The sequence below is a fragment of the Endozoicomonas sp. Z74 genome (assembly GCF_057680865.1).
In genome coordinates, this window is the sequence record NZ_JBLYZI010000010.1 from 1 (window position 1) to 57,671 (window position 57,671).

General features: G+C 50.5%; 47 protein-coding genes (1 of these 47 running past the window's edge). 17 read left to right on the top strand and 30 right to left on the bottom strand.

The window, feature by feature from the left end; all coding sequences use genetic code 11:
• Positions 1–226: 226 nt before the first annotated feature.
• Positions 227–922, bottom strand: a complete 696-nt coding sequence (locus tag ACNRUY_RS04570; protein ID WP_488110469.1) for an SDR family oxidoreductase — start codon at positions 920–922, stop codon at positions 227–229.
• A 98-nt stretch (positions 923–1,020) separates the two neighbouring features.
• Between ACNRUY_RS04570 and ACNRUY_RS04575 the strand changes: the two genes are divergently transcribed.
• Positions 1,021–1,398 (top strand): hypothetical protein, encoded by a 378-nt coding sequence (locus ACNRUY_RS04575; protein ID WP_488110470.1) that lies wholly within the window; start codon positions 1,021–1,023, stop codon positions 1,396–1,398.
• A 24-nt stretch (positions 1,399–1,422) separates the two neighbouring features.
• The gene (locus ACNRUY_RS04580) at positions 1,423–2,103 is read left to right on the top strand and encodes a hypothetical protein (RefSeq protein ID WP_488110471.1); all 681 of its coding nucleotides are present in this window, start codon (positions 1,423–1,425) and stop codon (positions 2,101–2,103) included.
• A gap of 61 nt (positions 2,104–2,164) precedes the next feature.
• Here the strand turns inward: ACNRUY_RS04580 and frdD are convergent, their stop codons facing one another.
• The 16 genes from frdD to ACNRUY_RS04660 all read right to left on the bottom strand — a co-directional run bounded on the left by frdD (position 2,165) and on the right by ACNRUY_RS04660 (position 19,431).
• Positions 2,165–2,515, bottom strand: a complete 351-nt coding sequence (gene frdD, locus ACNRUY_RS04585; protein WP_488110472.1) for a fumarate reductase subunit FrdD — start codon at positions 2,513–2,515, stop codon at positions 2,165–2,167.
• A gap of 14 nt (positions 2,516–2,529) precedes the next feature.
• Positions 2,530–2,919 carry a fumarate reductase subunit C gene (locus ACNRUY_RS04590; protein WP_488110473.1) on the bottom strand — a complete coding sequence of 130 codons (390 nt, stop codon included), beginning with the start codon at positions 2,917–2,919 and terminating at the stop codon, positions 2,530–2,532.
• Positions 2,919–3,668 carry a succinate dehydrogenase/fumarate reductase iron-sulfur subunit gene (locus ACNRUY_RS04595; protein WP_488110474.1) on the bottom strand — a complete coding sequence of 250 codons (750 nt, stop codon included), beginning with the start codon at positions 3,666–3,668 and terminating at the stop codon, positions 2,919–2,921. The genes ACNRUY_RS04590 and ACNRUY_RS04595 overlap by 1 nt, the downstream gene beginning before the upstream one ends.
• Before the next feature lie 11 nt (positions 3,669–3,679).
• A complete protein-coding gene (gene frdA, locus ACNRUY_RS04600; RefSeq protein WP_488110475.1) occupies positions 3,680–5,455 on the bottom strand; it encodes a fumarate reductase (quinol) flavoprotein subunit in 1,776 nt (591 codons plus the stop codon).
• A 615-nt stretch (positions 5,456–6,070) separates the two neighbouring features.
• Positions 6,071–7,288, bottom strand: coding sequence for an amino acid permease (locus ACNRUY_RS04605; protein WP_488110476.1), 1,218 nt, complete (start codon positions 7,286–7,288; stop codon positions 6,071–6,073).
• A 106-nt stretch (positions 7,289–7,394) separates the two neighbouring features.
• The gene (locus ACNRUY_RS04610; protein ID WP_488110477.1) at positions 7,395–8,051 is read right to left on the bottom strand and encodes an HrpE/YscL family type III secretion apparatus protein; all 657 of its coding nucleotides are present in this window, start codon (positions 8,049–8,051) and stop codon (positions 7,395–7,397) included.
• Complete coding sequence (locus ACNRUY_RS04615) at positions 8,030–8,680, bottom strand: SctK family type III secretion system sorting platform protein (protein ID WP_488110478.1); 651 nt, start codon at positions 8,678–8,680, stop codon at positions 8,030–8,032. The genes ACNRUY_RS04610 and ACNRUY_RS04615 overlap by 22 nt, the downstream gene beginning before the upstream one ends.
• 88 nt (positions 8,681–8,768) lie before the next feature.
• Positions 8,769–9,578: a type III secretion system inner membrane ring lipoprotein SctJ gene (sctJ, locus tag ACNRUY_RS04620; protein ID WP_488110479.1), complete on the bottom strand. Its 810-nt coding sequence runs from the start codon at positions 9,576–9,578 to the stop codon at positions 8,769–8,771.
• Between the two features lie 258 nt (positions 9,579–9,836).
• Positions 9,837–10,268, bottom strand: coding sequence for an EscF/YscF/HrpA family type III secretion system needle major subunit (locus tag ACNRUY_RS04625; RefSeq protein WP_488110480.1), 432 nt, complete (start codon positions 10,266–10,268; stop codon positions 9,837–9,839).
• 110 nt (positions 10,269–10,378) lie between these two features.
• Entirely contained in the window at positions 10,379–10,750 is a 372-nt protein-coding gene (locus ACNRUY_RS04630; protein WP_488110481.1) for a hypothetical protein, read from the bottom strand.
• 16 nt (positions 10,751–10,766) lie between these two features.
• Positions 10,767–12,344: a TyeA family type III secretion system gatekeeper subunit gene (locus ACNRUY_RS04635; protein WP_488110482.1), complete on the bottom strand. Its 1,578-nt coding sequence runs from the start codon at positions 12,342–12,344 to the stop codon at positions 10,767–10,769.
• 70 nt (positions 12,345–12,414) lie between these two features.
• Complete coding sequence (locus ACNRUY_RS04640) at positions 12,415–13,926, bottom strand: hypothetical protein (RefSeq protein ID WP_488110483.1); 1,512 nt, start codon at positions 13,924–13,926, stop codon at positions 12,415–12,417.
• A 26-nt stretch (positions 13,927–13,952) separates the two neighbouring features.
• Entirely contained in the window at positions 13,953–15,524 is a 1,572-nt protein-coding gene (sctE, locus tag ACNRUY_RS04645; RefSeq protein ID WP_488110484.1) for a type III secretion system translocon subunit SseC family protein, read from the bottom strand.
• Positions 15,525–15,539: 15 nt separating this feature from the next.
• Positions 15,540–16,016 (bottom strand): SycD/LcrH family type III secretion system chaperone, encoded by a 477-nt coding sequence (locus ACNRUY_RS04650; RefSeq protein ID WP_488110485.1) that lies wholly within the window; start codon positions 16,014–16,016, stop codon positions 15,540–15,542.
• Positions 16,017–16,034: 18 nt separating this feature from the next.
• Positions 16,035–16,880: a hypothetical protein gene (locus ACNRUY_RS04655; RefSeq protein WP_488110486.1), complete on the bottom strand. Its 846-nt coding sequence runs from the start codon at positions 16,878–16,880 to the stop codon at positions 16,035–16,037.
• Positions 16,881–16,986: 106 nt separating this feature from the next.
• The gene (locus tag ACNRUY_RS04660; protein ID WP_488110487.1) at positions 16,987–19,431 is read right to left on the bottom strand and encodes a hypothetical protein; all 2,445 of its coding nucleotides are present in this window, start codon (positions 19,429–19,431) and stop codon (positions 16,987–16,989) included.
• A 175-nt stretch (positions 19,432–19,606) separates the two neighbouring features.
• On the opposite strand from ACNRUY_RS04660, the gene ACNRUY_RS04665 reads away from it, so the two are divergent.
• From ACNRUY_RS04665 to fis, 11 genes are all read left to right on the top strand, one after another.
• Positions 19,607–20,230, top strand: coding sequence for a trimeric intracellular cation channel family protein (locus tag ACNRUY_RS04665; protein WP_488110488.1), 624 nt, complete (start codon positions 19,607–19,609; stop codon positions 20,228–20,230).
• Positions 20,223–21,254 carry an ABC transporter substrate-binding protein gene (locus ACNRUY_RS04670; protein WP_488110489.1) on the top strand — a complete coding sequence of 344 codons (1,032 nt, stop codon included), beginning with the start codon at positions 20,223–20,225 and terminating at the stop codon, positions 21,252–21,254. Before ACNRUY_RS04665 ends, ACNRUY_RS04670 begins: the two co-directional genes overlap by 8 nt.
• A gap of 164 nt (positions 21,255–21,418) precedes the next feature.
• Positions 21,419–21,946 carry an inorganic diphosphatase gene (gene ppa, locus ACNRUY_RS04675; protein WP_488110490.1) on the top strand — a complete coding sequence of 176 codons (528 nt, stop codon included), beginning with the start codon at positions 21,419–21,421 and terminating at the stop codon, positions 21,944–21,946.
• Between the two features lie 169 nt (positions 21,947–22,115).
• Complete coding sequence (gene dsbD / locus ACNRUY_RS04680; protein ID WP_488110491.1) at positions 22,116–23,966, top strand: protein-disulfide reductase DsbD; 1,851 nt, start codon at positions 22,116–22,118, stop codon at positions 23,964–23,966.
• A 195-nt stretch (positions 23,967–24,161) separates the two neighbouring features.
• Positions 24,162–24,611: a type II 3-dehydroquinate dehydratase gene (gene aroQ / locus ACNRUY_RS04685; RefSeq protein WP_488110492.1), complete on the top strand. Its 450-nt coding sequence runs from the start codon at positions 24,162–24,164 to the stop codon at positions 24,609–24,611.
• Between the two features lie 107 nt (positions 24,612–24,718).
• The gene (gene accB / locus ACNRUY_RS04690) at positions 24,719–25,183 is read left to right on the top strand and encodes an acetyl-CoA carboxylase biotin carboxyl carrier protein (protein WP_488110493.1); all 465 of its coding nucleotides are present in this window, start codon (positions 24,719–24,721) and stop codon (positions 25,181–25,183) included.
• Positions 25,184–25,193: 10 nt separating this feature from the next.
• Entirely contained in the window at positions 25,194–26,534 is a 1,341-nt protein-coding gene (accC, locus tag ACNRUY_RS04695) for an acetyl-CoA carboxylase biotin carboxylase subunit (protein WP_488110535.1), read from the top strand.
• Between the two features lie 156 nt (positions 26,535–26,690).
• A complete protein-coding gene (gene prmA, locus ACNRUY_RS04700) occupies positions 26,691–27,581 on the top strand; it encodes a 50S ribosomal protein L11 methyltransferase (RefSeq protein WP_488110494.1) in 891 nt (296 codons plus the stop codon).
• A 109-nt stretch (positions 27,582–27,690) separates the two neighbouring features.
• Positions 27,691–28,548 (top strand): DUF3426 domain-containing protein, encoded by an 858-nt coding sequence (locus ACNRUY_RS04705; protein ID WP_488110495.1) that lies wholly within the window; start codon positions 27,691–27,693, stop codon positions 28,546–28,548.
• A 506-nt stretch (positions 28,549–29,054) separates the two neighbouring features.
• Entirely contained in the window at positions 29,055–30,068 is a 1,014-nt protein-coding gene (gene dusB, locus ACNRUY_RS04710; protein WP_488110496.1) for a tRNA dihydrouridine synthase DusB, read from the top strand.
• The gene (fis, locus tag ACNRUY_RS04715) at positions 30,065–30,373 is read left to right on the top strand and encodes a DNA-binding transcriptional regulator Fis (protein WP_488110497.1); all 309 of its coding nucleotides are present in this window, start codon (positions 30,065–30,067) and stop codon (positions 30,371–30,373) included. Before dusB ends, fis begins: the two co-directional genes overlap by 4 nt.
• 6 nt (positions 30,374–30,379) lie before the next feature.
• Here fis and ACNRUY_RS04720 read toward each other — a convergent pair whose 3' ends face one another.
• A complete protein-coding gene (locus ACNRUY_RS04720) occupies positions 30,380–30,571 on the bottom strand; it encodes a hypothetical protein (RefSeq protein WP_488110498.1) in 192 nt (63 codons plus the stop codon).
• Between the two features lie 95 nt (positions 30,572–30,666).
• On the opposite strand from ACNRUY_RS04720, the gene purH reads away from it, so the two are divergent.
• From purH to ACNRUY_RS04735, 3 genes are all read left to right on the top strand, one after another.
• Complete coding sequence (gene purH / locus ACNRUY_RS04725; RefSeq protein WP_488110499.1) at positions 30,667–32,256, top strand: bifunctional phosphoribosylaminoimidazolecarboxamide formyltransferase/IMP cyclohydrolase; 1,590 nt, start codon at positions 30,667–30,669, stop codon at positions 32,254–32,256.
• A 104-nt stretch (positions 32,257–32,360) separates the two neighbouring features.
• A complete protein-coding gene (purD, locus tag ACNRUY_RS04730; RefSeq protein WP_488110500.1) occupies positions 32,361–33,653 on the top strand; it encodes a phosphoribosylamine--glycine ligase in 1,293 nt (430 codons plus the stop codon).
• 128 nt (positions 33,654–33,781) lie between these two features.
• Complete coding sequence (locus ACNRUY_RS04735; protein WP_488110501.1) at positions 33,782–36,190, top strand: response regulator; 2,409 nt, start codon at positions 33,782–33,784, stop codon at positions 36,188–36,190.
• 27 nt (positions 36,191–36,217) lie between these two features.
• On the opposite strand, the gene hemE is transcribed toward ACNRUY_RS04735, so the two are convergent.
• The 10 genes from hemE to ACNRUY_RS04785 all read right to left on the bottom strand — a co-directional run bounded on the left by hemE (position 36,218) and on the right by ACNRUY_RS04785 (position 50,983).
• On the bottom strand, positions 36,218–37,282 hold the full coding sequence (hemE, locus tag ACNRUY_RS04740) for a uroporphyrinogen decarboxylase (protein ID WP_488110502.1): 1,065 nt from the start codon (positions 37,280–37,282) through the stop codon (positions 36,218–36,220).
• Between the two features lie 71 nt (positions 37,283–37,353).
• Positions 37,354–38,823 (bottom strand): FAD-dependent oxidoreductase, encoded by a 1,470-nt coding sequence (locus ACNRUY_RS04745; protein ID WP_488110503.1) that lies wholly within the window; start codon positions 38,821–38,823, stop codon positions 37,354–37,356.
• 98 nt (positions 38,824–38,921) lie between these two features.
• On the bottom strand, positions 38,922–43,379 hold the full coding sequence (gltB, locus tag ACNRUY_RS04750) for a glutamate synthase large subunit (protein WP_488110504.1): 4,458 nt from the start codon (positions 43,377–43,379) through the stop codon (positions 38,922–38,924).
• A 561-nt stretch (positions 43,380–43,940) separates the two neighbouring features.
• Positions 43,941–45,035 (bottom strand): 3-dehydroquinate synthase, encoded by a 1,095-nt coding sequence (gene aroB, locus ACNRUY_RS04755; protein WP_488110505.1) that lies wholly within the window; start codon positions 45,033–45,035, stop codon positions 43,941–43,943.
• A gap of 50 nt (positions 45,036–45,085) precedes the next feature.
• Positions 45,086–45,625, bottom strand: coding sequence for a shikimate kinase AroK (aroK, locus tag ACNRUY_RS04760; protein ID WP_488110506.1), 540 nt, complete (start codon positions 45,623–45,625; stop codon positions 45,086–45,088).
• 216 nt (positions 45,626–45,841) lie between these two features.
• Entirely contained in the window at positions 45,842–47,875 is a 2,034-nt protein-coding gene (locus ACNRUY_RS04765) for a type IV pilus secretin PilQ (RefSeq protein WP_488110507.1), read from the bottom strand.
• 288 nt (positions 47,876–48,163) lie between these two features.
• Positions 48,164–48,748, bottom strand: coding sequence for a pilus assembly protein PilP (locus ACNRUY_RS04770; protein ID WP_488110508.1), 585 nt, complete (start codon positions 48,746–48,748; stop codon positions 48,164–48,166).
• The gene (locus tag ACNRUY_RS04775) at positions 48,748–49,359 is read right to left on the bottom strand and encodes a type IV pilus inner membrane component PilO (RefSeq protein ID WP_488110509.1); all 612 of its coding nucleotides are present in this window, start codon (positions 49,357–49,359) and stop codon (positions 48,748–48,750) included. Before ACNRUY_RS04775 ends, ACNRUY_RS04770 begins: the two co-directional genes overlap by 1 nt.
• Positions 49,356–49,919 (bottom strand): PilN domain-containing protein, encoded by a 564-nt coding sequence (locus ACNRUY_RS04780; RefSeq protein WP_488110510.1) that lies wholly within the window; start codon positions 49,917–49,919, stop codon positions 49,356–49,358. The genes ACNRUY_RS04775 and ACNRUY_RS04780 overlap by 4 nt, the downstream gene beginning before the upstream one ends.
• Positions 49,919–50,983, bottom strand: a complete 1,065-nt coding sequence (locus tag ACNRUY_RS04785; protein WP_488110511.1) for a pilus assembly protein PilM — start codon at positions 50,981–50,983, stop codon at positions 49,919–49,921. The genes ACNRUY_RS04780 and ACNRUY_RS04785 overlap by 1 nt, the downstream gene beginning before the upstream one ends.
• 311 nt (positions 50,984–51,294) lie before the next feature.
• On the opposite strand from ACNRUY_RS04785, the gene ACNRUY_RS04790 reads away from it, so the two are divergent.
• On the top strand, positions 51,295–53,757 hold the full coding sequence (locus tag ACNRUY_RS04790; protein WP_488110512.1) for a penicillin-binding protein 1A: 2,463 nt from the start codon (positions 51,295–51,297) through the stop codon (positions 53,755–53,757).
• Between the two features lie 554 nt (positions 53,758–54,311).
• Here ACNRUY_RS04790 and adhE read toward each other — a convergent pair.
• Together adhE and ptsP are read right to left on the bottom strand one after the other, a co-directional pair.
• The gene (adhE, locus tag ACNRUY_RS04795) at positions 54,312–56,927 is read right to left on the bottom strand and encodes a bifunctional acetaldehyde-CoA/alcohol dehydrogenase (RefSeq protein ID WP_488110513.1); all 2,616 of its coding nucleotides are present in this window, start codon (positions 56,925–56,927) and stop codon (positions 54,312–54,314) included.
• Between the two features lie 74 nt (positions 56,928–57,001).
• On the bottom strand, positions 57,002–57,671 hold the 3' end of the coding sequence (gene ptsP / locus ACNRUY_RS04800; protein ID WP_488110514.1) for a phosphoenolpyruvate--protein phosphotransferase. 1,058 nt of this gene lie beyond the right edge of the window; 670 of the gene's 1,728 nt are visible here — the last part of the coding sequence; its start codon lies beyond the right edge, outside the window; its stop codon occupies positions 57,002–57,004.

The window sequence follows — 57,671 nt, forward strand, 5'->3', positions numbered from 1 at the left end:
AAGAACGCCAATGGAAACTCTGATAGATGGCAAAGAGATCTGGAAGGAAAAATTTGTAGCCTGAATTTGACCTGACAGACACCCTCTGAAAAATCGGTGACTGTCAGATCAGGTCTGAACTACTACACCTTATGGCTTCAATGCCTCTCTGCAAAAAACCTCCCTTCTCAATCGTAAACCCTTGATAGAGCGATAAAAGCGCCCGGACATGGCTGGAACCAAACTGTCACCAGGGAATGGCTGTCCCATCATAATTGACAAAATGACCACTGGTTGCCGGTGATAACTGCTCTATAACCCTGCGAAGACCTTTTATGGAAGTCTGTGCATCGATTAATGCCTGAGCCCCTCCCATATCCGTCTGTACCCAGCCAGGGTGCACAATCCCCACACTGATGCCCTTATCGGCAAGATCAACGGCAAGGCTTTTACCCACCGCATTCAAGGCAGCCTTGGCCGACCGATAGAGGTAACTGCCCCCCTTCTGGTTATCCTCAATACTGCCCATTTTGCTGGACATTAAAATGATCTTTTTTTCTTTACTCTGAGATACCTGATCCACCAGCGCCTGAACCACCATTAACGGGGCAATGGTATCTACCCTGAGCACCTCCAACCATGGATCAGCCTGAACTTCATCAAAAGCCAGCCCTTTAGGCCCATAGATCCCAGCGTTGTTAATCAGAATATCAATAGGACCGTCAATAACATGGCGAAGATTATTCACCATGGCCGGTTGAGTAATATCCAGTGGGATCAGTTCAAGCAGATCACCGGACTGCTTTTTGAGCTCGAGCAACTCCAGGGAAGACTCCGGGCTACGGCAACAACCGAAGACCTTCTCCCCCGCCGCCAGATATTGACGACAGAACTCTAGCCCCAGCCCTCGGCTTGCCCCTGTTACAACAATTTTTCTCTGCATGTCCACGCTCCTGAATACCGAGTCGTAGTCTAAAAAAAGCTATTATCAAAGATATGCCAATTTTTTCCAGGGAAACCGATCAGCTCAGGAGGTCGGCCATGGGCATCCAACACAGCAGAAAAGCCTCTATCAACAGCCTTCATGATGGTCATGTGGTAGCCCAGCTGTGTATTAACTACCATATTGACCGTTCAAATGCCGAGAAAGCCCTGGAGGTCGATCTGCAATTAAGTGGCGAGATGGGTTACCATAATACGCATTTCATAATGAGGCGTGATGTTTATTATAATCTGCCCCAAAAGATCAATGAGTGGCTGAAGGAGCATCACCTTGTTTCTGACAGCCTGTCCGATCCCCTTTGTGATAAGGGACACTTACACGCCACCCTCGCACTTGAAATCCTGACGGAGATACATTCAGTGCTTGGCACTGGCAACCAGGTCGATCTGGATCGTTTGATCTCAGATAACTATTAACCAACATTTCCAGGGAAAGGAAAAATGTCCTCCAAAATCAACGGCACCCCCCCATCATCCACCCCCTTGCCTCATGATAACTTATCCGAAAAAACCGGTGTATTACACAATGGCAGAGCAGTAAAAAGAGCAGAAAAAGCGGGTCAGCCTGTTTTAGACAGAGCACCTTCACAGGCAAGTCCGGTTAGCAGAACGGTTTCTACTTCCCGCCCCTCTCGTGGATTTACGTCAGAGGAGCTTCACATAGTCCAGCGGCTGATTTTAGAAAAAAAGTGGCAAGCCGCTGAAACCGCCTTTGGTAATTACGCAACAGACCTTACAGCATTCAAGCAGCTGCTTAGTGAACTTGATGACACAACGGGCATTCCCAATGAGCTTTACCCTTCCATCGAACACCATTTCAGTACCTGCTTCATCAGGGAAAAAGCGCCTATTCTGACGGCCCCTGCACTGACGAATGAAAGTGAAGACAACGCTTTTGTTCGCTACGAAACCATTAACCGTATTCTGGGCGACAACCCTCTTGCACCGGACAACCCCATCAAAACAGTAGCCCGAACAACCGTCGATGAGTTTCTTGATGGTATACCTGATACCGGGATTGAAAAGGCATCGCTCGAAGAGGAAGCCTCACTCAAGATGGCAGAGCATCTGGAAAAAGTCATTACACAGCTTAACGAAGAGCTAACCTCATTGATCCAGTAGTTCGCTGTAAAAAAGGGCCTGATTAAAGGCCCTTTGTCATCAAACTAAAAATGATTAGCAATCAGATCAATAAAAGAATCGTAGCCACACTCAACACCAGAGTTCCCCCATAGCAGGCCACCTTGATGCCTACCCCGGGATGGAAACCAAGGTCATGGGAGCCATGGTAGATCCTGTGAATACAAGCCCAGTAGGAAGGTACCAGGGCAACCATCAGGGCAAGCCTGCCAATCCAGCTTTCAAGAAAGAAAGAGGACATCCGTTCATAGGAGAGGGCTTCCGCAGGAATAATCCCCATTGGCACTCCCAATCCCACGATGAAGATGATCGCAGGAAAGAAAAAGGCGATGGTCGTACCACCTGCACCGAACAGGCTCCATAACAGAGGTTCAATATGCCGCTTGTTACTCATGTTTATTCCCTCTCTCAGAGTCCCATGGTAGCAGCCGCCAAAATGACAGCAGACACAACCACCAGGCCAACATACATCAGTTTGTTAACCACGTTATCCGCCACCAGCTTTCGGATCTGTTGAGGCAGCACCCGGGGCGTCATATCGAAATAAGTCACCGCATGATAAAGGGTCAGACCCAGAGTCACGACTGTGAACAGAATCATCAGGGGGTTGGCCTGAAAATCCAGCCAGCCCTGCCAGGCATCCGGGCCTTTAACCAGCTGTACCAGACCGATAAACAGGTTAATCGCGTACAAGCCATCAAACACACAGGATGACTCACGCACCATATAGTTACGATAGAACGGGTGATCCATGAACCAGGTGCGCTTCATAGGACGCACGTAAGGACGACGACTCATCACTTAGCTCCTTTGCGTGGCATCAGAAAAGACAGAGCCCAATCCTGGGATCCCTGCAGCTTGTTCTGGTTAATGGCTGCAGCTGGATCGACGTTCTTGGGGCAAACTTCCGAGCAGTATCCCACAAAGGTACAGGACCAGACGCCATTCTTACCCTGAATAACTTCAGTTCTCTGCTCATAACCGTCATCACGGTTGTCGAGGTTGTAGCGATGCCCCAGAGCGATGACCGCAGGGCCGGTAAACAATGGGTTAATCCCCATCTGCGGACAGGCTGAGTAGCAGAGCATGCAGTTAATGCACATGGAGAACTGCTTGTAGAGACCCAGCTGTTCTGGAGTCTGCTTATTCACACCTTCTTCAACCGGCTTTTCCATGGCATTGATGATGTAGGGCTTAACCGACTCCAGTTTTTCAATGAAGTCAGCGGAGTCCACAACCAGGTCGCGCTCAATGGGGAAGTTGGCCAGAGGCTCAACCTTGATACTGTTGGGATAGTAGTCCCTCAGAAAGGTTTCACATCCGAGCTTTGGTGTCCCGTTGATGACCATGCCGCAGCTACCGCAGACCGCCATACGGCAGGACCAGCGGTAGGCCAGGGTGGAATCCAGTTCATCCTTGATGTGCTCCAGCGCATCCAGCATGGACCAGTCTTCAACATAGGGAATGGTAAATGTGCCGTAAGAAGGCTTCTCATCGGTTTCCGGATTGTAGCGGAGAATCTCGATGGTTATGGTTTTATCACTCATGGGCGGCCTCCTTACTTCTCTTCGCTCTTCTTCTCAGCGGCAGCGCCATATACGCGCTCTTCAGGCTGGAAGCGAGTTACGTTGACATCCTCGTACTCCAGACGAGGCTGGGCATCACCATTGAGGTAAGTCACAGAGTGCTTGAGATAATTGACATCATCACGGGCTTCAAAGCCATCAATACGCTGGTGAGCACCCCGGGACTCTTTACGCTCAACGCCACCAATGGCCATACATTCTGCAACCATCAGTGAACTCTGCAGCTCAAAGGCCTGCAACAGTTCAGTGTTAAACACCTTGCTCTTGTCTTCTACCTTGACGTTTCTGAAACGCTCACGCAGCTCAGAAATCTTGTCCAGGCCTTCCTGCATCTCTTCACCAATCCGGTAAATACCGAAACAGCGCTCCATGGTTTTCACCATTTCGTGACGGAGGTGGGAAGCTTTCTCCGTGCCATTGGCATTTCTCAGGCTCTCAATACTGGCCAGGTGGGCACGGGCCTGATCCAGCAGTTTGCTTTCGTCAGACAGCTCATTCTGGCTGGCAAAGTCAGCCGCACTTTCACCGGCAACCTTACCAAATACCACGGTCTCCGCCAGGGAGTTAGAACCCAGACGGTTGGCACCGTGCATCCCAACACTGGCACACTCACCGGCAGCAAACAGACCATTAAGATCACTGGCACAGTGAATGTCGGTCCTGATACCGCCCATGGTGTAGTGAACAGCCGGGCGTACAGGAACGGGCTGGTGGACGGGGTCCACACCCAGGTAGTTTTTCGCCAGAGAACAGATCAGTGGCAGACGCTCCATCAGTTTCTTCTCACCGAGGTGACGCAGGTCGAGATGCACGGCGTCCCCAAGCGGGGTCTCAATGGTGCGCCCTTTGCGCTGCTCCTGCCAGAAGGCCTGGGACAACTTATCCCGGGGCCCCAGTTCCATGTATTTGTTTTTGGGCTGCCCAACCGGTGTTTCCGGTCCCAGACCATAATCCTGCAGATAACGGTAACCGTCTTTGTTCAGCAGAATACCGCCTTCACCACGACAGCCTTCGGTCATCAAAACCCCTGAGCCGGGCAGGCCGGTGGGGTGATACTGAACAAACTCCATATCCCGAAGAGGAGCACCTGCCCTCAACGCCATGGCATGGCCATCGCCTGTAACAATGGCGCCATTGGTGTTAAAGCGGAACACACGTCCAGAGCCACCAGTGGCAAATATCACTGACTTGGCCAGGAACACTTTGGGCTCACCGGTCTTCACTTCAATCGCCACGACACCCTGCGCGCGACCATCTTCCATAATCAGGTCGGTGGCAAAAAATTCGTCGTACCGCTTAATGGAAGGGTATTTAGTAGATGTCTGAAAAAGGGTATGGAGCATGTGGAAGCCAGACTTATCCGCGGCAAACCAGGTGCGCTCGATTTTCATGCCCCCAAAGGCACGAACATTCACATCACCATCGGGTTTCCGGGTCCATGGGCACCCCCAGTGCTCAAGGCGGATCATCTCTTCTGTAGAGTGTGAGACAAAGTAGTCCACAACATCCTGGTCACACAGCCAGTCGCCACCGGCTACGGTATCCACAAAGTGGTTCTCCAGAGAGTCATGATCCTGAACCACCCCGGCAGACCCACCTTCCGCAGCCACTGTGTGGCTCCGCATAGGGTAGACCTTTGAGATAAGGGCCACCTTTAGATTCGGGTCCTTTTCTGCCACGGCGATCGCTGCACGCAAACCGGCGCCCCCGGCGCCTACGATTGCTACATCGGCCTTTATGACCTGCATATGCCAACCTCTATTGCTTGTCCTCACTGCAGAGCTCAGATGGACAGGCCTCTGGCAGTGGGACGGGTCAATTGAATAGTGCTTGAAATCGTTAATAAATTTGCGCAGCAGTTTATAGAACCAGGCCCCGGATAAGAATTGATTTAAAACAAAACCTAACAGGTTTCACCGCAAGTATGGGCCAAACATGCTAAACCGTCACACCCACTCCAGATCCAGTTATTCCTGAGTAAAACAGACTGGAAGCCCTGCTCTTTCCTTTTCTGGAAAAGCTTATCCCTGCGGACTCCCCCCCCCTTTTTCAGGAGATAAAGCTCAGGGAGTTGGGATTAAAAAGTGATGAAACGTAGGCAAGTTCGGCAAACTTCCAGTATTTAGGTAATCAACGGCTGCACACGAAGAATTTTGGTAGTGAATGTAGTAATTGCCGCAAAAGTAGTCAATTCATAATTTCCCCTTCTCCATGGGTATTTAACGCAGATCACTCACTGCCCTCACCGCGAGAGCCTCTAGAAATGATAATCACTCCCATTTATTTCAATCAAAATCAGCTTCTGAATTTCTAAGCTACCCCGGCACAAATTGCAGAGAGTAAATACACGGCTTCGCAAACCATCAGGCCGTTATCAGCTGTGCCAACACAACAATGCAACCAAAAAAAAGGCAAGAGTACACCATCCACAAACCTCCAGGAGCCTGATACCTCCTTTCACTGGCAGAACGTTTTCTGAGAACACAAACCATGACTGACGGCAGCAGAACAGCCAGTATGGACAGGGCTACAGCAGCGTATCCAAGGGCCTTAACAAATCCACCAGGAAACAGGGTGGCAAAAACAACTGGAGGGCCAAACGTGATGCAAACAGTCTGAAACCGTTGCAAACGGTCATTACCTCTTCGGAATAATCCAGCAAGATAGTCAAAGAGCCCGAGGGCCACCCCTAATACAGAAGTCAGAAGAGCAAGATCTGAAAATAGATGAAGCGGAACACTGCCTTTACTGTCTTTGCTAAGTTCGCCAATTAAACCCGACAGAGATTCCGGGGAACGGCTGATATCCAGCAGCCTTGATTCGACTAAAACACCGTGAACCACGATGAGCCAGGAAGCATACACTATGAGAGGAATCAGGGTAGCCATTATAAAAACAAGGGACAGGTTCCGCAGCCGCCCGCTCTGGTGAAGTTGCGCTTTCTGATAAAGAATGATGCTGGGAATGCTGCCATGATAGCCAAAAGAGGTGAATACAACCGGTAACACCCCCAATAGCGTCAGCCCCCCAACCCCCTGTATATCCAGTACCCGTTCATAACGAACCGATGGAGCGAGAGCTGCCAGCACAGATACAAAAGCTACGATCATTAATCCGAAGAAAATTCGATTCACCCAGTCAACGGCAGAAGTACTCCAGTACACAAAGATAGCCGCCATCAGAGAAAATAACAGCACACACAGCTCAGTAGGAACAGTTGGAGCCAGCTCCTGAATGTAGCGGGAGAGAAGCGCCCCCCCCCCAGAAAGATAAGCTGCCATTAACGAATAAAACAAGCATAACGGGGTGACAGTGGCCAGTACTCTTCCCAGCCTGCCTAAGGTACGACTGGCCATGACATACAGGTTACAACCTGGCTCAACAGCCAGGTTCACTTCAAGGGTCAGCAGCGCAGCCCCCGCAGAAAAAAAAGCGGTTACAAGAAAAACAAGCAGCATGGGCAAAAGGCCAACACTTGCCGAAACCAGGGGCAGCGCCAACATACCAGCACCAATGGCAGTACCCGCCAGAATAAGGGTGCTTCCAATTAATCTGGAACTGCCAACCACAGGTTCAGGCATGCTTGATCACCACTGCTGTTATGAATTTAAGCAATAAAGATAGGGCAAATATGGGAATATGCCTGCTAATGAAGGGCTCAATTGGCCAGCTTTATACTAAAGCGTTTTATAAGTTATCCAGAGGGTCGGCCCCCTCAACAAGTGCAGCAGGCGGTTTCAGCTGCGCAAAGTGCTTATGCAAAGCCTCCAACTGAACATCAACACTGGCATCAACAACGCCTATCTCACTCTCCATAATGCAGTCCCCGGTGGAAAGCCTGGGATCCGCCACAAGGTCTACAAAACCAACACCTTTATAATCAGCCAGAATATCATTCAACCTTGATTTGACCATGTTATGCTGGCTCGGAGGCACTCTGATGGTCACCTGTTTCTCATTACGAACATGCTGAAGGGCATTTTTCACAAGGCTGACTGCCAGCTGCTCCTGGTCGAACTCACCAATTATTTTTTTAACACCAGACAATAAAATATCGGCCAGAACATGTTCAACATCCGATAAATACTGAATCGTCCGGCTAACCACCGCCAGCATTTGTTCAGCCTGCTCAGCCTTACTCTCATCCAGGCCATCCTGATAACCCCGCTCCTTTTCCTGCTGAAAGGCTTCTTTCGAGCGATCAACAATCTCAGACGCCTGTTGTTTAGCCTCATTAAGGACATCACGTGCTTCCAGATAAACCCTGTAATCATCTGACTTCAAAACCTTACAACTGGGGTCTATTTCCAGTTTTCTGCTATTCAGGATAACAGGTGTCGCCATTGCCGGTTAACCTCCCTGTGGGTTTTAATCACCAGCCGGGCACATTGAGAGCCATCCATGGTGATTGATCCAGTATCATTGAGGATTTTCTGCAGCCCTTGGGGCATCTTCAGTGCAAGTCGTTTTCGAAACCCAACCGGCGCATCACGAAAAGCGGTTGCTATCACTTGAAAACCAGATGTTTTCAAAAACATTCTGAAACGGTCAAGATGATTCCAGTCAATCAGAAGACTTGGACCGGTGCTGACGGAGGCTCGACTGATAAACTGTGCTTTTTTGACCGCAAACTGAAAAGCGGATTCTCCCAGGCATTTTTTTAGAGCTATTCGTTCATCTTTGCGAACAACCGACCGAATAACATTTTCATTTAAAACAAGCCCTAAATAAAAGGCCAGTTTCTCAATCTCTTCTGCCGAGGCAAACACCACTCGCTTTTCAAGGCGACGAAAGTCAAAATCAAATACACCGTCCACCTTATAACGTTCCAATAAATACGACGACAGATTGAATTGGGTGGTAGCGCTTGATTTAAGGCGACCAATAAGGCGAAAGTGCTCATCTCGCTTAAGCCAGCTCAAGTGTATATAGCGAACGGGATAGAAGTTAAACTCTGTAATAAGATCAAACAAGCTAACCCCATTACTCTTTTGAAACATTTGAGCATCATCCATAGCCACACAGACCTGCAATTAACTATCAATAACTACATTCTTCTCATCACGACTCGGGTTTCGCAGCATCACTTTTTTTCTTTCTTTTCTTTTTCTTCTTTTTTTGCTCAAGTGTCCAATAAAGAAAACCACAACCACCCAGAGCGGCCATCAGAATAAACAACATAGAATACACAACAAATTTCAGGAGCCATGAAGACCCGGAATTCACCTTGATGAATAAAATTGAATCGGGTTCAGGCTTGGTCAGGACTTCACTGTTCAAGCGGGTTGCAGGAAAAAGGGACACCGTAATTTTCTCAAGAGAGAGCCCTTCAATGCTGTTCGCGACCAGAGTTTTAACTTTGGGAATCAGACCAGCCAACTCCAACTCCGGCGTATATTTTATAAAAACAGAGGCCGACGACGGATAATTGACATCCGTAAGACTATCCTGCTCCTGGGGTAAGACTACATGAACACGAGCAGTGATCACTCCATCAATCATGGAGAGTGTGGATGACAGCTCCTGAGACATAGAATAGGTGTAACGAGCCCTCTCTTCGGTGGGTGAAGAAATCAGACCGTCTTTGGGGAAAATATCACCGATGGAAGAGTATTTTTCCTTAGGGTAACCATAGCTCCTGAGCAACTTGATAGATCTGGATACATCATCTCCATCAACCATCAAGGTGACCATTTTATCCTTATCCATCAGTTTTTCACTGGAGATCTCACTATCCAGGAGGATTGCGAGCATTTCATTCCCTTCTTTCTCGCTCAGCCCCGAATACAGCTCCACCTTGCACCCTGACAGCAAGACTGCAAGCACTATTAGTAATGCATATCTGAAAACCTGGACTAACCCCTGCTTCATAACAAGGCAACCCTGTTGGACGTTAAAATTGTCTTCTCAACCCTTCTTAACGACCAAAGCTGAAAAAAAATGATATCGCCCAGCAGAAAATATTAATGCAAAGGAATATATACAGTTTTCTATGGCCTCTTTGCGGCCAAAAATACAATCATTTTCAATGTTATAGATACAAAGCTGAAATCAAGATCGGCCACTCAGTGGCCGCAAACAGACAGAAGGGCAGAAGAAAGGATCATTGTAGCCTTGAGCAAACCAAGGCTACTGGTTTCTAAGTAAGGTATCAAATGTTTGGGTGCTTTTACTGACAATTTTACCAATATAATCTTCAGTTATCATAAGGTTAGTCATTGCCATCTGGGTTTGAAACATATCTTTCATTCCCATCGCATCACCAGGAGCCATATGCAACTTTACCAGGTCCGCTTTCTGCTCTACATGAGATTTTAACCCCTGCATCCCCTGAAGCACCTTATCACCCAGAGTAAAAGCAGGAACCTGGGTATCCTGAACTGACGTTGAAGGCTGTTGACCCGCCTGGCCGACCTCCTTTGAAGGGGCACTGGAAAGAAGCTCTGCAAACCTGCCTGCATCGCCCTCTTCAGGCTGGTCTGATTTTGAGAAACCACCGTCTTGGGATTTATCAAGGGCTTTCTCAAGCGCTTCACCTGCCTTACCGATGTTGTCCGCCATAATTTGTCCTCAATTATCAGAGTTCGAGGTACAAAAAACGCCTCTTTTTACCATAAGGTTAGCCTATTGAAATGGGCTCTATGGGCAGGATACGACTCTACTTGGTCTTATCATGCATCGATTTCGTCAAATTTTTCGGTTAGCTGTTGTATCGCCCCTTCCGCTTCACTTCGATTAAACCCTTCATTCGCGACAAACAGGCTAATAAATAACTGATCATCATCCTGAAGTCCAACCTGCAATGGAAAGCGCAGGCTTTTTGTGTAATGACAGGCGATCAACGCCCTTTCAAGCACTGGAAGGATTTCAAACTGTGAAACTGGCCGGATTAGATACATCAGAATACCTGTTTCCTGCAACTCCATGTAGAGTGTCCCTCTGCGCTCGAACTCAAAGCTGACCACACCTGTGCCTGAAAAGTCGACACCCTCCACTCCCATTCCAAGGCCTATTTCAGAGAGAACATCGCTGCGCCAGTCCATACCAATCTCCAAAGTCTTAGTTTTTTACCTGAATTCCCATTCTGGAGTCAGAATCCATAGGGCCAGGTTTGTTATTATTAATGAGTGCCACCAGCTCATCCCTGAACTTCTGCTCAGCCCCATCAATCACATTGATTTTCACGCCATTGCCCACTGCCTGATCAAGCTGATCCAGCAACTTTCTCAGCTGCGACGGCTGACCAGCAAGCTTCATAACATCTGACATAACTTCACCTGGATCATTGTACTGCATGCCTTCAATCTGTCCGGTAATTTTGGCCACTATAAAGTCAGCAGTCCCTCTCGGCGGGGCTTCTTTTTGAGTGTTGTTATTGTTCTGAGAAGTCCCCAGTGTCGGCATTAGACTATCAGCCTCGCCTCCCCCCTTAAAATCAGGTCCGAGGGAAGTTGTAATTTCTCCAAGCAGACCATCACCAAGAACACCGTAGCTTTCATCTTCAACCATTTCAGTATCTTCGCCAGACTCCTGCATAATCAGATTATCCAAAGTATCCGATGCTGCTGATTGCATATTCAATTTAGTATCCAGGTTTGAAAAAATCTCTTCTGGCAGCATTCGAACCAGACCAACAATCTTGGTCATGGTAAAAATCTGGGCCTCAAGCTCAGTCACATTAATTTCATCAGGCATCCTTTCGAAATCACTCTCAGTTATCCATTGTTTTTCAAGCAAGTTAAGCATTTTCTTCATTAACACTTGCTCTTTAACACCAAGATCTGGGTACAATCTTTGTATTTGCTCCTCTGTTTCTATACAACCATCGTGAAGCCCGACGAGAACTTTCAATTTAGATAAGTCTTGAATGATTGCCTGCAGCCTTTCAGGAGGAGCTGATGGATCAAGACACGCCAAATCAGTAGCAAGTAATTTCAACTGTACTTTAAGCGCCGTTTCAAAATTTTCTGCACCATGACGACTATTCAGGTCATCGTAGGTGGCTTCCAGTGATTTATGATCTCTGACATGGTCAAAATATTCTTTCCTGGCTTCAGAAATACTGAACAGGCCTGTTTCTTCCGATTGCCTGGCAGCCTCTTCCGTTAAGTTCTTCCCAATCTGTATCGCCTGTTCATTTTTCTCTTCAGCGCGGATATCATCGATAGCCCCATAAAACTCGCTGGCAGAACCAGGACCATTCTCTGCCTCATACTCTACTGCCGCTTCATGGAGAGCCACGAACTGATGAAATACATCATCAGAAAATTTCTGAGCTTCTTCCCTTAGACCTTTCCGATTAAGATTGGCACTTGTCCCAAACTTACCTTTAAACTCATCAATGCCCTGGATTTTTTCTATCGATTGAATCTTACGAATTTGATCAAGGATTTTCTGGGCTCGAGAATCCCCTTTCGACAGTTTTCGATCTTTTAAATGATTTTTAAATTGACTTCTTGCCTGAGAAATTTCTTCTGCAATATCGGCTGCTTTAGCAAGAGGCGAGGATGTATTGACGGATACCTTTACCTGCTCACCGGCCATCTGCCCTGCTTTTGCTCCGGCAGCCTGACTGGCAACAGTATTTTCCAAACTTGGAGCGGTAAACTGTTGAATACCACCAACTCCGGAAGCCATGGCACCTCTCTCTCATAAAAGAGCCAACCAGGTTGGCTGGTTGGCTTATTGAACGAACTTATGACTGTTATTAACCGCGTGTAGTTGATTTCAAAGTTTCGAACCAGGATCGAATAATTTCGTCCATTTTACTTTGGACGGTTTTAACCATATCCTGATGCAAGTTCATGAACTCTGTTTCACTCTGGGCAGCATTGTCATGAGTTTTCTGGAATGCTTCATGTTCCTTTGCTTTAGCGCTGTGCATAGCTCCCTTATATTCAAAACCTGCTTTAACCGCATCACCACCTGCCATAATCAGCTGTGAGAATGCCTGCCCCCTCATCGTTGTCTGTTGAGTCCAGGCCGCTTGCTGATTCTGGTTCATCCCTGCAGGAGGAGTCCTGAAGGCCATCCCCCCCTGGACCAAACCACCAGCAATCTTGGTTCCAGCACCAACCCAGCCGGCAATAGCATTACTCAATGCCGCCTCTTTCATTTCTGCGGCCTGATTCAGTATTTCATTTTTCGCAGCATCATACTCAATGGCCCTAAACTCCCGTGATGCACGCCTTTGGTTAACACTCGCATCATGCAGTAATTCCATCACAGCAAAAATATCCACTAACTGTTCCAGAATAGCGTCATCAAATATATTTCCTGCTGAAAGCAGGTTGTACCCCATTGAAACCCCTTTCAAGTAGGATGCAGTCTGCTGGTCATTAGATCTCATTACTGACTGTTGTTGGCTTAGCATATCGGGGTCACCCGCCGACAAAAGCACATCAATTTCAGCCTCACTGAAACCCATCTGGGCCAGTAACTGGCGTTGCTCACTGCTGCCCGGGGTTCCTTGCCCATTGAGCATGGCTAATAAACGCTCAGCCTGTCCCCCTTTAAAGCCCAGAGCCTCCAGGGCTGCTTTTGGATTACTCCCAGCCTGATGCAATGAAGCCAGTCCACTGCCATCTTCATCAGGGTTTGCCAGTGAAAGCAAAGCATCAATCTGACTGTCACTGAAACCTAATGAACTTAAAGCACTCTTTTTCTCCTGCAACGCTGTCTGCCCACCATGCAGTGATGCCAGTGAGTTGCCAGCATCATCAGGGTTAGCAAGTGATAAAAGTGCATCCAGCTGCGAGGCGTTAAATCCCATCCCTGCAAGAACACTTCGCTTGCCCTGCAAAGAGTTCGCTCCATTACCTTGCAGTGCACCAACATAATCCGCAATTCCTGAAAGCGAAGATGCGTATTGTTGAAGTTTGGCTGCCTGGGCAGGGGTAAGCGAGCCTTTAACAATATTTTGCAATAGCACTTTAGAATTCGCCATGGCAAGATCCGTTAATTCTCCCAGCTCCCCCATTTGCGCGCTGGCCGACTCCATCTGGGTGGGAGCAAGATCTCCCGGAGGATCCAGATTGGGGCCTGAGGGTTGCTGACCTCTTAAAGCGTTACTAGTTGCTTCTCTTCCTGAAAAACGAATGTTTTCACCTTCAAGATCCCCTGCAGCAACTCTTTCGCTAGCTCTTGCCTTGCCAGTTCCATCAGTTGGAGCATTATACGCTACCTGACCGGTTGAACCTGATTGACCAACTTGTGCCATGTTCTACCTCCTTGTTTTTACGAAACTCAGGCACGCATATTACGTGACAAGGTCGTTTTAGTTTCGTGATTGGCCTTCATAATGCTCGATATCACTTGATACCCTTGCTGTAATTCATCAATGGCCTTTTGAATTGATTCGATATTGTCTTCTATCATCTGTTGAATACGAAGCATCTCTGCCTGGAATTTCTTGGCATCTGCCCGTAACAGGTCGGATTCATATGTTTGAGTGGTACTCACCGCTTCTGCTGAGCCGCTCGCCACCATAGACGCGCCACCAGCCAACTGCAGAGCCTTTGCCAACTTTGAAGTAATTGACGCAACCCTAGCCGCTGTCGTTGCCGCTGTAGCTGCTGTGTTAGTGGCAGTCGCCGTGACAGTTGCTGTAGTGCTCGCTGCGGTGCTACTTGCGGTACTGGCAGCTGCTCCACCGGTACCAGCAACGCTCCCTGCACCAGCAGACCCCAATGACAATGCAATAATAACCGCAGACCAGAACACCATGGCACCAATCATGGCGTCTTTACTGTCACCGAATATCTTCATCATCCAGTTACCCGTTTCAGCCGAAGCCATCATCATGACTACCAGTGCTGTTGCAGCGACCATCAAGCCAGCTGCAGCAATGGCAGATGCACCACCAGTAAAAACAGCACCAATGACCATTACTGCCGCAACAATGGCCATAATGGCAACAGCAATACCGCCAAAAATCTTACCAATGAGACCAGATTTTTTAGCCTCCTTAGCTTTTTCAATAGATTCTAATATTTTATTCATCCGTTTTTCTGAAGCTTGCTCTTTAGCAATCTGGCCAATTTTGATATTTTCCTGATCAAATTGGATTCGATTATCTTGAAGCTGAGTTTGAATCCTCATCAGCATCATCGTAGCTTCATCAACGTCAATGGTTTTTCCTTCGCCAAGGAACCGAAGAGTAAATGCTTGCAAATCTTTTTGAAGATCTTTCTGAAGGCTTTTAGGAATACTGGTAATATTAGCGACCTTATTAAACACATCAGAAAACAAGTGATATGTATTATTTAAAGAAGGATCCCCATTCATTACCCCATTCAGCCTGGCAGAAAATGAGTGCATATTTTCCAGCCCATTATTTTTATGGGGATTTTTAGGGTCTGCTAATACAAGCATTCCCTCAATCGTTTGCTCACTAAACCCCTGAGCAAGCAGTTTCTCACGATTGGTTGTCATTGACCCAATCATTTTTGCCATGGGGTTTTCTTTGAACTCTTTCGCAGACAGCCCGAGAGACTCAACGACGGACATCATTTTTTCATCGCTCATCTCAGCCGTGCCAGCCTTATGTTTAAATACCCCCTCTATTTCATCATATACTGCAATGGTCGGCTTATCAGAGCCTTCTGTCGGCGCATCCATACGAGGTTTCAAGGCCTGCTGCTGACCTGAACCCAGCTCCTCAACCTCACCATCCGTTGAAGAGTAGCTGTTCTGCTGACTAAACCCACGATCTACCTTTTCCTGCTGAGTTTGCCTGGCCTTTTCAGCTTTATTCGCAAATTGAGCTTCAACACTTAACTGTTCCGGGCGTGACGGACCCTGAGAGATATCTGCCATGTTAATACTCCTGACTTAACTCAAGTTATCCAGCATACTTTTTGCACGCTCAAGATCTTCTGCGTACTCACTCTGCTCACCAGCCCACTCAATAGAGGTCTCGTAAGACAGTCTGGCCTTTTCTTTATCGCCCTTTGCCAGATGGCAGTCTCCGATATATATCATTGGGCGCGGATCATCAGAATCGAGCACTGTGGCAAATGAAAAAATCTCTATAGCATTATCGTATTGCTTCTGCATTTGTTGGCAAGCACCTAACCCCATAAAATACTTTCGATTAAAATGGTCATAAAAACAAAGAAACTGAAACACCTTCTGGGCTTCTTCATACTTACCACCCTGATAAAGGTTGTAAGCAACTGAGTAAATTGCCTCCATGGCATCATCACTCAGGTCCTTCATATCCTTAAAAGTGCCGCCTTTTCCAAAAAACTCGATCAACATATCCTCGAGTTCTTCACCTTCATACTGATTGGTTTCTTCATTATTCACTTGCGACCCCTCCATGAGTTAACGCAGATTTTGAATGATTGTACTTAACGACTGGTAATATTTATTTATAAAATTAGACAACATCTCGAAGGTTTGGTTGTATTTATTAATTGTTTGCTGCAACTTCGTTGTTTCTAGCTGGGATTGACTGGTTAATGACTCTATTTTACCTTTCAACCCTTCAATATTGACATCCCACTCTGCAGAGTTATGAACATTGTCCCCACCATTGGTACTCATCTTTGCACCCATGCCATTCCAAAAATCGACCATATCACCAGGCATGGTAGAAGTACCAGACGTTCCTGCTGCCGCTTTTAAATCCTTAGCCCTGGCCAACATGGCATTCGCCGCTTCCAGCTTTTTGTTTTTTTCACTGATAGAAGCAATTTGTTCTTCCAGTTGATTCTGAAGAATATCGGCTCTGGCTGTCAGAACAGACATAATCAGAGCATCAAGACTTGGTTTAGTAAAATCAACAGGTTCACCCAGAAGGTAAGCATTGATCGAAGATGCTCCAGGGCCAACATAGGTATCTCCCTGCCAGTTAGCAGGATTACTGACCTCCTGAACCATTGAAATAGGTGCCTGCAGATAGACCAGCTGCTTAGCGGCTGGATCCAGTTGACCTGTATATTGCAGACTATTCAGTGTCTGCTTATTGACGGAGTAGAAATGAGTAGGTGTAAGAGAGTTACCCTGATCATCAGGGTCAGCCAGGGACAGTAGCGCTTCAATTTGAGCATCACTGTATCCAGCAGCCTTTAGAGAGGCTATTCGGTTGTCATTAAGGGAGAGCGTATAACTGGAGCCTCCGGAACCTAGAGAACCGGAATTGCTGGTATCAATTGTGGAATCTGCCATTCAATGACTCCCTGTCATCGTCTATTGCCATTCCCTGATATGGGCAAACAATACCTTTAAAGCTAGATTAAAAACCAAACAAATGCGAACTTACCTTAGTCTCAATTCATTTTTTAAACCAAGGGTTACCGCCCATCATTGATTCAAATGCCTGAAGGTATGATCTATCAACGCGAAAATCTTTAGAGGCCATAGCAACCAAACTTTTAAATAAAGCAGGACCTTTAACTCCAACATTGACCGGATTATTAATAAAATCAGTTGCCAACTCAATAAAAATCCCTTCTTGCCTGTCAGCTTCCTTTGGGGGTAATGCATCTCTAGGATTCGCTGCATTGACCTGAACATGTTGTGTAATGACTTTCAGCTGTTGATTGAACGCTCTCAAAAATCGCTGTTTATGCTTGTCAAAATCTAAAGATTCATAGAACTCATCTTTATTTTCTACTGGACGTCTTCTAAGGCGACCACCTTGTTCATCTTCATTTACAGCGTCTTTGACTTCACCATTACCCATAAATGGCGGTGGTGGGTATTTTTTCTCGAAACCATCAGGACCAGACATCTCATCCTCTAGTTTTGGGGGCTCAACATAAGTAATAGCTGCAAACAAGGCTCGGGACATTTCACGCACCACCGGAATAAGCGGGGTATCAATACTGCCTTCCATCAGCCTCAACTCTGTCATAATGCTTTCAATCGATCTTCGATCCGGCTGATAATCTCTTATCAAAGTTGCAATTCCCTGACGAACAATATCGACACGATCTTCCTGGGACACTGACCCAGGAGCAAATGCCCCCACGATTTGACTAACAACATCAGAAGCTTCATCCGTTATGCCTTCGCCTCTTGGATCAACAGGCTTAACAATATGTCTGTACAATAAGTTACTTACCATTTCCTGTGCTTGAGGCTGTATTTCCTTCTCACTTGGTCTATCCATTCGAGAAACCGAAGCCCCTTTCGCATATTCTATAAGCTCATCAACCAGAACATTGATTTGCCTTTCCCTTCTTTCCGCTGCCTTCGGATCAACTGGCCACTGGCCTTCCACCCCTCCCATTTGTTGAACTACATCCCTATACCCTGGAGACTTGAGCATTCCCCCCAAACGAACACTCATGTTAATTACTCTTTCTGGATCCAATTGAACTTTCTCTAGAACACCTCTAAAAGCGTCAGCCATATCTTCTGTTTCTAAATCATCAGCCTCTGTTTGCATAGCTCCGTCTTTAGTAACATGGTTAATTACTTGACTAGAGATATCAGCAACCTGCCTGGCCATCTGCTGTAATTGCTGTGCTTGATCTTCTGTTAAATTAGGGCTGCGACCATGCTTTGCCAGGGGTTTAAAAATATTTTCGTCGAATATGCTAGCCAACTCCCGCGCATCATTGTCGCTCCAGGGAATTCGGCCAGGTCCACCTGCTGCCCCCGCACCACCTTGCCCCTTTCTCATGACAAAGTGGCCACCAGGCTCCCCCTCTCTCTCACTGCCTTCTCCATCATTGCCAACACCAGCAGGCTCTGGAGCCGCAGCGGGTGTTTGTTGAGGGGTCTCCGGAGTCTCTTGCTGCTGCTTGGGAGTATTGGTTTCAGGCTCCCCCTGCCCAGTGGAGCTGTAGTCCTGCATCGGCATAGCAAAATCACCTGCTATCAAGCCAAATGCAATACAAAGACATACCAGCCCAAGCGCTGCCGTAAAGGGGTTTGATAATAAAACTGTCCCGGCAACAGCAAAAATAAGCCCTGCAATTTTGGTGGAATGCTTTTGGCAGAAGCCCCACAGCTTTTTAAGAAATGTTTTATCTGATTTAGTCAGTCTGGGCACATCATCAACAGTTTCCGGCCCTTTAACTTCAACTTTTGCCCCTTTTGCCTTGGCCCCCTGAACCGTCACTTTTACATCGTCATCCGCCTGTGACAGCACGCTTTCCGTTCCAGTATTTTCCCGGCCATCATCTGTGTCATAACCCCTTTCACCTCCTTCAGAAGGCAAACGTGGCTTCACACTTGGGAACTGTGGCTTACGAGGGGTTAAATCTAAATGTTCATCAAAGGCCGCACCAAATTCATCATCAAAACCATAATCAGGCTCTTCCTTAGCAGGAATCCGGCTTCCTGGCTGAGAAAGTCTCTCTTCTACATAATCACCATCCAGAGTGAAATCCTCCGGCTCCTGGTTATGCAAAGATGCCGTGTATCCCGACCCATGAATGCGCTGTGAACCCGAGCTTATTGCACTGTCAGAATACTGACTGCCAGAACCACTTCTCACATGTGAGCCACTGTCCCACATATTATCCCAGCGTCCTTCAGCCTTCTTTTCTTTGGGTGGATCTGTTAACAGAGGGAGGCCATGTCTACGCTCAACCTTTCGTTCTGCTAAAGGTGTCTTTTCAAACGAAGAAGCCGACTCAAAACCGGGAGTGCTTTTCCCCCCAACGCCCTTAACCGTCTTATCAAGAAATCCTCCCTCTTCAGGAAAGGCATCGACATTCAAGCGGGCAAGTTCAAGAGGCTGAGAACGATTAACCGGCTCTGACATAAGAATTCCTTTTCAAAAAAACTTTTCTTATAGATGAAAAGTCTAGTTTATTACGAAAGCAATAATGTTAATTCCAATTACGGATTAGAAACTGAATTTATATTATTAAAGCATTCCAAACGAGCAACTATTCTGAACAAAGCAATTCTTATCCTTTAATAGAGACGACGATAAAGTGCTTGAGACGCTCTATATACTCGCCATAACTGTCGAAGCCATGGCCGGAGCCATTGCCGCTGGCAGGAAAAAAATGGACCCTTTTGGAATACTGATCATAGCCTGCTGCACCGCATTTGCCGGAGGAACCATCAGGGACCTGGTACTGGACAATCATCCAATGGTATGGGTTGGCAAGCCGGAATACCTGGTAATCACTTGCTCAGCAGCCCTTTTCGTAATTCTGATACGCCCCTGGGTTCGCTATCTTACTGAAGCATTCCTGGTTCTTGACGCCATTGGGTTAATCACTTTCAGCATTATTGGCGCCCAGAAAACCCTGGCCCTGGGTCACGGCTATATCATTGCAGCTGCCATGGCTGTATTTACCGGAGCCTTTGGGGGTGTCGTCAGGGATATTCTCTGTAACCAGATGCCTCTGGTCTTTCGTAAAGAGCTTTATGGCAGTATTGCCTTTGCTGCTGCATGGATCTATTTTGGCCTTGCCATGACCTCCCTTCCTCAAAACAGTGCTATTCTGATTACCCTCATTATTGGCTTTACCCTCAGGATCACGGCCATTTATAAAGGGCTGGAGTTGCCAAAATTCAATTTTGACGGTCAGGATTCCCCCCGTGATTGATTATTGGGTCAAAATATTAACCATTCTGCTTTTCTCTATCCAGCAGGCTATAGCTGCGCCCGTCGCTGGTAAAACAGCCATAAACCCGCCGTTAAAAGTGGCTTTAATGCCTGTATTCTCCTCCTCGCCCATTTTTATTGCCGACGATTATCACTATTTTTCCGATGAGCAGCTGACAGTGGAATACTTGTTCATGAGTTCAGCCCAGAACGTTGCTATCGCTGTTGCCACTGGAAAGGCAAATATTGGTGTCACTGGACTGACGGCCGGTTTTTTTAACCTGTCCGGGGAGGCTGGCTTAAAAATCATTGCCGGCCAGTACCAGGAGAAGAAAGACTGGAAAGGGTCTGTTTACCTGGCCTGCAACCAGGCCTATGAGAAAGGCCTGACATCTCCGAAACAGCTTAAGGGCAAACGTCTGGGAATGACACAGCCCGGCTCCACTTTCCATCGTTGGTATGGGTCGTTAGCCGAGATTCAAGACTGGCCAATCAGTCAATTTGAGCTTATCTCCCTCCATTCGCTACCAGGTATGATCAGCGCTCTTTCAAGCTGTCAGGTAGATGCCATGATCGCCCTGCCCCAGATCGCAGAAAAGCTTGCTGGTGAAAACAGGGCTCATATTATTGGAAATGTTTCGGATTATACCCCAGGCCAAGTGGGCGTTGTGTTCAGTTCAAGCACATTTATCCAGCAAGAACCTGCGTGGGTAGAGCGTTTTCTGAGAGCCTATGTCAAATCATCTGAACTCTATCACGACCTTCTTATCCTCCCCCACCAACGATCAGGCAAGAAAGCCAAAAAGCTTTTGAACGATATTAATCGTCACCTCCAGCCTCCCATGCAGGAGCGTGCTCTTGAGCAGTCTGTTCTCTTCATAAGCAGGAACGCAGAGCCCGTCATTAAAGACATTCAGTCAACTCTGAACTGGTTCCAGGAGCAAGAGATGGTCAAGGGAAGCGTGGAGGTCGAGTCAGTAATGCATCTGGAGCCTTTGAAAAAAATCAATAGTATCAGGCGTTAATTGAGTACCTGCGCGGCAGTTATCTCCCTCTTCAGCACAGGAACCTGGGTTTATCCAGCCATCAACCAAAGAGCCAATGTGCCAAGGCAGTGGAAAACAACAAAAAAACCTCTATATAATACGCAGCAATTTCAGTCCGGAATTCAACCAGAGACCTGATTCATATGAGTTATGCTTCCATTCCTGCGGGCAAAAACCTGCCTGAGGATATCTACGTCGTTATTGAAATCCCAGCGAACGCTTCACCGATCAAATATGAAGTTGATAAAGATATGGACGCGATCCTGGTGGATCGATTCATGTCTACCCCAATGTTCTACCCTGCCAACTATGGTTACATCAACCAGACCTTGGCGGATGATGGCGACCCCCTGGATGTGCTGGTGGTGACTCCTTATCCGGTCATTCCGGGTTCTGTGATCCGGTGTCGCCCTCTTGGCATGCTCAACATGTCCGATGAGAAAGGCCGGGACGAAAAACTGATCGCCGTTCCCCACGACAAACTCACCCCGATTTACAAAGACGTCAAAGAGTACACGGATCTTCCACCTTTGCTGCTCCAGCAGATTGAGCACTTCTTTGAAAACTACAAGGACCTGGAGTCCGGTAAGTGGGTAAAAATTGATGGCTGGGAAAGCTCTGAAGCGGCCCTGAAGGTCATTGAAAAGTCCGCTGCCAACTACAAAGGTTAAGTCATATCCCGGGAGCTGAGTATCTCAGCTCCCACCCTCCAGTCTCTATAAACAACCGAAAAATTCCCCCGGCAACAACACCTGCCCCCTGATTCAGGCTTTTCTTACCTTGCATCTGAGCGTTATACCTTCACAATAAATAGCATCAACACCAGGGTATACTGACTCTATGCAACCACCAGCCATCCGTCCGGTTTTACTGGCACTCATTGCTTTATTGGGAATATTTTCAGCGTCTTTCAATTCTGCCAGGGCTGACTTCAAACAGCTGTTTGAAGCTGATTCGTCCACCTCCTCCTTTCTTCCAGTGGAAGAAGCCTTCCGTTTCACCGGGCGGATCCATAAGCAAAATGCATTGATTGAGGTAACAATCACCCCTGGCCACTACCTGTATCAGCACCGTTTTGGGTTTTCCCCAGTCAGTGACATCAAACAGCTTGGAAAGCCGGTTTACCCTGCAGGGGAAGTTATTTTTGACCCTTATTACAATAAGGACCTGGAAACATTCAGCCAGGATTTTACCGTCCAGATCCCCGTTGAATATTCAGGCAACCTGCCGGAGGTTGAGATTGCCTATCAGGGCTGTGCAAAAGCAGGGCTCTGCTACCCGCCCAATAAGGTCACCATCCCCCTGATTACTGGGGAGGGAAATGAACCCTCACTTTCCGGACAGACATCCACTAAACCTCAGACAGATGTAGAAAATCAGTACCAAAATACCATTGAAAGCCACGGACTGCTGGTTGGCCTGCTTCTGTTTGTCCTCGCCGGTATTGGGCTCAGCCTTACCCCCTGTGTTCTGCCCATGATCCCCATTCTTTCGAGTCTGGTTATCGGAGCCAAAGGCCTTGGTAAAGGGAGAGCAGTGGGTCTCACACTGACCTATATCCTGAGCATGTCAGGCACCTTTGCCATCGCAGGCACTCTCACAGGGTTATTTGGGGCCAGCCTGAATCTCCAGGCAAAACTGCAGTCTCCCTGGCTGCTGGTCCCCATGGCCATGCTGTTTGTGGTCCTGGCTCTGAGCCTGTTTGGGCTCTATGAACTGCAACTGCCTGAACGCATCAGAGACCGGCTCAGTGGTGGCTCAAAACAACCTGGCAGTTTTTCGGGTGCTGCCATTATGGGACTTCTGTCTGCCCTGGTGGTATCCCCCTGTGTTTCAGCGCCTCTGGCAGGCGCACTGATTTACATCAGCACAACAGGTGATGCCCTGTTTGGCGGATTATCCCTGTTCGCTCTTGGACTGGGAATGGGGATACCCCTGTTTATCATCGCCGTGGGCGGACGCCAGTGGCTTCCAAAAGCAGGCCCCTGGATGAACAGTGTCCGGGCCTTCTTTGGGGTTCTTCTGCTGGGGGTTGCCATCTGGATGCTGGAGAGAATTCTTCCAGCTCCCCTCACCCTGTTCCTCTTGGGTTCTCTGGCCATGGGCTGTGCGGTTTTTCTGGGGGCTTTAAACACCGCAGCCAGGACACCTGTCGATAAAATCAAACAAATTATTGGCTTGATCTGCCTGATCTACGGGGCCACCCTGCTCATCGGCGCAGCCATGAACAACAGGGATCCCCTGGCCCCCCTGGCTCTGAGCCCTCAGATACTGAGCCAGGGAAAAACCGAACAATCCGGGAACAGCCTCTACTCAGCCAGCAGTTCATTTACCAAAGTAAGCACTGTTGAGGAAATGAAGGCTTTGTTAAGCCAGGCTAAAGTCGATAATCAGGCTGCTCTGGTGGATTTCTATGCGGACTGGTGCATCTCATGCAAAATCATGGAAAGGACTGTTTTTCCTGATCCCCTGGTCACAGACCAGCTGGCCAGAATGACCTTGATCAAACTGGATATCACAGAAAACACGGCTGAACACCAGGCCCTGCTTAACCAATACCGCCTGTTTGGGCCCCCGGCCCTGCTCTTTTTCAACACCGGGGGTGAAGAGGTACCAGGCCTCCGAACCCAGGGGGAGGTCACAGCCGATCAGCTGCACCAAAAGCTCACCCGCCTGTTAAACTCCCCCTGAGCGGACAAGATCGAAGAAATGCACCTGAAATGCTTCGTAACTGTCGTTAACCTCCTGTAACAAGCACAAACTGGACGCGTTATTGACAATGGGGCAAAATGCCTGATCAGATATGTGTTGCACTACCTTACCCGGAACTTTTCCCTGCTCTACTGGACAAAGGCTCTGTGAAAGTCTCTGTAATTGAGGATGATAATGGCTAGGATACTTGTGCTGAATGGCCCAAACCTTAACCTGCTGGGCACCAGAGAACCCGGAGTATACGGTGCGACCACCCTCGACCAGATTAACCAGAACCTTGCCGCTATTGCAGCCGGCCTCGGCCACCAGCTGGAAAGCTATCAGAGTAATGCAGAGCACCTGTTAATAGAGCGTATTCATCAGGCAGGCAGCGAAGGTGTGGACTTTATCATTATCAACCCGGCAGCTTTCACTCACACCAGTGTTGGCCTTCGAGATGCCCTGCTGGGTGTTGCCATACCCTTTATAGAAGTACACCTGTCAAACATCCATCGCCGGGAACCCTTCAGGCACCATTCCTACTTCAGCGATGTGGCTGAAGGCATCATTGCCGGCCTGGGGCCCAAAGGCTATGAGCTGGCTCTCACAGCAGCAATGAACAGCCTTGAAGCGGACAAGAGTTAGCGGATAGACGCTTTGGGTTTCGCCACCCCCTTTGGCAGGCCTGAAGAGCATCAGTATTTAACCACCCTGGCAGAAGACTCTGCCAGTACAAGCATTTGAGATTGACCATGGATATCAGAAAAGTAAAAAAGCTCATTGAGCTGCTGGAAGAATCAGGCATTGACGAGTTGGAAATTCACGAAGGTGAAGAGTCTGTTCGTATCAGCCGTTACTCTCAACATGCTCCAGTGGCTGCAGCCCCTGTCTCTTATGCGGCTCCAGTGGCGCCCCCCGCAGCGGCAGCCGCTCCTGCAGAAGCTCCGGCTGCATCACAGCCAGCTCCGGAAGCAGAGCTTTCCGGCCACCAGGTCAAGTCCCCCATGGTCGGAACTTTTTACACCGCACCGTCCCCCAGCTCTCCGGTATTTGCCGAGGTAGGCCAGCAGGTGAAAGTAGGTGATGTGCTCTGCATTGTTGAAGCCATGAAAATGATGAACCAGATCAAGGCCGACAAAGCAGGCACCATTGAAGCCATTCTGGTGGAGAATGGTCAACCCGTGGAATACGACCAGCCCCTGTTCACCATTGCCTGAGACCGTCGCCATGCTCGATAAAGTCGTTATCGCCAACCGTGGCGAGATCGCTCTCAGAATTCTGAGGGCCTGCAAAGAACTGGGGATCAAAACCGTTGCCGTTCATTCCAAGGCGGATGAAAGTCTGATGCATGTGCATCTGGCCGATGAGTCTGTCTGCATTGGTCCGAACAGCCCAACGGAAAGCTACCTGAATATTCCTGCCATTATCAGCGCCGCAGAAGTCACTCACGCTTCAGCGATTCATCCCGGGTATGGCTTTCTCTCGGAAAATGCCAATTTTGCCGAACAGGTCGAACGCAGTGGCTTTACCTTTATCGGACCTTCTGCCAGCGTTATCGAGCTGATGGGAGACAAGGTCTCAGCCATAGCAGCCATGCAAAAAGCCGGTGTTCCAACGGTCCCAGGCTCAAACGGCTCCCTGACCGATGATCATCAACGCACTCTGGCCATTGCCCGTGACATCGGTTACCCGGTGATCATCAAGGCAGCTGGAGGTGGCGGTGGCCGGGGCATGCGCGTAGTGCATAGCGAGGAAGACCTCATTAATTCCGTGCAACTGACCCAGTCAGAAGCAGGCGCCGCCTTCAACAACGACACGGTCTACCTGGAAAAATTCCTGCAAAACCCCCGTCATGTGGAGTTCCAGGTTCTGGCGGATGGCCAGGGCAATGCTATTCACCTGGGTGACCGTGACTGCTCACTGCAACGCCGTCATCAGAAGGTCATTGAAGAGGCCCCAGCCCCCGGTATTCCCGAAGACAAGCGGGCCACCGTAGCCGCCGCCTGTACCCGAGCCTGTATTGAGATTGGCTACCGTGGAGCAGGAACGTTTGAATTTCTGTATGAAAACGGCGAGTTCTACTTCATCGAAATGAACACCCGTGTCCAGGTTGAACACCCAGTGACCGAATTGATCAGCGGTGTAGATATCGTTAAAGAGCAGCTGCGAATCGCCAGCGGACTTCCCCTGAGCATTCGCCAGGAAGATGTGCAGCTGAACGGTCATGCTTTCGAATGCCGCATTAACGCCGAAGACGCAAAAACCTTCATGCCCTCTCCCGGGAAAGTGACCCAGTATCATGCTCCCGGTGGTAATGGCATCCGTGTGGACAGTCACCTTTACAACGGGTACAGCATTCCTCCCTACTACGACTCCCTGATTGCCAAATTCATCAGCTTCGGCCCTGACCGGGAAACCGCACTGACCCGGATGAAAAACGCCCTGGACGAAGCCGTTGTTGAGGGCATTCGCACCAATATCCCCCTGCACCAGGAGCTGGTAAGGGACGAGCATTTCATGGAAGGGTGCGTCAGCATCCACTACCTGGAAAACAAACTGTCGGAATAAGCCGCCATCGGGCCTGGAATCCCACAGAAAAACTCGCTTTCTGTGCGATTCCAGGCTTATCTCCGCTACAATAGCGCTCAATTACTCTTCCTTGTTTCTGGAACTCGCCTGTCTCAGGCATACTGAGTTCCTCCTGTTTATCGTCTGGATTTAAACATGCCGTGGATTCAAGTCAGACTGGACACCACCTCCGATCACGCTGAACCACTGGAAGACCTGCTGCTCGAAGCAGGCGCCAGTGCCGTCACCCTTCAGGACGCGAAAGACCAGCCCCTTTATGAGCCAGAACTGGGCACTACCCCCCTCTGGACACACACTGTTGTCATCGGTTTATTTGATGCTCACTGTGACATGGAGGCAGTCCTCTCCTTCCTGAAAAGCCATTGTGGCCTTTCCCCTTTTCCACCCCATAAAATCGAGATCGTTGAAGACAAAGACTGGGAACGGGAATGGATGACCCACTTTCACCCCATGAAATTCGGGAACCGTCTTTGGGTCTGCCCAAGCTGGAAACCTGTGCCAGAAGCCGACGCCATCAATTTAATACTGGATCCCGGGCTTGCTTTTGGAACAGGGACTCACCCAACAACAGCCCTGTGCCTGCAGTGGCTGGATCAGCAGCAGAACCTGGAAGGAAAAGACATCATCGATTATGGCTGTGGATCGGGCATCCTTGCTATTGCGGCACTGTTACTGGGGGCCCGAAAGGCCACTGGCGTGGATCTCGACCCCCAGGCCCTGGAGGCTACAGTGGAAAACGCCCAGCGTAACCAGGTCACTCCGGAAAAACTGCAGGTATTCCTGCCGGAAAAACAGCCTGAATCCACAGCGGATATCGTTGTCGCCAACATACTGGCAGGCCCTCTGGTGGAGCTGGCCCCCAAACTGGCCAGCCAGACAAAACCCGGTGGCCGGCTGGCTCTGTCTGGCATTCTGGCAGAACAGGCCGAAGAGATCATCGACACCTACCAGCAGTGGTTCGTAATGGATAAACCCGTTACCCATGAAGGCTGGGCCATGATTTCGGGCCAGCGACATACCCGGTAATACTTTATTCACCTTATTGAATTCGGCCTGCCCATGAAAGGAAAGGCTGGATTCAACCCAAGGGGTCTGATCTAATAAACGGCTACTCTTGCTCAGCTACAGGTAAACCATGACGGCCCCCAGGGTCACCCGCTGCCCCCATTGCAATACTTCGTTCCGCATTACAACCGCTCAGTTACACGCGGCCAATGGTTCAGTGCGCTGTGGATCGTGCCTGCAGGTTTTCGATGCCCAGCCACAAGCCTCCCTGAATGCTCAATCCAGCCATTCAGCCCCATCGGAACCCAATGAAGCCAGGCAACCCTCGACCAAACCGGAGCTGTCAACACAGAGAGAAGCCCCTGAGCCCCCCCATCCCGAGCCATCAAAGGATATTCATTACGACGGCTATCATCACCAGGGCGATCAAGGCCAGAAAATGGATCATCTTCTGGATGACCTGGAACCCTCTGAGCCGCTACAGCCTATTTCAGCAGGCAACTGGAAAAGAACCCTTTCCTGGGGGATCGGTGTACTGCTTTTAAGCGGGCTCCTTTTGCTTCAATACGCTTGGTTCAACCGCAACTCACTGTCATTAAACCCCGGACTCAGGCCCGCTTACGAACAGGCATGCCAGCTCCTCTCCTGTACTCTTCCACCATTGGTGGACATTAACGCCATAAAGAGTATGCAGCTGATCGTCAGAAGCCACCCGGATTTCAGTAACGTGCTTCAAGTGGATGCAGTGATCATCAATAACGCCCGGCACTCTCAGCCCTACCCTGATCTGCAGCTGGTCTTCACTGATATCAATGACCGGCTGCTTGCCAGCAGGACGTTCAGACCAAAAGAATACCTTGGGGGGGAACTGGCGGGCTCAAAGGCAATGCCCGCAGGCCAACCCATTCGCCTGGGCCTGGAAATCATTGATCCCGGACCTGATGCGGTCAATTACCGGCTGACATTCAGCCCCGGCAACCCTCTTTAAAACGCCAGGACCACTGGCGTTGCATACCCCCCCCAAAACCTGTATAGCAGACCGCTCCCCTGACATAAACACTACCCACCTCAAGTTCCCACAGAAAAAAACCTCGCCACAATGTCTAACAATCAACCACCCAAATGGTTCGTCACTATTGCAACAGAATGTGTCAGAGGTAGTAGAAATGATGAAAGATCAGCCGCACAGGCCATGACTTCATGATTTATATCAAAAAATAAACAGAACATTCGTTCTATTATACAACCCCGGTTGTCTATGGCGTTCCAATAACAACGACACAACTGCTAGCACCATGACCGCCTGTAATTAGCAATAACGATCAGCAATCTAATGATCAAATATTGATCAACATCGCTTTATCGTGAAAAATGGAGAGAGTATGATAGCCACCCGGTTTTATCTCCTGACTCACTCTTCTCTTTACTAAGACATTTATGCCATTGTAAAGGGACTGAGCCGTCATCCATTACCGCTTGGCTGAGGCATAACCCTTGTTAAAAATAGGTCCATACACGATCACCACCCCCCTTATTCTGGCTCCTATGGCGGGGGTGACAGACAGTCCATTCAGACGGCTCTGCCTGCGGATGGGTGCCGGGATGGCCGTGTCTGAGATGGTCACCAGTAATCCGAAACTCTGGCATACCAGAAAGTCAAAGTTGCGCATGGACCACAGGGGAGAACAGGAGCCAAGGTCAGTACAGATTGCCGGAGGAGACCCGGAACAGATGGCGGAAGCCGCCCGCCTGAATCAGACCTTTGGCGCCCAGATCATTGATATCAACATGGGGTGTCCGGCCAAAAAAGTGTGTAACAAAGCCGCCGGGTCGGCTTTGCTGAAAGACATCCCGCTGGTTCAGGACATCCTGGCCGCGGTAACGGAGGCCGTTGATATTCCAGTCACCCTGAAGATCCGCACAGGCTGGGATCCGGATCATCGCAATGGTGTAGAAGTGGCTCGACTGGCCCAGCAGTCCGGAATTACGGCACTGGCCGTTCATGGCAGGACACGGGCCTGCATGTACAAGGGGCAGGCTGAGTACGACACCATTGCCAGCATTGTCAGGGAAGTGGATATACCGGTGATCGCCAATGGCGATATCGACTCACCGGAAAAGGCCAGGGAAGTGCTGGATTATACCGGAGCCAGTGCCGTCATGGTCGGCCGAGCGGCCCAGGGAAGGCCCTGGATCTTCCGGGAAATCAACCATTTTCTGGAGCATGGAGAGCATCTTGCTGCTCCGACACCCAAAGAAATTTGCACAATCCTTCAGGAACACCTGGCATCACTGTATCAATTTTATGGTGAGCAACAGGGGGTTCGCATCGCAAGAAAACACGTGGGCTGGTATATGCAGGGTCAGCCCTCGGGCTCTGATTTTCGCAGGCGGTTTAACCGGCTTGAGTCTTCAGACACACAACAATCCTGCATTCGGGAGTATTTTCAATATTTGTTGAAAAAGACTTCAGAAATAGAAGATAACGGAGAGGACATAGCAGCATGACCGCAACACAAGTCATCGTGGAAGAACGCCCGGTCAATGGCCACGGGGGACATGTTACCCCATCGCACAGCCCGGAGACCCAGACCCTACGCGACAGCGTAGAAAAATCCATGAACAACTACTTTTCCCATCTGGATGGACAGGATGTCACCGATGTCTATCAGATGGTGCTTTCCGAAGTAGAAGCCCCCCTGCTGGAAACCGTCATGGCTTACGTCAAGGGCAACCAGACCAAAGCGGCCGTCCTGCTTGGCCTTAACCGCGGCACCCTGCGAAAAAAACTCAAGCAATACGGGTTGCTTTGACCGGTTTCAGGCAACCGCCTGAAACCCGGAACCACTGATCATTCGCCATTCTGCCAGCGCCTGAGCCTTACTCCAGAGGGCTGCACCGGCCACTCCTGGCCAGGCCAGCAGATACACCATAACGCCCGGCGGCTCACAGGGACTGATGTGCCGCTTAGAGAAACCACAATCAGTCAGTACCTCGCTGATTGTGGTCAATCCCCCTCCCACTAAGTAATAAAGCTGCCAATAGCTGCAAATTCCAGATAAAATCGTGCCGATTTTTGATTCCTACGAACCATGAGTGAGAAACAATGGCAGAAGTGTCGACTACACGCCCCATCGGTCGGGCCCTGATAAGTGTTTCCGATAAAACCGGTATTGTTGAGTTCGCTTCAGCCCTGCACCGGCATTCTGTGGAAATCCTGTCCACCGGGGGTACTTACGCACTGCTGGTTGAAAACAATATTCCGGCAGTTGAAATCTCCAGCTATACCGGATTCCCTGAAATGATGGATGGCCGGGTGAAAACACTCCACCCCAAGGTCCATGGAGGCATTCTGGGGCGCAGCGGCCAGGATGAAGGGGTTATGGAAGCCCATGGAATAAAGCCTATTGACCTGGTCGTGGTCAACCTCTATCCCTTTGAACAGACCGTTGCCCAACCGGACTGTGATCTTTCCAGAGCCATCGAAAACATTGATATTGGCGGGCCAACCATGGTCAGGGCCGCCGCCAAGAACCATAAAGACACAACCATTGTCGTCAATGCCTCTGACTACCAGCGGGTACTGGATGAGATGGAAAATAACAATGGCCATATCAGCGCCCCGACCCGGTTTGATCTGGCTGTAAAGGCCTTTGAGCATACCGCCCATTACGACGGTGCCATTGCCAATTACCTGGGTACCTTGATCTCGTCCAACACAGAAGAGCCTGACACCTTTCCACGCACCTTCAATCAGCAGTTCACCAAGGCCCAGGATATGCGCTACGGTGAAAACCCCCACCAGAAAGCAGCCTTTTACCGGGACAACAGTGTTTCAGAAGGAACCGTTGCCAGCGCCCGCCAGCTTCAGGGGAAAGCACTGTCCTACAATAATATCGCCGATACCGACGCCGCCCTGGAGTGTGTAAAGTCATTTGATCAGCCCGCCTGCGTCATTGTCAAACACGCCAACCCCTGTGGAGTCGCCAATGGAGCCGACCTCCTTGAGGCCTATAACCGGGCCTATGCCACAGACCCAACCTCAGCCTTTGGCGGCATCATCGCCTTCAACCGCAAACTGGATGCCATGACGGCCAGAACCATTATTGAGCGTCAGTTTGTTGAGGTGATCATCGCACCGGATGTGGACTCAGAAGCTGAAATCCTGCTGAAGGACAAACAGAACATCCGCGTTCTGAGTGCAGGTCCCCTGCCTGAAGGATCGCGGCACTATCTTGATTTCAAACGTGTCAATGGCGGCCTTCTGGTCCAGGACTGTGACAACCGGGTGGTTAATCCAGCTGACCTGAAAGTGGTCACGGAACGAGCCCCCAGCGAGCAGGAAATGGCCGACCTTCAGTTTGCCTGGAAAGTAGCCAAGTTCGTCAAGTCGAACGCCATTGTGTACACCCGGAATAACCAGACCATCGGTATCGGGGCAGGGCAAATGAGCCGGGTATACAGTGCCCGGATTGCAGGCATTAAAGCGGCAGATGAAGGTCTGGAAGTTAAAGGCTCAGTCATGGCCTCTGACGCCTTTTTCCCGTTCCGGGATGGCATTGATGCCGCTGCCAGTGCGGGAATCACAGCGGTCATCCAGCCCGGTGGCTCCATGCGAGACCAGGAAGTGATCGACGCCGCCAACCAGGCAGGTATTGCCATGGTATTTACCGGCGTTCGTCATTTCCGACACTGAGAGTTGTTCAGGAAAAGATTGAGGATGATAAGCGACGTGAGAACAGGCACCTCGCTTATTCAGGCAACATCCGAAAGCTGAATAAAGTCAGAAGGATACATACTATGAAAGTGCTGATCATCGGTAATGGGGGACGGGAGCATGCCCTGGCATGGAAAACCGCTCAGGATACAAACGTAGAGCAGGTCTTCGTCGCTCCGGGCAATGCCGGCACTGCCCTTGAAGACAAAGTGAACAACGTCGACATTGATGTGGTCGACCTTGAGGGACTGGTCAGCTTCGCCCAGAAAGAGTCCATTGACCTGACCATTGTTGGCCCCGAAGCACCACTGGTTATTGGCGTGGTGGACCGTTTTGAAGCGGCAGGCCTGGCTATTTTTGGCCCCACTCAGGCGGCAGCCCAGCTCGAAGGCTCAAAAGCCTTCACCAAAGATTTTCTGGCCCGACACAACATTCCTACCGCCGCCTACCAGAACTTTACAGAAATCGAACCAGCCAAAGCCTATGTCCGTCAACAGGGAGCCCCCATCGTGGTCAAAGCCGACGGGCTAGCGGCAGGCAAGGGCGTCATTCTCGCCCAGACGGAACAGGAAGCCTTTGATGCCATAGAGGATATGCTGGCAGGCAATGCGTTTGGGGAAGCCGGACACCGGGTGGTGGTTGAGGAATTTTTGACCGGGGAAGAAGCCAGTTTCATCGTCATGGTTGACGGTGAAAACATCCTCCCACTGGCCACCAGCCAGGATCACAAAGCACGGGACAATGGTGATCAGGGACCGAATACCGGCGGCATGGGGGCCTACTCTCCTGCTCCGGTAGTAACACCCGAAATTCATGACCGGGCCATGAAAGAGGTTATCCTCCCCACGGTGGAGGGCATGGCCAGCGAAGGTGCCGCCTACAAAGGGTTTCTCTATGCCGGCCTGATGATTGACAGCACAGGCACACCCAAAGTACTGGAATACAACTGTCGTTTTGGCGACCCGGAAACCCAGCCAATCCTGATGCGACTGAAATCCAGCCTGGCCGAACTGTGCCTGGCTGGCACCCGGGGAGAACTGGATAGCATCAAGGTAGACTGGGACAAACGCTCAGCACTGGGCGTGGTGATGGCTGCAGGAGGGTACCCGGGAACCTATCATAAAGGGGATGAAATTACCGGTCTTGACCAGGTCAGTGATACCGTCAGTGACACTAAAGTGTTCCAGGCTGGAACCCGGACTGAACAGGGTAAGACACTGACCAATGGCGGACGGGTTCTGTGCGTCACGGCTCTGGGAGCCAGTGTCAGGGAGGCCCAGCAACAAGCCTACCGGGCAGTGGATACCATCCGTTGGAACAAGGCCTATTACCGTACAGACATTGGCCACCGCGCCATAGCGAGAGAAGAAGGCTAGATTTCACGACCAAAATGACTCAGCTTCCACCATCCACCGTGGTGGAAGCATGCCATAACACCTGAACTTGCTCAAAACGCGACCACATTCACATAATCCCCAGAACACTACTTCCCAAGCATACCGGTTTGAGTATAATCACGGGTAAAACGGAAAATGGAATTTATACCGTGCTTTTATCAGCCCAAAGGCGTTTATGGGCGCTTCTCTGGCCTATTCTGGCTGCGATTCTGTTCAGCAGTCAGCATGCCTGTGCCAATACTGAAATTCAGACCCCTTCTTTTCTTATCCAGCCCACTGAGGCGATCGGCTACTTTGTAGACAGTTCCCGCCAGCTAAGCCTACAACAGCTGTCTGATAAAAAATACGACTATCGTTTTTCACCCTGGCCAACCGCCGTACTTGAGCCTGAAGAAAAGCAACAGACCCTCTGGCTCAGGTTTCCTGTCAGTAACCATACAAAGGACATCCTTCACCCTATTCTAAAAGTCAGTTATTACCAGCAAGCGCTGCCTGATGTATTCATCAAGTCAAGTCACTCCAGCAGCAGTGCCAGGGCCATTAATCTGGATAAGCTCAATACCGCCAGCTTCCCATTATCCCCGGGAGAAACCGTCACCGTTTATTTGAGAACCCGGTATCATCCCAACATCGCCGAAAACCTGCAGCTTGGCAGTTATGACCAGTTGATGAAACAACAGCGGGCCAGCCTATGGCAAACCGGCCTGCTGGACAGCCTGTTGATCGCGCTGATTATAGTGAATTTCTGGTTGTATCGCAGACACAGAACTCCGCTTCTCAACCGCCCATATTCACTACTCCTGGCCGCAAGCGCCCTTTTGACCCTGACCTTTCTTGGCAGCTGGCAGGGACATTTCAGCAAATGGCTTTACCTTCCTGTGCAGCTGGAAGCCTGGCTGTATCGGGTCTCCCTCCCTCTGCTCAGCCTGGTTTTCTGTCAGCTGGCCATCAAACTGTTCTGCTACAGGCGTCCGGCACTGGGAGTCTATTTTAAAACCCTCTCTCTGGTTTGCCTGGCCACCGTAATGATTCCTCCCCTGGGAAACAGTGAGCTGGCCAACACCCTCTCATTACTGCTTATTCTCACCTGTGGAACCAGTTTCTCCCTGTGCTTCTGGCTGCGAAAACACCGCCAGCAGACCATCACCCCGATGTTGATGATCCCTCTGCCCATCTGCCAACTTATCTTCGTCGTTAGCAATATCCCCCCAACGGAGTTGTCTTCACAAATCGCCACATGGACCCTGCTTCATGTCACCACGCTCACCCTGGGGGTGTTGACGCTTTACCCCCCTGCCCGCTCCAGAACATCCCCAACACTTAATTACTCCCAGCTGGCTTCGGAAGTCGAGCCAACCACCGCGGGGGTGCTGAATGCCATGGGCCATGAACTGAGAACCCCGTTGAACGGGGTACTGGGTATGACAGAGTTACTGCTGAGCACCCCCTTGACCCCCCGGCAGCAAGACTACATTCAGACGCTTTACTATGCGGGGCACGAGCTGGGTAACCTGATCAACCTGCTGGCAGGTGCCTGTAAAACAAAGAATGAACCGCTTCCCTCAGAGCCCCGCCCTCACAATATTCAGGAATTTCTGGATGAGACCCTGGCCAACTTTCGCTACCGGGCAGAACAGAATGGAATTGAAGTTTTATGCTGTGTTGACAACTCCCTGACAGGCCAGTGCTTTGTTGACCGATACAGACTGTCACTCATTATGGAGGCCATGTTGTTTTACGGATTCAGCCAGGCAGACCAGGGAGAGCTTATCCTGAACGTCAAACAGGCCGGATCACTCTGCAAATACCACCCCGAAGAACGCTCCCTGCGGTTTGAACTGACTTTCTGTTCTACCCATAGCCCTCTTATTCAGCCCGACCATCTGTCAAAAAGCAGCCAGTTTGAGCAGGTCAAATCTGAAGCCGCCATGGGGCTCAGCCTGTTTCTGGCCAAAGACCTGATACACCAGATGAATGGCGATGTGGACATCACAGAAGAAGGCACTAAAAAGACCCTGTGGTTCAGCTTACCTCATGCCAGTCCGAGCAAGGCCTCGCCCCCTGCAAAAACGTCATCCACCAAAAAATATCAGGACGATGTCCGCGTTCTGATTGCTGACGATAACGCCACCTGTCGTAAAGTTCTCAGGCAACAGTGCCAGTTACTGGGTATTCAGGTGATTGAAGCCGAAGACGGCCTGGAAGCATTGGCCAAGGTCAGAAGTGAAGCCTATCTGGAAAGAGCGTTTGATGCGATTATCCTGGATCACCATATGCCGGGCCTGAAAGGACTTCAGGTGGCAGAAAGAATCAACGCCGATGACGAAATTGAACAACAGCCAGCGATCATTATCCTGACCGGGGTGACCAACCCTCCCGGCAAGTATCAGACCAGTAAACTGGACATAAGTTCGGTCCTGACCAAACCGGTGACACGCTTTACCCTTCAGAGAGCGCTCACCAAGGCCCTGGAGAAGAAAATGAAAAAAAACCACACACTGGAGGTCGAGCCTTAAACCCTCCCCCAGTCAATTGCCCATGAATTACTGATGATACCCTGCAGACAATTCATGCACTGCATCAACAAAAGCGGCCGCCCGGTCAGGCTCAACAAACTGATGAATCCCATGACCCAGGTTAAAGACATGCCCCGTGCCCGTGCCATATTTTGATAGAATGGTTGCCACTTCCTGACGTATCCGCTCCGGTGAAGCATAGAGGGTTGATGGATCCATATTACCCTGAAGCGCCACGCGACTCCCCACTCTCGTGCGGGCTTCACCCAGGTCCGTAGTCCAGTCCAGACCCAGGGCATCGGCCCCGGCATCGGCCATGGACTCCAGCCACTGGCCACCGTTTTTAGTAAACAGAATGACCGGCACCTTTCTGCCCCCCTGTTCACGGGTCAGCCCTGCAACGATCTTCGCCATGTATTTCAGGGAAAAGTCCCGATAATTTTCCGGACTCAATACGCCCCCCCAGGTATCAAAAATCTGAACCGCCTGAGCCCCCGCAGCAATCTGGGCATTAAGGTACTTTGTGACCGAACTGGCCAGCACCTCCAGCACCTGATTCAGCATCTCAGGTTGATCAAACAGCATCGCCTTGATCCGACGAAAGTCTTTACTGCTGCCACCCTCGATCATATAGGTGGCCAGCGTCCAGGGACTTCCTGAGAAACCAATCAGAGGCACCCGACCGTTCAACTCCCGCCGTATGGTTCTCACCGCGTCCATTACATAACCCAGGTCTTTTTCCGGGTCCGGAACAGACAACGCCTCAACATCCGCAGCAGAGCGAACCGGTTTTCTGAACTTGGGGCCTTCTCCGGCCTCAAAATAAAGACCTAGTCCCATGGCATCAGGAATCGTCAGAATATCCGAAAACAGAATGGCCGCATCCAGCGGGAATCGTTCCAGGGGCTGGAGAGTGACCTCACAGGCCAGTTCAGGGTTCTGGCATAACGCCATAAAATCCCCTGCCCGGGCCCGGGTCTCGCGGTACTCGGGCAGGTAACGCCCTGCCTGCCTCATCATCCACACTGGAGTGACATCAACAGGCTCCCGCATCAAAGCACGCAGGAAACGGTCATTCTTTAGTTCGGTCATAAAATGTCTCAATACAACTTAAGGCCAGCTCAGGGAATCCATGAGACTGACCTGTGTCAGCATAGCCGGGTTTACACGTCCAGATAATCAAGAATGCCTTCGGCAGCCTGGCGACCTTCCCAGATCGCAGTAACCACCAGGTCAGAGCCCCGTACCATATCACCACCGGCAAACACTTTCGGGTTTGTGGTCTGAAACTTGAAGCGTGCCTGTTCCGGGGCTACAACCCGGCCGCCTTCATCAATCTGAATATCATGGTCTTCAAACCAGTCAGCCGGGCTGGGCCGGAAACCAAAGGCTACCAGCACCACATCGGCGTCAAGCACCTCTTCACTGCCCTCAACCGGCCTTGGACGACGACGCCCCTGCTCATCCGGCTCACCCAGCTCTGTGGTGACAACCCTGATGCCTTCCACCTGGCCATCACCCACAATTTCAACGGGCTGGCGATTAAACAGGAACTGTACACCTTCCTGACGTGCGTTGGCCACCTCACGACGGGAGCCCGGCATATTCTCTTCATCCCGCCGGTAGGCACAGGCAACGGATTTTGCACCCTGACGGATCGCAGTCCGGTTACAATCCATAGCGGTATCACCACCACCAAGCACTACCACCCGCTTTCCTTTCAGGTCAATAAACTCTTCCAGGGACGTTTCAAAACCCAGGTTACGATTGACGCTGGAAATCAGGTAAGGAAGGGCATCATACACCCCTTCAAGATTCTCTCCCGGGAAGCCGCCTTTCATATAGGTATAGGTTCCCATACCCATAAAGACCGCATCGTACTCTTCAAGCAGCTGCTCTATGGTGACATCTTTGCCCACTTCGGTGTTCAGCTGAAATTCGATCCCCATTTCAGTGAACACTTCACGACGACGGCTCATCACCTGTTTTTCCAGCTTGAATTCAGGAATACCAAACGTCAGAAGCCCACCAATTTCCGGATTTTTATCAAACACCACCGGGGTAACGCCGTTTCGGATCAGAACATCCGCACAGCCGAGCCCCGCAGGCCCCGCCCCGATCACCGCGACTTTTTTATCCGTCCACACCACCTCGGACATATCAGGTCGCCAGCCCAGCGCCAACGCGGTATCCGTAATGTATTTCTCTGTTGAGCCAATGGTAACCGCACCGAATCCGTCGTTCAGGGTACAGGCACCTTCGCAAAGACGATCCTGCGGACACACACGACCACAGACTTCTGGCAGAGTGTTGGTCTGGTGAGACAGCTCCGCCGCCTCAAACAGATGACCTTCCGACACCAGCTTCAACCAGTCCGGAATATAGTTGTGAACAGGGCACTTCCACTCACAATAAGGGTTACCACAGGCCAGGCAGCGGTGTGCCTGACTCTTGACCTGTTTTTCGTTGAAAGGCTGATAAATCTCAACAAATTCGGTTTTTCTAAGGCGCAGGTTTTTCTTGTCGGGATCCTGCCGTCCGACTTCCACAAATTGAAAATGGTTGTTCAATCGGGCTCTGTTATCACCCGGCAGCGGCTTTTTCAGGCTGCTTTTCAAATTGGGTTGTGACATTTCGCTGACCTCACAAAGCTGTTGTTATCGTCAATACCTTCCCTCTTGCCAACAGGCACCGGTGACCGGTGCCGCCGTCCCACGCTTTTACAGAAAAGCTATTCGGGGCGGCCCCGGGTATTAGCCAGAAGGGTATCGAGGCCAGCCGCTTTTGGTTTTACCAGCCAGAAGCGGCCACTGTAATCATAGAACTCATCAATCAACTCCTGTCCCCAGGCGCTGCCAGTTTCCTGAACATACTCTTCAAGAACACTCAGCAGATGCGATTGATAGGCCTCCATGTCTTCGGTATCGATCCTGTGGATATCCACCAGCTCGTGGTTATAGCGATCCACAAAGCTTCTCTCCATATCCAGTACATAGGCAAAACCACCGGTCATACCAGCACCGAAGTTATGCCCAGCCCAGCCAAGCACGGCAACCATACCGCCGGTCATGTACTCACAGCAGTGATCACCTGTACCTTCAACGACAGCAGTCGCACCAGAGTTACGAACCCCAAGTCGTTCACCTGCACGGCCAGCAGCATACAAGGTGCCTCCGGTTGCACCATACAGGCAGGTATTCCCTATAATAGCCGTTTCGTGGGTTATGAAGCTGCTGCCACGGGGTGGACGAATCACCAGCTTGCCACCGGTCATGCCTTTGCCCACATAGTCGTTGGCATCCCCCTCAAGCCTCATTTCCAGACCACCGGCATTCCAGACACCGAAACTCTGCCCCGCAGAACCGGTCAGCTTCAGCTTCAGTGGCTGATCCGCCATTCCCTGGTTGCCATGGCGCCTGGCAATTTCTCCCGACAACCGGGCTCCAATAGATCGGTCACAATTACCCACTTTGAAAGAGAATTCTCCTCCCTGGCCACTGTCGATCACACTAAGCGTCTGGCGAACCATCTCTTCAGCCAGCTCACCCTGATCGTACGGGGGATTACGATCCACCTGGCAAGTACTGGGTTTGTCTGCAGCCACCAGATCCGTTCCCAGAATGGGGGAAAGATCAAGGTTCTGCTGCTTTTCGGTATAGCCAGGCAACCGCTCAAGCAGTTCCGTACGACCTATAACTTCCTCTAGTGTTCTGACTCCCAACCTGCCCAACCACTCACGAACCTCTTCGGCCACAAAGGTGAAGAAGTTCATAACCATCTCCACATCACCCTTGAAATGCTCTTCTCGCAATTGTTGATCCTGGGTAGCTACACCGGTGGCGCAGTTATTAAGATGACAGATTCGCAGGTATTTACAGCCCATGGCCACCATCGGTGTGGTACCGAAACCAAAACTTTCAGCCCCCAGAATAGCGGCTTTGACCACATCCAGCCCGGTCTTGAGACCACCATCGGTCTGCAGCCGCACTTTGCCCCGCAGATCATTCCCACGCAGCGTCTGATGCGCTTCACTGAGACCCAACTCCCACGGGGAGCCGGCATAACGAATGGACGTCAATGGACTGGCCGCTGTACCACCGTCATAACCCGAAATAGTGATCAAATCCGCATAAGCCTTGGCAACACCGGCAGCAATCGTACCAACACCCGGCTCAGACACCAGCTTCACGGATACCAGGGCTTCGGGGTTGACCTGTTTAAGGTCATAAATCAGCTGTGCCAGATCCTCAATGGAGTAAATATCGTGGTGGGGCGGTGGTGATATCAGAGTCACACCGGGCACGGAATAACGGAGCCGGGCGATCAGTTCGTTCACCTTGCCTCCCGGCAACTGGCCACCCTCTCCCGGCTTGGCTCCCTGGGCCACTTTAATCTGCAATACTTCGGCATTGACCAGATAGTGAGGGGTCACTCCAAAGCGTCCGGAAGCGATCTGCTTGATCTTGGAAACCCGGTTGGTGCCATAGCGAGCCTCATCCTCACCCCCTTCACCGGAGTTGGAACGACCTCCCAGACGGTTCATGGCTTCTGCCAAGGCTTCATGGGCCTCAGGGGAGAGAGCCCCCAGACTCATTGCCGCCGAGTCAAACCGACGGACAATATCAGCCACCGGTTCCACCTCTTCCACAGCCATCGCCTGCCCGGCCAGTTTCAGGCCAAACAGGTCCCTCAAAGTGGCTACCGGACGCTGATTGACCAGTTCGGAATATTTCCGGTATTCCTGATAATCACCGGTTTTAACCGCCACCTGCAGCTGCTGCACTACGTCGGGATTAAAGGCGTGATATTCACTGTCATGGACGTATTTCAACAAGCCACCCTGCTGAATTGGCTTTCGGGCTTTCCAGGCAGTTTCCGCCACCAGAGCCTGCTCATTCTGCAAGTCTTCAAAACGGGCACCTTCAATGCGGCTCTGAACACCACGGAAACAAAGATCCACCACCTCCGATGACAGCCCGATGGCTTCAAACAGTTGAGCCCCCCGATAAGAAGCGATGGTTGAAATCCCCATTTTGGACAGGATTTTCATCAACCCTTTGCCAATCCCCTTCCGGTAAGATTTATAAGCATCCAGAGGGTCAGCCAGCACCTCACCAGAGCGGATCTGGTCATTAATGATTTCGTAGGCAAGATAGGGGTACACCGCAGTGGCACCAAAGCCAATGAGAACCGCAAACTGGTGTGAATCTCTGGCTGAGGCCGTCTCAACAATGAGATTCGACTCGGAACGAAGGCCTTTGCCAATCAACCGGTGATGAACGGCACCCGTCGCCATGGCCGCCGGAACCGGCAGCAGTCCCTGGTCTATGTGTCGGTCTGAAAGGCAGATCAACACCTTTCCTGACTGAACCGCCTGCTCAGCCTGGTCACAGATATCATTGATGGCCTGCTCCAGCCCCACCGGTGGTTCATAGGTCAGGTTAATCGTGTGTGACTCAAATGACTTATGCTGGTGGCGCACACTCATCAGGTCCAGAAACTTCGTGGTGGACAGTATCGGAGACTTCAGAATAACCCGGGCAGCGTGCTCAGGCGTTTCCTCAAATACATTCAGTTCACGACCCAGACAGGTTTCCAGGGACATGACAATCGCCTCCCGAAGCGGGTCAATGGGCGGATTGGTCACCTGGGCAAACTGCTGCCTGAAATAATCGTAGATCGAACGGGTCCTGCCAGACAGAACCGCCATGGGGGTATCATCCCCCATCGAACCCACGGCTTCCTGGCCAGCTTCAACCAGTGGCCGGATGACCTGGTCACGCTCTTCAAAACTGACCATGAACATCTTCTGAAATGCCTTAAGCTGCTCCTCAGTGAAGGTATCAACCTTGTGCTGATCCTCATTGAAATGAGAGCGGATACGGTATGCGTTCTTCTTCAGCCACTTTTTGTAAGGCTGGCTACTCTTGAGCTTATTGTCGATATCGTGGGCCTGATGCAGCTCACCGGTTTGGGTATCAATGGCCAGTACTTCGCCGGGCCCCACCCGTCCCTTGGCCACCACATCTTCCGGCTTATAACCATGAACCCCCACTTCAGAGGCCACAGTCAGGTAGCCATTTTTAGTGATCACCCAACGTGACGGCCGGAGGCCATTTCTATCCAGGGCACAGACGGCATTGCGACCATCGCTGATCACCAGACCTGCCGGCCCATCCCAGGGCTCCATATGCATGGAACTGTATTCATAAAACGCCCGAAGGTCCGGGTCCATGGTATCGACATTCTGCCAGGCCGGTGGAATCAGCATGCGGATGGCACGGTAAAGATCCACACCGCCAGTCACCAGTACTTCCAGCATATTATCCAGGCTGGAGGAGTCGGAACCGGTTCGGTTGACCAGGGGTGAAATATCATCCAGAGTCGGCAGCAGGGGTGACTGGAACTTCTGTCGACGGGCCTCAGCCCAGTTCCGGTTTCCAGTGATGGTATTGATCTCACCGTTATGAGCCAGCATGCGGAAAGGCTGGGCCAGCTGCCAGCGCGGCATGGTGTTGGTGGAAAAACGCTGATGAAAGACACAGATAGCCGTTTCAAACCGGGAATCCCCGAGATCCGTGTAGAAGGATGGCAGGTCCACCGGCATCATCAGCCCTTTGTAGGTAATGACCTCTGAAGACAGGGAGCAGATATAAAACTCTTTATCCTCAGCCATCACCATATTGGTGTATCGGCGGGCCATATAAAGGCGGGCTGCAAACTCTTTATCCTCAAGCTGCCCCTGGGCACCAATGAATACCTGCTCAATACCGGGTAGCTGATCCCGGGCAATAGGCCCCAGGCAGTCACTGTTGACGGGAACCTCCCGCCAGCCAATCACCTGCAACTGCTGTTTTTCCAGTTCCTTTTCCAGGGTGGTTCTGGCTTTGGAGGCCTGAGCATCGTCATTGTTCAGAAAAATCATACCCACAGCATATTGGGCAGGTAGCTCACACCGCAGCTGCTCTTTGACCACAGTCCGGAAAAACGTATCCGGTTTCTGGATCAACAGTCCACATCCATCACCGGTTTTGCCATCGGCAGCAATACCGCCACGATGGGTCATACAGGTAAGGGCTTCAATGGCTGTCTGCAGAAGGTGATGACTTTTTCGGCCTTCCATCTGGGCAATCAGCCCGAAACCACAGTTATCCCGAAACTCCCCAGGATTATACAGACCTGCTTTCATAGGCACTCTCTCATCAACCGATTATTCTTCTGGCTCGCCCGCAGTCATCCCGACTTTCATGGCCACGGCGTTCATGGACAGCCTTCACTCATGAAGGATGGAACGTTCTGGCAGGCTTTGCTGCTCTGTCAGGCAGCTCTCTATTGAGACATTCAGGCGGCAGAACTTCATGACTTAACCGGGACGGTTCTACTTCAAGCTCTGCCTGTTGAGCCAAACTTATCTTCATCATTCTCCGGCTCGGGGTTTCACCCTCTTTGTTTACCGGCTTACCCGCCAGTATCCACCTGTCGTGCTCTTCTCATGTTTGTTCTCAAGGAATCAGCAGCGTCACCAGGATCTTTTATCTGCTTCTCACGCCCTCGACAGGCAAAACGGCTCGCCATTTTACACGCCCACCTATGCAATCACAAATGACCCTTATCAACCCAAGTAGAAACCGAAAGGAAAAAGTCTGAAAAATCAAAAAGGAGTCAGATCCCTGCTGGACTCAGGTCAGATTCCTGGAGAGCAGTAAACAGAAGAGAACAGTACCGGGGAAAGCTCCCGGCACCCAGGCAGTCAAACGCCATGATAACTCTGAAGACAGGCCTTCAGCTGGCCGTGATCAAAACCATCGTCAATCACCGCCTTGCCTACAGATTCCAGTAACACCAGCCGCAATTGGCCATCCATTACTTTTTTGTCCACCGACATCAGCTCAAGAAAGCGCTCTGGCGTCATATCCCCGGGAGGTGATACGGGAAGCCTCGCTCTTTCCAGCAGGCTGATAATCTCATTCACCTCTGCTTCACTGATATAACCCAGGCGACAAGACAGGTCAGCAGCCATGACGATGCCCGCCGCCACAGCCTCTCCATGCAGCCAGTCACCATAACCCATGTGGGTTTCTATGGCATGACCAAAGGTGTGCCCCAGATTAAGAATGGCTCTCAATCCGGATTCCTTCTCATCCGCCTCTACGACTCTGGCCTTATTCTGGCAGGAGTGAAGGATTGCGTATGACAGGGCCTCTGGATCACGACTCATCAGCCGGTCCATATTGACCTTGAGCCAATCGTAAAAAGGGCGATCACAGATCAGTCCGTACTTGATCACCTCGGCCAGTCCGGCAGACAACTCCCGGTCAGGAAGCGTAGACAGCGTATCAGTATCAACCACAACCACATTTGGCTGATAAAAGGCGCCGATCATATTTTTACCCAGTGGGTGATTGACTCCGGTTTTTCCCCCTACTGAGGAGTCCACTTGGGAAAGCAGTGTGGTGGGAACCTGAATGAAATCGACTCCACGCTGGTAGCAGGCAGCAGCAAACCCGGTCATATCACCGACAACGCCGCCACCCAGGGCAATCAACGTCGTCTTTCGAGTGTGGCGGGCCTGCAGAAGCCCATCAAAAATCCGGTTGAGCACCTCAAGATTCTTATACTGCTCACCATCCGGCAAAATGACATTTATGCAGTCGTCTATACGGCCGCAGCTGCTGAGGGTCCGCTCAAGCATCTGGAGATAAAGGGGAGCTACCGTCTCATTGGACACCAACACAACCTGGCGACCTTTAATGTAAGGATGGAGGCAATCCGGGTCAGATAACAGCTGCGGACCAATAAAAATAGGATAAGTACGATCGCCCAAATCAACCTTGAGTTCCAGCATTTACAAACCTCTTTTAGTACTGACAGGCCTTTTTCTTACAAATCCCTTTTTCAGGAGCCTTGCTGCTCCAGGCCATTACCCGCTTCAACAGATTCAATGATGGTTCGGATCACTTCCCGGGGGGAAAGGGCTTCCGTATCCAGAGTCAGGTCAGCAATAGAACGATAAAGCGGGTCTCTCTTCTTCAAAAGATCCGTAAGCACCGCTTCCCGGTCGGGCCTTTGCAGCAACGGCCTTTTTTTATCTTTCTCGGTTCTTTGCAGCTGCGCCGCCACGGATGCCTGTAAATAGACCACAAACCCGTTTTTATTCAGATGCCTGCGGTTTCCAGGGCGACCCACAGCACCTCCCCCCGTAGCCATAACAATATCACTCTTACTGCAGAGTTCTTCAATGACCTGGCTTTCCCGGTTTCGGAACCCCTGCTCACCCTCGACATCAAAAATCCAGGGGATATCCGCACCACTGCGTTCTTCAATCACATGGTCAGAATCGAAAAACGATCTCGCCAGTTCCTTTGCCAGCAGACGACCAATGGTACTTTTTCCAGCCCCCATGGGCCCTATCAGATAGATATTGTTCAACGGCATTCTTTTTGCCAGCCCGACTTCCTGCCCGTGTGAGCCGAGCGTAGCGCATAGCCGCTGTTAATGACAATAATCGCTGACATTTTTTTCCCCTTACCCCGGTTCTCCCAGAAGAAGAGGGGGTTAACAACATTAAATCAGACAGAGGGGGAAAGGCTGGAGAACGAAAAAACCCTCTCCCAGGGAGAGGGTTAGAGTGGGAAGGTTGACAGAAAAGGATTAGCGCAAGGCTACCCCTTCATTGACAATCCTGGGAGTAATGAAGACCAGCAACTCTTCCTTATCATCACTTTCGGTCCGCTGCCGGAAAAGAGCGCCCACATAAGGAATATCGCCAAGAAGGGGTACCTTGGTGATCCCTTGCTTCTTGGTCTGTTTGAAGACACCACCCAATACAACAGTCTGACCATCCTCAACCAACACCTGAGTGGTTATCTCATTGGTGGAAATGATCGGAACATTGGTATTGGTATTGTCGGTGGTATCATCATTATTCACCTTAATATCCATGATGACCCTACCGTCAGGCGTAATCTGAGGGGTTACCTCAAGACCGAGAACAGCGTCCTTGAAAGCAACCGAGGTGGCACCACTGGAGGTTTTTTCCTCATAAGGTATTTCTTTACCCGACTTGATCACCGCCTTGGTCTTATCCGCAGTAATAACCTTGGGCTGGGAAACCACCTCACCACCACCATCACTCAGCAGGGCAGACAACTCAAGATTCAAAATAGTACCGCTGCCTGTAGAGAAACCGATAGCAAGAGCACTTGAGCCTGTGCCGGAGACACTGAGATCGGTAAAGACATCCCCATCCTGGCCACCACCAATATCCAGTTCACGGCCATTCTCCGCAAACTTTGTCTTACCACTCCACTTAACCCCTAGCTCTTCCTTGAAGTTCGAGCTCAGAGTGACAATTCTGGCCTCAATCATTACCTGACGAACCGGAATATCCAACTGCTCAATTAACGCCCGCAGTTCATCCAGCTTGGCCTGGGTATCTTTGATCAGCAGACTGTTCGTCCGGGATACTACTTGAACCGAACCTCTCTCAGTGAGCAGGGTCTCATCGGCCTTCCCCTGCAACACTTCGGCAATTTCACCGGCATCGGCATAGTTGATCTGGATCAGGTCGGTATAAACGGGTGCCAGCTCACGGATTTGCTTTTCATTCTCCAGCTGCTGGCGCTCACGGGCAGCGATTTCTTCCGCAGGAGCCACCGTCAGCACATTACCTTCAAGACGCTTATCCAACCCCTTGGCCTTGAGCACAATATCCAGAGCCTGATCCCATGGGACATTCTGTAAACGCAGGGTGACATTACCCCCAACCGTATCCGAGGCCACCAGATTAAGGTCGGTGAAATCCGCAATCAGCTGAAGCACTGCCCGGACTTCAATGTCCTGGAAGTTAAGGGAGAGCTTATCCCCTTTGTAGGACAGCCCGGTTTTCCTTCTGCCAAGATCCTTATTGGAGGGCGCCTTGACACTCACGGTCAGAAGATTATCGGTCTGGTAAGCAAGGTATTCAAACTCACCCTTTGGCTCGATAATAATGATACTGTTACCGTCCTCAACACTGGCATCGATAAACTTGACCGGTGTAGCAAAGTCAACAACGTCCAGCCGGTTACGGAGCCGTCCGGGCAAAACATCTCCCTGGAACTCAAGGCGGATACGCCCAGCCTGCTCGTTCATATCCATGGGAATTTTGGCATCTGCCAGGGTAATAATGACCTTGCCTTCGCCATCTTCACCCCGCTGGAAATCAATGTCCGATATGCCGGTATTCACGCCCGGTGCAACCGGAGCACCGTTCACTGAAACGTTCTCACTCAGGGAAGGATCAGGCCTGGCCCCATCCCCCAGATAAACATGAAGAACCCTGCCCTCTGCCTTACTGGTAAAGCGGGTAGATTCCCTCAGGTTAATCACCAGCCTGGTTCGATCCCCAGCCTCCAGAACGGTGACGCTTTTGGCATTATTGAACCCCACCTCGTTGTACTTGGGCAGTTCACTGCGGGTGTACGGAAGGTCAATGGAAATTCTGGGTGGTTTCTCAATACTGTAGCCATTGGCGATGGGCGCAGGCCCATCAAACGTCAGGCGCAGCTCAACCATATCACCAGGTAGACCTGAAACGTCCATTTTCTTGAGGGTAATCCCCCAAGCCGAGAGCGGTAGCAGAGCTAACACCGCATACAGCAGCACTCGAACTGCGTTCGCCTGCAACACGGGCCTGTTATCCATCTAATTTACCCATTTAAGAATTAGAATTGTTGTTATCATCGGCATCACTCGCGAATAATCCAGCCAGACACATCAGTCAGTCTCAACTCATACCCAGTCATACCCATTTCTCCCCCAATAAGCGCAATAATAAAACAACAGCCATGGGCAATCCCCCCTTGGCAAAAAACTGTTTTCCAGCGAAAAAAGGCCTCCCCCGCTGATCATGCACGGGGGGTGACGCAAAATGCGCTTCTTTCACTACAGACATTTGATACAGAAAATACAGCGATCAAAAACGACAAAAAATCATGGCCTGGCCGTGTTCAGCCTGAGCACCCTTGGTCTTTCAATCCAGAATTTTGGCCCCGCGGGAACGATCTCTATCAGCCTCATCTCTTCATCATCGATATAGGTGATGCGGCCATGGTTACGCCCCAGGTAATCCCCTACCCTGACCCGGTGAACCCCATCCTTTCCGCGTACCAGCCCCCAGAGGCCTTCATCATTGCTGATGGACCCCACAAGAAAAAAGGAATCAATTTCAAACTGTTCCAAGTATTGCTTCACCCGGTTTGGATCCGGCTTAACATTGCTGTTGACCTGCTCCTGGGTCAGGCTGACTTTTACGGGCTGCCGGAATGGGCTTCGCTTGGCTGATGCCCCATAAGTAAAGGCTTCATAAGGCTGAAATTGAGGTAACGGCTCGATATTCCCCGTTGGCCTGGCTCTCATGTCCGCCATATATTGGTCAATATCCTGATAGCCACTGCTCGAGCCACCAGAACAACCGGCCAGCAACAACAGGGCAGCCATCACAAAACTAAAGAAAGAGTGACTTATTAAGCGCTTATACCTTGATTGAGCGCGAAGAGAGGGCTGAATGAGTACCATCAGTTACCCCCTTTATCATTGTATCGATAGGTTTTGGCCAGGATACTCATGGTCAACTCTCCATCCCTGCCTGGCCTGATATCAAAGTCATGGAGCGTTACAATCCGGGACAGGCTGGCAACCCCACTGACAAAATTGCCCAGGTCGTGATAAGTCCCCCGAACGGAAATACTGATGGGTAACTCAATATAAAACTCCGTCACCTTCTCATTCTGCAGCTTGATCTCTTCGATCTGCAGCCCGGAGCCACGCCCCGTAAAGGTTATGTCTTCCAGCAAACCGGGAACTTCTGTATCACTGGGCAATTGCCGGACCAGGGCGCCAAATGAGTCCTCCATTTCCGTCATCTGATCCCGGTATGCACTGAGATTGGCGGCCTGGAAGGCTTTGATACGATACTGCTCTTTAAGGTCCTTTTCGCTACTGACTGCGGTCTCATATCGAGACTGCAGTCCAGTCAGGTGAAGCTGATAACCCAGCCCCAGGACAATGGCCATGGTCAAAACACAGGCAATGACTCGGACAGCAATGGGCCAGGCACCAATATTTTCAAGATCAAGATCATTAATATCGATCTCATTCAACTTTTGCAATGAATCCGCAAGGCTCATGATTCCCCCTCATCCTGACCGGGATTGACCTGCTTCACCGTCAAATCAAACTCATTCCAGCGTTCGCTATTCTCAGAAATCTTTCTCACGGCAGTCAGGTTAGGATCTGCAAACCACTCAGAACTGTTGAAGTTCCGCATCAGGGCTGAGATACGGTTGTTGGATTCAGCAACACCCACCAGGGTTAAACGGTCACCGCTGAGCACCAGTTCCTTGAAGTAAACCCCTTCCGGAACTACCCGGGCCACCTGATCAAACACCCTGACAATCACTGGCCGGTTGCCCTGCAGATTCTGGATAACCTCCATCCTCTCCAGCAGCTCTTCCTTTTTGGCTTTCAAGTCTTTGATTTCAGTAATGCGCTTGTTCAGCAGGTTAATCTCGTTCTGAAGGTACTGGTTCCGGCTCTGCTGATAGCTGATGCCGTTACTTATGTAGAGGTCTCCAATAAAGATCAGGCCAACCGCCACCAGAATCGTCACCACCCAGGCTGCCGCAAAGCGTTTTTTACGCTCCTCTCTGAGCTGCTCCCGCCAGGGTAAAAGGTTTATTCTTGCCATCAGTCAAAACTCCTCATGGCAAGCCCGCAGGCAATCATTAGTGACGGCGCCTGGCTGGTCAGGCTGGCCGCATCCACTTTGCCAGCCAGAGACATTCTGGCGAAAGGGTTGGCAAGCCTTGCCGGCGTACCCAGCTTATCCTGAATCATTTCAACCAGCCCTGATATAGAAGCGGAACCACCCGCCAGGGCAATGGCATCTATGTCATTGTACTGACTGGATGAGTAGAAAAACTGAAGCGAGCGGGATATCTGTTGAACAACAGTTTCCCGGAAGGGTTGGAGCACTTCCGGCTCATAGTCGTCCGGCAGCCCACCTTTACACTTGGCCCTTTCTGCTTCTTCAGGGGACAAGCCGTAACGGCGCTGGATCTCGTCTGTAAGCTGCTTTCCACCAAACAACTGTTCACGGGTATAAACCGTTTTCCCCCGGCTGATCACATTCAGGGTGGTGGTAGTTGCCCCAAAATCCACCACAGCGACAACCGGGTCTTCGTCAGGGAGATCCAGTTGATCTTCAATCAGCTCGCAGGCCCGCTCCATGGCGAAGGCCTCAACGTCGACGATTTTGGTTTTCACTCCACCGAGCCCAAGGGCCTCTTCACGCATTTCGACGTTATCCCTTCGACAGGCTGCCAGCAGCACCTCAACCCGTTCAGGGTTTTTCTCATTCAGCCCCTGGACTTCAAAGTCAATGGCCACTTCGTCCAGGGCGTAAGGGATGTACTGATCCGCCTCAACAGCAATCTGGGTCTCCATCTCATCTTCACTGAGAGAAGCATCCATTTCGATGGTTTTGGTAATCACTGCGGCGCCTGATACGGCGACTGCGGCATTTTTCAAACTGGAACGGGAGCGGGACAAAGCCCTGGAGACGGCTTCGCCGATAACCTCAGGCTCGTGAATGTTATTCTCAACAACTGCCCCCACAGGCAGGGGCTCGACGCCATAGGCTTCAACCCTGTATCGCCCTCCGCTGCGGCCTAACTCCAGGACCTTGACAGAAGTCGAGCTGATATCAACCCCCAAAATTGAACTTGATTTGCTCTTAAGCAACCCCAACACTGGTGCAATCCCTGGTTAATAGTTATAAGACTGATAGTTATAAGACCGATAGTCCTAATTAAATAACAGTCTGTGCATTTACGCAATTATGACTCAATCCATTCACACTCTAAACACCGGTTTTTAAAAGAAAATTTTACTCTAAAAAAGGTGTGAACCAGTTCTCAGGAAAAGCCCTTTTCAGCTGACCGTCATTTCACCGTATAATGACCTGTCACGATCGGCTGCCGGGACGGAAAATTGTCACTGCCAAAGTCACTTTAAGTCACTACCAGCCGGTGGCCTTTGCCTTACCTGGATGTCCGGACAACATGAAACGATCGGTTACACTTTTCAAATTCCTACTCTGGTCACTGTTAACCGTAGTCAGTGGCACCCTGCTTGTCAGCGCCAGCACTTATCTGTACCTCAGCCCTTCACTCCCCTCCGTTGACTCTCTCAGGGACGCCAAACTTCAGACCCCTCTGAGGGTCTATTCCAGAGACAACCTTCTGATTGCAGAGTTTGGTGAAAAGCGTCGGACCCCCATCCACTTTGAAGATGCCCCTCCCCACATGATCAAAGCCTTTATGGCAGCAGAGGATGATCGTTTCTATCATCACCCTGGGGTAGACATCATGGGACTGATCCGTGCCGCCGTTCAGCTGGTCACCACCGGCCGAATCCAGTCCGGAGGCAGTACCATTACCATGCAGGTGGCCAAAAACTTCTTTTTGAGCCATGAACGGGTCTTTTCAAGAAAATTCAACGAGATCCTACTCGCATTGCAAATAGAACAGCAACTGCCCAAAGATGAAATCTTTGAACTGTATCTCAATAAAATTTACCTGGGTAATCGTTCTTATGGCGTCGAGGCGGCAGCCCAAGTGTATTATGGAAAATCAGTCAATGAACTGACCCTCGCCCAAATGGCCATGATTGCCGGACTCCCAAAAGCCCCCTCCCGCTACAACCCCATCAATGACCCCGAACGGGCGATGGTCCGCAGGGACTGGATTCTTGGGCGCATGAAGGATCTCGGCTACATTGATCAAACTGCCTACCAAGAGGCTGTCAATCAGCCGGTCACTGCCAGTTATCATGGTGCCCGAATAGAGCTCCAGGCACCCTACATTGCCGAAATGGTTCGCCAGGAAATGGTGGAGCGCTTTGGACCAGAGGCCTATACAGAAGGGTTCAAGGTCTACACAACCATTGACAGCAAACTTCAGCAAACCGCCAACCAAGCCATTGCCAACGGTTTGATGGCCTATAGCGAACGACACGGCTACAGAGGCCCCGTAACCAACCTCTTTGAAAACCCTGGGGACGAAGGCTGGCAGTCGGTTCTCAACCGGACAAAGTCCATTGGTATTCTCCTTCCAGCCATGGTCACCCAGGTTGAAGAAAAGAAAGCGCTGATTGGCCTACAGAACAACCAGCAGGGAGAGATCGCCTGGGAAAATCTGAGCTGGGCCAAGCCGTTCCTCACGGTCAACAGCTTTGGCCGTTCACCCTCAGAAGCCAGGGACGTACTCAAGCCCGGCGACCAGATCTGGGTCAGGGCGATGCCGGATGGCAGATTGAGACTGGCTCAGGAGCCTGTGGCACAATCGGCCCTGGTTTCCCTCAACCCGGAAAACGGTTCCATTCTGGCATTGGTGGGAGGCTTTAATTTCTATGACAGTATGTATAACAGGGCTACCCAGGCGGTCAGACAGGCCGGCTCAGCATTCAAGCCTTTTGTCTATGCATCCGCCATTGCCAACGGTATGACCGCAGCCACCATCATTAACGATGCCCCCATCGTCTTTGCCGACGAAGGACTGGAAGACAGCTGGCGTCCAAACAACGACAATATGAAATTCAATGGCCCAATGCGTCTTCGGGAAGGCCTCTATCGCTCAAGAAACCTGGTGTCTATTCGGGTCCTCCGCCAGACCGGAATCAGCAACGCCATTCAATATCTGGAAAAACTGGGTTTCAGAGAGAACGCCCTGAGCAACAACCTTTCCCTTGCCCTGGGGAACGTGTCAATGACCCCCCTGGAACTGGCCAGTGGTTATGCCGTCATTGCCAACGGCGGGTATCGGATAGACCCCTACCTCGTGGAAAAAGTTGAAACTCTGGACGACGTTTATTACCAGGCAGAACCGGCCACTGTCTGCCGCCCCCCCTGCATAACTGACATTCAACACCAGACTCAAGGCTCAGAAGAAAAAAGCACTGAGCTTACTGATACCGATACTGAGTATTCGGAAGTTATCAACAACACAACCACCAGCACCACAGTCAATCCAGCTCAACAGGCCATGAGCCCGCAAGTCAACTACATCATGAACGACATTCTCAATGATGTTATCTGGAAAGGCACCGGACGCCGGGCAAGAGCTCTCAAGCGACAGGATATTGGAGGCAAGACTGGAACCACCAACGACAGCAAGGACGCCTGGTTTATGGGCTTCAACCCAGACGTTTTAACGGGCGTATGGGTTGGCATGGATGACTATTCCACCCTGGGCCGCTGGGAGTATGGAGCCAACGCCGCTCTGCCAATATGGCTGGAATATATGCAGACTGCTCTGACGGGGCTACCTGAAACCAAACTCCCACAACCCGATGGGCTGGTGATACTGAAGATCTCACCAGAGACCGGCAAGCTTGCCAGGCCCGATGACCCCAACGCCATTTTCGAGATTTTCCGAAAAGAACAGGCTCCACAACAGTTTAGTGAAGAGGGAATTCCTTCCCTGAGCGATCCGGAACAGGACTTTTCACCAGATGAACTGTTCTGACCCCCTTGAGTTCGGATAAGGCGTCGCCATCACTCCCACATAAGCGGCAGTGATGGCGAGAATAGCGCCCTGAACTTTAAATGCTTAATGGTTTAAGGAGATTTGAACCTGAAGCCCTGAGCCTTGTAGCTCGCCTTAAACACCCTTCGTAGTTTTTATATTTGTTGCTTACTACTCTCTGCCTCCCTATAGCTATGCATTGCCGGGATACAATACATCCCTGATATATACTGGCAACCGCTCCACGGTAACTGCTCCATGCGTTACTTTTATGCCCTATGGGTACTAACTCCCACATCCTTGTAGTCGTGCGTTGCCAGCATACAGGCCATCCATGGCCATACCCCGGGAATTGCTCCACGGTTTTGGCATCCTGCGTCACTCTAGCTCCCACATCCATGTGGTCGTGCATTGCCGTGTACAATACATCCCTGATATATACTGGCAACCGCTCCATGCGTTGCCAGCATACAGGCCATCCATGGCCATAAAAAAACCGGCAAAGAGGACTTTGCCGGTTTTACTCACACGCTTAACTAAACGACAAATTGAACTTATTTGCCGTAGTAAGCTTTCTTCAGCAGCACTTCCAGTTCAGAAACCAGAGGCATCCGCGGGTTGGCAGTGGTGCACTGATCCTCAAAAGCATGATTGGCCAGCATGTTCACTTTACCAAGAAACGCCTTTTCGCTGTGACCCATCTCTTTCAGGCTTAACGGCATCCCCACTTTCTTCATCAGATCACGCACTGCATTGGCCAGTGACTTAACCCCCTGATCAACAGTTTCACAGGGAAGTCCCAAAGCTTTTGCAGCTTCTGCATACTTCTCGTGAGCAATATAGTGGTCGTATTTAGGGAAGGATGTAACCTTGCTGGGCTTGGCCGAACCATTGTATTCAATGACGTGAGGCAGCAACAAGGCATTGGCCATACCATGAGGAATCTGCATTTCATGACCCAGTTTGTGGGCCATTGAGTGGTTAACCCCCAGGAAAGCATTCGCAAATGCCATACCTGCGATGCAGGAAGCATTATGCATTTTTTCACGGGAAACCTTATCACCCTCATCAACGGATTTCGGCAAATACTCAAATACCATCTGAATCGCTTTCATTGCCAAAGCATCGGTATAGTCAGATGCCATAACTGAAACAAGGGCTTCCAGGGCATGAGTCAGCACATCCAGGCCGGTATCTGCAGCGACCTTCTTGGGCACTGTCATCACCAGATTCGGGTCAATGATGGCAACATCCGGGGTCAGCTCATAATCAGCCAATGGATACTTCATCCCCCTCTCCTTGTCGGTAATTACCGCAAAGGAGGTCACTTCAGACCCGGTACCAGAAGTGGTAGGGACCGCAATCATTTGAGCCTTTTGACCCAGCTTGGGGAATTTGTAGACGCGCTTGCGGATATCCAGGAACTTCTGAGCCATCCCCTCAAAGTCCGCATCCGGCTGCTCGTAGAACAACCACATGCCTTTTGCAGCATCAATCGCGGAGCCACCACCCAGAGCAATAATGGCATCAGGCTCAAACCTGGCCATATCTTCGGAACCCGCACGAATGGTAGCCAGGCTTGGATCAGGCTCAACCTGATTGAATACCCGGATTTGAACCGGCACTTTACGCTTGTTCAAGTGATAACGGATTTTATCCACATAACCCAGCTGATCAATCACCGGATCAGTAACAATAAAGACCTTATGAATCTCCGGCATCTTCTCCAGATATTGAAGAGAGTTAGCCTCAAAGTAAATTTTCCGGGGCAGCTTGAACCACTGCATATTCACACGACGCTTGGCCACACGCTTCAGGTTGATCAAGTTCACTGCAGACACATTGGAAGTTGTACTGTTACCACCATAACTGCCGCAACCCAGAGTAAGGGAGGGCATATTGGTGTTATAGATATCACCAATGGCACCATGGGTGCTCGGGGAGTTAATGATAATCCGCCCCGCTTTCATGGCCAGAGAGAACTGGTCAATCACCTGATCGTCCTGGGCATGCAGAACCGCAGAGTGGCCAAGCCCACCAAAGTTCAGCATCTGGTCAGCCAGCTCAATGGCATGCTCCGCATTTTTAGCTTTCAAAATGCCAAGAACCGGAGAGAGTTTTTCACGGGAGAGAGGAAATTCTGGACCAACGCCCTCGATCTCACAGGCCAGTACTCGAGTCTCCTCAGGCACTTTGATACCTGCCATGCCAGCAATATCAGAGGGCTTCATACCGACAATCTTACTGTTAACATGACCATCAATAATGACAACCTCAGCAAGACGCGCAGTTTCTTCAGGGCTGGTAAAATAGACACTCTGCCCTTTCAGCTCTTTCACTGCATCTTTATAAACTGCCTCATGAACGATCGCAGCCTGCTCTGACGCACAGATCATGCCATTATCAAAGCTCTTGGACATCACCAGATCATTACAGGCCTGCTTGATATCCGCAGACTGATCAATAATGCAAGGCACATTACCGGATCCCACGCCCAGAGCAGGCTTACCGGAAGAGTAGGCAGCCCGAACCATGCCGGAGCCACCGGTAGCCAGAATCACGGCCACTTCAGGGTGCGTCATCAGCTTCTGGGTCGCCTCAATGGAAGGCTGCTCAACCCACAGTACACAGTCTTCCGGAGCACCCGCCTCTACCGCGGCATCCCTGACAATACGGGCCGCCTCACTGGAACATTTCTGGGCAGAAGGGTGGAAGGCAAAGACAATCGGGTTCCGGGTCTTTGTGGCAATAATGGATTTAAACATCGTGGTGGACGTAGGGTTTGTTACCGGCGTCACCCCACAGACAATACCTACTGGCTCCGCAACCAGCATGAAGTCTTCTTCCGCATTGTCCTCAATGACCCCCACCGTCTTGTCATACTTGATAGAGTGGTAGATATACTCAGTAGCAAAAATATTCTTGGTAACTTTGTCTTCAAGGATACCGCGGCCGGTTTCTTCTACCGCCATTCGCGCCAAATCCATGTGAGCTGTGAGCCCAGCCAGGGCCATGGCCTTGGTAATACGATCAATGGCTTCCTGGTCAAGCTTCAGGAATTTTTCCCGCGCAACCATTGCCCGCTCGATCAGAGCATTGATCTGAGCATCCACATCCTGAACCACGGCCTCCTTTTTCACAGTTTTAGCAGCCTGCTTGTTACTGGCCATAATTACATCCTCTAGTTGATAGTCAAAACAGTTAAACCCAATAAATCTTTTTTCAGCTCATCAGCAGTACACCATTAACAGCTCGACAACTGACGTCTACAATAATCTTCAAGCAGCACTTTGACCTCCCCAGCCGTCGCAAGATTGACCGCAAGGCCCGCCAACGCTTTTAAGTCAGTAAACCGGTTTTTTCGAAGCACTTTTTTTACCCGGGGAATATAAGTAGCACTCATACTGAGCTCATTTATTCCAAACCCAGCCAGCAACATCACTGCTAACTCATCTCCCGCCATCTCTCCGCACATGCCCACCCATTTCCCGGCATTGTGGGCACAGTCAACCACTCTTTTAACCGCTCGAAGAACACTGGGAGAAAAGTAATCGTAAAGCCCACTGATCCGGTTATTACCGCGGTCGACCGCCAGGAGATATTGAGTCAGGTCATTGCTGCCAATACTGAAAAAATCCACTTCTTCAATCAGCAAATCCGCAATCAGTACTGCCGATGGCGTTTCAACCATAACCCCAATCTCAATTTCCTGGTCAAAGGGGACTCCTGCTATGGCAAGTGCTTCCTGCTCTTCCTTTACCATTGATCTCAGGCGGCGCACCTCATCCACTGAAATCACCATGGGAAACATGATTTTTACCCGACCATAAGCACTGGCCCGAAGAATGGCTCGCAGCTGTGTTTTTAAAATCCAGGGTTTATCAAAGCACATCCGGATAGCCCGCCATCCCAGG

Bases quoted from the DNA above. Each gene is read 5' to 3' on its own strand.
- ACNRUY_RS04575 (WP_488110470.1), top strand. From the start codon at position 1,021: ATGGGCATCCAACACAGCAGAAAAGCCTCTATCAACAGCCTTCATGAT.
- ACNRUY_RS04580 (WP_488110471.1), top strand. From the start codon at position 1,423: ATGTCCTCCAAAATCAACGGCACCCCCCCATCATCCACCCCCTTGCCT.
- ACNRUY_RS04705 (WP_488110495.1), top strand. From the start codon at position 27,691: ATGACGGCCCCCAGGGTCACCCGCTGCCCCCATTGCAATACTTCGTTC.
- ACNRUY_RS04630 (WP_488110481.1), bottom strand. From the start codon at position 10,750: ATGGACTGGCGCAGCGATGTTCTCTCTGAAATAGGCCTTGGAATGGGA.
- gltB (WP_488110504.1), bottom strand. From the start codon at position 43,379: ATGAAAGCAGGTCTGTATAATCCTGGGGAGTTTCGGGATAACTGTGGT.
- ACNRUY_RS04640 (WP_488110483.1), bottom strand. From the start codon at position 13,926: ATGGCACAAGTTGGTCAATCAGGTTCAACCGGTCAGGTAGCGTATAAT.
- purD (WP_488110500.1), top strand. From the start codon at position 32,361: ATGAAAGTGCTGATCATCGGTAATGGGGGACGGGAGCATGCCCTGGCA.
- ACNRUY_RS04775 (WP_488110509.1), bottom strand. From the start codon at position 49,359: ATGAGCCTTGCGGATTCATTGCAAAAGTTGAATGAGATCGATATTAAT.
- hemE (WP_488110502.1), bottom strand. From the start codon at position 37,282: ATGACCGAACTAAAGAATGACCGTTTCCTGCGTGCTTTGATGCGGGAG.
- aroB (WP_488110505.1), bottom strand. From the start codon at position 45,035: ATGCTGGAACTCAAGGTTGATTTGGGCGATCGTACTTATCCTATTTTT.
- ACNRUY_RS04590 (WP_488110473.1), bottom strand. From the start codon at position 2,919: ATGAGTCGTCGTCCTTACGTGCGTCCTATGAAGCGCACCTGGTTCATG.
- sctJ (WP_488110479.1), bottom strand. From the start codon at position 9,578: ATGAAGCAGGGGTTAGTCCAGGTTTTCAGATATGCATTACTAATAGTG.
- ppa (WP_488110490.1), top strand. From the start codon at position 21,419: ATGAGTTATGCTTCCATTCCTGCGGGCAAAAACCTGCCTGAGGATATC.
- prmA (WP_488110494.1), top strand. From the start codon at position 26,691: ATGCCGTGGATTCAAGTCAGACTGGACACCACCTCCGATCACGCTGAA.
- accC (WP_488110535.1), top strand. From the start codon at position 25,194: ATGCTCGATAAAGTCGTTATCGCCAACCGTGGCGAGATCGCTCTCAGA.
- ACNRUY_RS04745 (WP_488110503.1), bottom strand. From the start codon at position 38,823: ATGTCACAACCCAATTTGAAAAGCAGCCTGAAAAAGCCGCTGCCGGGT.
- ACNRUY_RS04570 (WP_488110469.1), bottom strand. From the start codon at position 922: ATGCAGAGAAAAATTGTTGTAACAGGGGCAAGCCGAGGGCTGGGGCTA.
- accB (WP_488110493.1), top strand. From the start codon at position 24,719: ATGGATATCAGAAAAGTAAAAAAGCTCATTGAGCTGCTGGAAGAATCA.
- adhE (WP_488110513.1), bottom strand. From the start codon at position 56,927: ATGGCCAGTAACAAGCAGGCTGCTAAAACTGTGAAAAAGGAGGCCGTG.
- ACNRUY_RS04780 (WP_488110510.1), bottom strand. From the start codon at position 49,919: ATGGCAAGAATAAACCTTTTACCCTGGCGGGAGCAGCTCAGAGAGGAG.
- ACNRUY_RS04610 (WP_488110477.1), bottom strand. From the start codon at position 8,051: ATGGCGACACCTGTTATCCTGAATAGCAGAAAACTGGAAATAGACCCC.
- fis (WP_488110497.1), top strand. From the start codon at position 30,065: ATGACCGCAACACAAGTCATCGTGGAAGAACGCCCGGTCAATGGCCAC.
- aroK (WP_488110506.1), bottom strand. From the start codon at position 45,625: ATGCCGTTGAACAATATCTATCTGATAGGGCCCATGGGGGCTGGAAAA.
- ACNRUY_RS04790 (WP_488110512.1), top strand. From the start codon at position 51,295: ATGAAACGATCGGTTACACTTTTCAAATTCCTACTCTGGTCACTGTTA.
- ACNRUY_RS04595 (WP_488110474.1), bottom strand. From the start codon at position 3,668: ATGAGTGATAAAACCATAACCATCGAGATTCTCCGCTACAATCCGGAA.
- ACNRUY_RS04605 (WP_488110476.1), bottom strand. From the start codon at position 7,288: ATGCCTGAACCTGTGGTTGGCAGTTCCAGATTAATTGGAAGCACCCTT.
- ACNRUY_RS04660 (WP_488110487.1), bottom strand. From the start codon at position 19,431: ATGTCAGAGCCGGTTAATCGTTCTCAGCCTCTTGAACTTGCCCGCTTG.
- purH (WP_488110499.1), top strand. From the start codon at position 30,667: ATGGCAGAAGTGTCGACTACACGCCCCATCGGTCGGGCCCTGATAAGT.
- ACNRUY_RS04655 (WP_488110486.1), bottom strand. From the start codon at position 16,880: ATGGCAGATTCCACAATTGATACCAGCAATTCCGGTTCTCTAGGTTCC.
- dsbD (WP_488110491.1), top strand. From the start codon at position 22,116: ATGCAACCACCAGCCATCCGTCCGGTTTTACTGGCACTCATTGCTTTA.
- frdA (WP_488110475.1), bottom strand. From the start codon at position 5,455: ATGCAGGTCATAAAGGCCGATGTAGCAATCGTAGGCGCCGGGGGCGCC.
- ACNRUY_RS04765 (WP_488110507.1), bottom strand. From the start codon at position 47,875: ATGGATAACAGGCCCGTGTTGCAGGCGAACGCAGTTCGAGTGCTGCTG.
- ACNRUY_RS04770 (WP_488110508.1), bottom strand. From the start codon at position 48,748: ATGGTACTCATTCAGCCCTCTCTTCGCGCTCAATCAAGGTATAAGCGC.
- sctE (WP_488110484.1), bottom strand. From the start codon at position 15,524: ATGGCAGATATCTCTCAGGGTCCGTCACGCCCGGAACAGTTAAGTGTT.
- ACNRUY_RS04625 (WP_488110480.1), bottom strand. From the start codon at position 10,268: ATGGCGGACAACATCGGTAAGGCAGGTGAAGCGCTTGAGAAAGCCCTT.
- frdD (WP_488110472.1), bottom strand. From the start codon at position 2,515: ATGAGTAACAAGCGGCATATTGAACCTCTGTTATGGAGCCTGTTCGGT.
- aroQ (WP_488110492.1), top strand. From the start codon at position 24,162: ATGGCTAGGATACTTGTGCTGAATGGCCCAAACCTTAACCTGCTGGGC.
- ACNRUY_RS04635 (WP_488110482.1), bottom strand. From the start codon at position 12,344: ATGGCTTCCGGAGTTGGTGGTATTCAACAGTTTACCGCTCCAAGTTTG.